The organism is Vibrio orientalis CIP 102891 = ATCC 33934 (assembly GCF_000176235.1).
GTDB classification, from domain to species: Bacteria; Pseudomonadota; Gammaproteobacteria; order Enterobacterales; family Vibrionaceae; genus Vibrio; species Vibrio orientalis.
This window is the reverse complement of the sequence record NZ_ACZV01000002.1, coordinates 229,540-270,425: the sequence shown is the minus strand read 5'-3', so window position 1 is coordinate 270,425 and position 40,886 is coordinate 229,540. Positions and strand designations below refer to the sequence as shown.

The following is a 40,886-nucleotide window of genomic DNA, read 5'->3' as shown; positions in this document are numbered from 1 at the left end:
ACCACCTGCATGCGCTTTACGCCCAGTAATTCCGATTAACGCTCGCACCCTCCGTATTACCGCGGCTGCTGGCACGGAGTTAGCCGGTGCTTCTTCTGCAGCTAACGTCAAGTGAGGCCGCTATTAACGACTCCACCTTCCTCACTGCTGAAAGTACTTTACAACCCGAAGGCCTTCTTCATACACGCGGCATGGCTGCATCAGGCTTGCGCCCATTGTGCAATATTCCCCACTGCTGCCTCCCGTAGGAGTCTGGACCGTGTCTCAGTTCCAGTGTGGCTGATCATCCTCTCAGACCAGCTAGGGATCGTCGCCTTGGTGAGCCCTTACCTCACCAACTAGCTAATCCCACCTGGGCATATCCTGACGCGAGAGGCCCGAAGGTCCCCCTCTTTGGCCCGAAGGCATTATGCGGTATTAGCCATCGTTTCCAATGGTTATCCCCCACATCAGGGCAATTTCCCAGGCATTACTCACCCGTCCGCCGCTCGACGCCCTTAACGTCCCCCGAAGGTTCAGTTAAGTCGTTTCCGCTCGACTTGCATGTGTTAGGCCTGCCGCCAGCGTTCAATCTGAGCCATGATCAAACTCTTCAATTTAAGATTTTGTTCGGCTCAATGAATACTGACTTCAAAACTACTAATGTAATTTTAAAGCTATTATCGTTCCAACAGAACGATAATGAATTGACTGTGCCAAGTCCGAAGACTCGTTTGGTCACTTCGTTTCATTGAAACCTAATTTGATACCGAGGTATCTAATTGGATTATCATCAACGAGTGCCCACACAGATTGATAGGTCTATATTTTTAAAGAACTTCGTTTTGGGCTCTGCTCAAAACGGACGGCCATTTTATCGAGATAACTTATTGTGTCAAACACTTTTTTCGTTATTTCTTCGAAAGTTAGCATTTAACTTTCACCGCCGTTGTTGCCATCGCTTGTTAGCTCGGTTTCCCGTGACAACGGAGGCGCATTATAGGGAGTTCCGAATTAAGCACAACCCCTAAATTTAAAAAAACTGCTTTTTTTGAGTCGTTAGCTCAACAATCCATCAATAAGCATAAAAAGAACACAAAAGGGCCCCAATTAGGCCCTTATTTATCGATTACTTTTACGAAAACTATTGATGGGCAATTATCTGATCATTGCTCACTAGTAATTTTACCGGCTTGTCTGGAATCACTTTCCCGGCAAGAATCGCCTTTGCAAGCGGGTTTTCTACACTTTGCTGAATCGCACGCTTTAATGGTCTTGCGCCATAAACCGGGTCAAAGCCAACTTGTGCTATCAGGTCTAAGGCTTTCTCCGAGACATCTAGTGAATAACCTTTCTCTTCCATTCGCTTTGAAAGTCTCAAAAGCTGTATAGAAGCAATCGACTTAATATGCTCCTGGCCAAGTGGGTGGAAAACAACACTCTCATCAACTCGGTTTAAGAACTCAGGACGGAAATGTTTACTCACGACATCCATCACCTGCTCTTTCATACCTTGGTAATCGAGCGTGGCAAAGTTTTCTTGAATACGCGCTGAACCAAGATTCGAAGTCATGATCACGACCGTATTACGAAAATCCACCGTTCGGCCTTGTCCATCAGTCAAGCGACCATCATCTAACACCTGCAGCAGAATGTTAAATACATCTGGGTGTGCTTTCTCTACTTCATCTAATAAGATCACAGAGTAAGGTTTGCGGCGCACTGCTTCCGTTAGGTACCCCCCCTCTTCATACCCAACATAACCAGGAGGCGCCCCCACCAGCCTCGCAACTGAGTGCTTCTCCATAAATTCCGACATATCGATACGCACCATTGCATCTTCACTATCGAACATAAAGTTAGCTAGTGTTTTACATAGTTCTGTTTTACCAACACCGGTTGGCCCTAAGAAGAGGAAAGAGCCAATTGGTTGATTTGGGTCAGATAAGCCCGCTCGGCTACGTCGGATAGCGTTTGCAACCACTTCCACCGCTTCAGTTTGTCCGATGACGCGTTTATGCAAGACCTCTTCCATGCGCAGTAGTTTCTCTTTTTCTGCTTCGAGCATTTTAGAGACAGGGATACCAGTCTGCTTAGAGAGCACATCGGCAATTTCGTTATCGGTAACTTTATTTCGTAGCAATGTCATCTCTTGCATCTCAGCTTGAGTCGCAAGGTCTAACTGTTTCTCTAATTCCGGAATACGTCCGTATTGCAGTTCCGACATACGATTCAAATCACCAGCACGTCGCGCGAACTCCATATCCATACGAGCTTGTTCTAACTCTGACTTGATATGTTGCGTGCCAGACAGAGCGGCTTTCTCCGCATTCCACACTTCTTCGAGTTCAGCAAACGCTCGCTCTTTATCATTCAGCTCGTCATTCAGAATCGTTAAACGCTTTTCACTGGCTTCATCATGTTCATTAGTCAGCGCTTGCTGCTCTATTTTCAACTGGATGATTTTGCGCTCTAACTTATCCAACGACTCTGGCTTAGAATCGATTTGCATACGGATACTTGAAGCCGCTTCATCAATCAAATCGATCGCTTTATCTGGCAATTGGCGATCAGACACATAACGATGAGACAAGCTCGCCGCTGCAACAATAGCAGGATCGGTGATCTCTACATGGTGGTGCAGTTCATAGCGCTCTTTCAAACCACGTAAAATGGCGACAGTATCTTCAACACTTGGTTCATCAACAATAACTTTTTGAAAGCGTCGTTCAAGAGCAGGATCTTTTTCAATGTACTGGCGGTACTCATCAAGTGTCGTCGCACCCACACAGTGAAGTTCACCTCTTGCTAAAGCGGGTTTAAGCATGTTTCCAGCATCCATCGAGCCTTCACCTTTGCCCGCGCCAACCATAGTGTGAATTTCATCGATGAAGAGGATTACATTGCCCTCTTCTTTAGATAACTCATTGAGCACGGATTTAAGGCGTTCTTCAAATTCACCACGATACTTAGCACCCGCCACTAGCGCCCCCATATCGAGAGAAAGTACGCGACGACCACGTAATCCTTCTGGAACTTCATTGTTAATAATACGCTGAGCCAGACCTTCTACAATCGCCGTTTTACCAACACCAGGCTCACCAATAATGACCGGGTTATTTTTAGTACGGCGCTGAAGCACTTGAATGGTTCGGCGAATTTCATCATCACGACCAATAACTGGGTCAAGCTTGCCTTGTTCAGCTCGCTCCGTCAGATCAATGGTAAACTTTTCTAAAGCTTGACGAAGTTCTTCCGCGTTAGGGTCATCTATTTTCTGTCCGCCACGCACTTTATCAATCGCCTCAGATAGCTTGGTTTCCGTTAAGCCTGACTCTTTGAGCAAAGAACCTAATGGGCCTTTGTCTTCTAATGCTGCCAATAGAAAGACTTCAGATGAGATGTAGGAATCCTGACGCTTTTGAGCCACCTTGTCACACAAGTTAAACATTGTGCCCATTGCACTCGATAGCTGTACATCACCGCCAATACCACTAACCTTGGGTAAACGATCTAGAATTTCGCTTAACTTAGAGCGTAGATGTGTAATATCAACATTAAGCATGGTCAGCAGTGGACGAATCGGACTACCATTTTGGTCCATTAATGCCACCATCAAGTGAACCGGCTCGATATATTGATGATCGCGACCTAAAGCAAGCGACTGAGCGTCAGATATAGCGATTTGGAATTTGCTAGTAAATCTGTCAAGACGCATATCTACCTTCCTACCTCAACTGAGAAAAAATAACTAATCAGTATGAAAGATGGATACGCTTTGGAGGATTTTCAAGGGGAGTTAGTCTGTTTCCGTTATGAAAATAGACGATTAGTTTTCGATCCAGATAAAAGTAGCTTGCCGACCTGTTATTCCGTCTCGGCGATAGGAGTAAAAACGGCTAGCGTCTTCAAAAGTACACAGGTTGCTGTAGTAAACTTGATCAACACCAACACTATTGAGTCGTTGCGTCACCAATACATTCATATCAGCAAGCCACTTTCCCGGTTGTGATTTAGCGATAAACGCTTGCTGGGCGTCAGTGTTAACTGAAGTAAACGCGTCGACGACATCTTGGCCAACTTCAAAGGCAGCCTGGGCAATCGCAGGACCAACCCAAGCCATCACTTCACCATCAAACTTAGCTACCGCATTTTCTACAATACCATTCGCTAAGCCACGCCAACCAGCATGAACAGCAGCGACTTGAGTACCTTCTATATTGGTAAGCAGCACAGGAAGGCAATCCGCAGTCATTGCCGAACAAACCACACCAGCTGAAGCCGTAAACAAACCATCCGCATCTAACACTTGCTCCAGTGGCTCACATACTTCTGTTACAACAGTAGAATGTGTTTGATTCAACCAGATAGGCGCTGATGGCATGTGTGTCGCAACCGACAAAGCAGTGCGATTTTTAGCAACAATAGATTGTTCATCCCCAACATGAGTTCCCAAATTCAGTCCTTGATATGGACCAACAGAAAACCCCTCGCCTCTTGTCGAAGCGAAGGCTTTAACCTGTTTTTTGGCAGGCCAGTTAGGGATGATCATTTCCATGCTTAGAACTCGTCTTTTAAACCGTGTTCCTGAGTATCTTGACGCAATGCTTCTGCCATCTCGACCATATCGTCAGGTACTGGAGCATGGAACTCCACCTCTTCTCCGGTAATAGGATGCTCAAATTTAAGCATTACCGCGTGAAGCGCTTGACGATCAAAGCTGCGAATGTGGTTCGCTAACTCTTCTGACGCACCACTTGGAATACGTGCACGACCACCGTATGCAGTGTCCCCTAACAGAGGATGTTGCAAGTACGACATATGAACACGAATCTGGTGCGTACGACCTGTTTCCAGACGTAAACGGATACGTGTATGCTCACGGAAGTGTTCAGCAACTCGGTAGTGCGTAATTGCTGGCTTGCCCGTAGGAGTCACCGCCATTAGGGTTCGCTTAGTTGAGTGGCGACCAATTGGTTGCTCTACTCGCCCACCAGCGGTCATACGACCGATCGCGATCGCTTCATACTCACGCACAAAATTACGCTTCTTCTGTAACGCGCGGACTAAACGAGTTTGTGCTGGGACGGTTTTCGCCACAACCATCAGTCCGGTCGTATCTTTATCGAGACGGTGCACTATACCCGCGCGAGGCACTTCCGCGATATTTGGATAATGGTGCAACAGAGCATTAAGCACGGTACCATCTGGCGTACCCGCACCAGGGTGAACAACAAAACCACGAGGCTTATTGATCACTAAGAGATCGTCATCTTCATAAACGATATCAAGTGGGATGTCTTGTGCTTCCCAACGCTCTTCATCTTCAAGTTCTGCTTGTAAAATGATCTCTTCGCCGCCCATAACCTTGGTGCGGGGCTTTGATATCACTTCACCGTTAACTTTAACTTTACCGTCAAGCAGCCATTCCTTTAGGCGTGAACGAGAAAAGTCCGCGAATAATTCGGCGATAGCTTGGTCTAGGCGTTGGCCTAATTGGCTATCTTTTACTGTATTTGTTAATTCAATCTGCTGAGCCATATCGAACTTTTTTAAAAACTGTGAGACTAATTGTCACTAGTGTGGAAAAATGTACTATTGGACATTGTATCTGTTACTGCTTAGAAAGTAACGGAAGCATCTGAAATATTTATCTCAAGGAATCGAATCCTGACATGAAAAAGCATACTTTATCTGGCTTGTTGGCACTATCACTACTGGTTGGCTGCTCTAGCAGCGAAGAAGTCGTTCCAGACGTGCCACCATCTGAGCTTTACTCAGATGCACAGATTTCGCTTCAAAGTGGTAACTGGCTAACTGCAATTGAAAAGCTAGAGGCTCTAGATTCTCGTTACCCATTTGGCGCGTACTCTGAGCAAGTTCAGTTAGACCTGATCTATGCATACTATAAAAACGATGATCTTGCTTTAGGTCTTGCGACTATCGAACGCTTTATGCGCTTAAACCCTACCCAGGAGAAATTGGACTGGGTACTTTACATGCGTGGCCTAACCCATATGGCACAAGACCGAAACTTCATGCATGACTTGTTCAATGTCGATCGTAGTGATCGCGATCCTGAGCCAGTAAAAAAAGCGTTTGCTGATTTTAAAAAGCTCCTTGAGCGATACCCTAATAGCCCATATGCGGAAGATTCTCAAAAGCGCATGTACGCTTTAAAAAATCGTCTCGCTGAATATGACTTAGCAACAGCAGATTTCTATCTGCGCAGAGAAGCATGGATTGCAGCGATCAACCGCACGCAAGAGTTACAAAAAACGTATCCAGATACCGAAGCTGCTCGAAAATCGCTAGATATTCAACTTGAGGCATACAAACAACTTAACCTGCAAGACGCCGTTGAGCGTACGGAGAAGTTGATTGAGCTTAACCCTCAGTAACCAGCTATAAAGTAAGAAAAAAACGCCTCCAGCCCGAGGCGTTTTTTTTATGCCTAGCATTTTGCGTACCTATTACTTTCGGACTACATTTTAATCAATGTGGTTTAGAGGTGTTTCATGCTACGAGTCATTTTTCTTTTTTTATTCTTCAGTTTATCGATAGGTCAGGCGATCGCGTTGTCTTTGTCTCCTATGCAAAAACAACCCTACCTAGGCGATCTTCCTACGCTCGAAAAGAAAGGCGTGATCCGAGTTCTTGTTTCTGCTGATCTCGGTTTTTATTATGTGGAAGGGGGGAAGCCTAAAGGAATCTTAGCCGAACTCTTATATCACTTCGAAAAAGAGTTAAGACAACGTTCCTCTTACTTTAATCTTCAAGTCATTCCTGTCCACAGAGATGAGCTGATCCCGTCACTTGAAAAAGGCTTTGGCGATTTAGTGGTGGCTAACCTCACCATTACTTCTGCGAGAAAAGAACATGTCAATTTTAGCGCCCCTGTATTAAAACAAGTCAATGAGTTACTCGTTACTCATAAGAATCACCCTCCTATCGACTCGCTTTGGTCGTTAAGTGGCAGAGAAGTCTGGGTACGCGCTAGCTCAAGCTACTTCGAAAGTTTGCAAAAGCTTAATACAGAACTTGATAAACAAGGAAAAGCCCCGGTTATTGTCCGTTTTATCGAAGAAACATTACAAGACTTAGAACTGATTGAGTTGGTTAACCAAGGGCACCTGCCCGCCACGATTTTAGATAGCCATAAGACAGAACTTTGGCTCAAGGTCATGGACAATATCCAAGTCCATGACGCAATTCCACTTAGAGAAGAAGGTCAAATTGCATGGGCAATGAGAAAAAACAGCCCTAAGCTGGAAGTTTTCGTCAATCAATATTTAAAGAAATACCGTTCAGGTACTCTGCTGGGCAACGTTATTTATGGCAAGTATCTGAATAACACCAAATGGCTCAAACGTGTGCTAAACCCCCAGCACATCACTAAACTAGAATCACTATCGGAAATATTTGAAGTCTACTCTGATCAATACAGTTTCGATTCGCTGATGATATCCGCTCAAGGCTTTCAAGAGTCAGGGTTAGACCAAAGTAAAGTGTCACATAAAGGTGCCGTTGGTGTGATGCAAGTTCTGCCTAGCACCGCGAAAGATCCCAACGTCAACATCCCAGACATCTATCAAGTCGAGAATAATATTCACGCAGGCGTGAAATATATGCGTTTCATCAAAGATCGTTACTTTAGTGATGAATCGATCCTCCCAGAAGACCAAGTCTACTTTTCACTTGCTGCGTATAACGCTGGCCCGGCTAATATCCGAAAAATGCGCCGCTTAGCTGAGAAAAATGGCTATGACCCCAATAAATGGTTTCGCAATGTTGAAATCATGGCGAGAAGAAATATCGGCCGAGAGCCTGTCCATTACGTTTCTAACATCAATCGTTATTTTATTATCTACAAACAGCTGAACGCTTTAAAGTTGGTGAGAGAGACTCAAGCGACGCAAAACCAACAAAGCACACCGTCACTAGTGATTGATGATTAGAGCGCTGAAAAAGAAGAGGGAGAAAATAAAGCGTTGAGGAATCTGGAATTCAATTCACAAATGTTGGATGGTCAATTCCTAATCAACGATTTTTATTAGGCCGTATTAAGCCACTAAAAAGCGGATGATTTTTAGTTGTTTACCTCTCCCAATCTAATGAGTTTTTTCATTGAAACAAGCTTTTTCGATGCCAAACAGTTACACACTTTGAGCCAGATCACGTTTAAATTTAGCTAATAAAAACACCGACAGAATGGTGATCTATATCACATTATTTCTTCATGGGATAAGTAATCTGGAGTTAACCCATGAAGGATGACACAGAGGAAAACATCTATGAAAGTAAACATCACTGGTAAAAACATCGACATCACCTCTGCAATCCGCACTCACATTGAGAGCAAGTTTAAAAAGCTAGAAAAGTGGCAAGTAGACATTATCGGTTGTCAGGCAAGCTTCAGCGAAGAGCCAAATAAGCAGAAAAAATTTGAAGCTGTAATTACTGTACCGAAGGGCCAACTTATCGCATCCGCAACACATGAAGATTTATATGCTGCCGTGAACGAGGTAGAACAGAAACTAGAGCGTCAGCTAAACAAACTACGTCACAAGCCAGAAGCACGTCGTACAGACAAGCCTGAGCTGGAAGAAGAAGTAGAATAAAAATATAAATTGAGAGGATTCAGAAAAATAGCGCCGAATGGCGCTATTTTTTTGCTTGACGCTCCATTCTCGGTTGCTTATGGTGTTTAAAGATTCACTACAAAAACGACGAATATGCACAACACAACTCTGTTCTTTTTTGACTTCTTTTTTCTCCACTAGGCTTGGAGGCTCTCTCGTTTTCGGAAAGATAAGTCAAAAACGAACAGAAAGCCTCCCAAAGGGAGGCTTTTTTTATGAGGAATACTAGGATGACTGACCAAAAATACTCGCTTGAAGAAATACGCTTACGATTGAATGAACTGGATGACCAGCTACTAAAGCTGCTCTCGGAGCGTCGTCAAATGAGTATTGAAGTGGCAAAAAGCAAAGTCCAAACATCAAAGCCTGTACGTGATGCCGATAGAGAGCAGCAATTGCTAGTGAAATTGATCAATAACGGCTATCAGAAGTACGATCTTGATGCGCAATACATCACTAAGCTATTCCACACAATTATCGAAGACTCGGTTCTTCTTCAGCAGTCATACCTACAAAACTTAGCCAACCCAGAACTCAGTCGCAAGCCACTGGCACGAGTCGCTTTTCTCGGTTCTAAAGGTTCATATTCTCACTTGGCAAGTCGCGAGTACTTTAGCCGTAAGAATACAGAGCTGATTGAACTTAACTGCGAGCACTTTAAAGAAGTCGCTAATACCGTAGAGTCCGGCCACGCTGATTACGGCGTTCTTCCTATCGAGAACACAAGTTCTGGCTCAATCAATGAAGTCTACGATTTACTGCAACACACCACGCTGTATATTGTAGGCGAATTGACACTACCGATTGAGCACTGTTTAGTTGCCACAGCAGACTTAAGACTGGAAGAAATTAAAACGCTCTACTCTCACCCTCAACCACATGCACAATGCAGTGAGTTTTTGAGTAAGCTCAATGGCGTTAAACTTGAATCATGCGCAAGTACTGCTGATGCAATGCGTAAAGTGAAAGAGATGAAGCGCACCGACGTCGCGGCCATTGGTAATGCGTCAAGTGGCAAACTGTATGGCCTACAGCCAATCCAGAGCAATATCGCCAATCAAACAGAAAACCACACCCGCTTTATCGTTGTTGCACGTAAGCCAGTGGAAGTCTCTGCTCAAATCCCAGCGAAAACGACACTAATCATGTCAACGTCTCAAGATGCCGGCTCATTAGTTGAGACACTGTTAGTGCTACAGCGCTACAGTATCAATATGACCAAACTAGAATCGCGTCCAATCATGGGTAACCCTTGGGAAGAGATGTTTTATGTCGACCTAGAGTCTCATTTGGACTCAGTTCAGATGCAACAAGCACTCAATGAGCTAACTAAAATCACCAAACATTTGAAAGTATTGGGCTGCTACCCAAGCGAAAATGTGAAACCGACTCAGGTAAAGTTACAGTAAATAAACCTACGCAGGTCAAATAAATACACTCTTCTAGCTGACACATTTTATTAATATTTTTAGTATCGTTGGATATTAAGTTGCATATTAGTGTTGTGTCAGCTCGAATTCACTGACTCTGATAAGCCTGTCCCTTCAGATTTATTCAAAAGGTAATACCTAGTCAGTATGAGAGTTCCTTTCTTATCACTATTCCTATTTGTCAGCTCTATTAGCTTCGCCTCTGAAACTCCTCTCAATATCTATATGTGGGAAGACACCTTGTCACCCAACGTCCACAGTGACTGGGAGAAGCAAACCGGTGTACCGATTACACTGTCTCATTTTGATAATGATGATGAACGAAGCTTATTGATGATGAAGAGTGTCCAACTGCCATTTGATATTGTGGTTCTGGATAACGTCTCCGCTCAGATATATGGTCGACTGGGTTCATTTGAAGATTTGTCCCATTTAACCAATCGCTCCAACAATAAGAGCCAGTGGAACCAAGCTTGTGGCACCCATGCTATTCCTTACTTCTGGGGAACGGTAGGGATTGCGTACCGAAAGGATCTAATTCAAGCGCCCCCTTTAACGTGGCAAGAGTTCGTTCACCCTAACGATGAATGGGTGGGTAAGATAGGCCTAATCAATGACAGTATCGAAACCTTTTTACCCGTTTTTTATAGCTTAGGACTTTCCCCTACCACAGCGAGCCCCACCGACCTTCATGCAGCTTACTCAGCGATCATGTCGTTCAACGATAGTGTCCTAACCTACGAATATATTTTAAGCTATATTCGCAGTCAGTCTGATCCTAATCAGCTGCAAATGGCCCTAGCTTACAGTGGCGACCAGTACTCGCTAAATCGGTTCTTTGGTAAGGACAAGTGGGACTATGTCATTCCTGAAGGTGAAATGTTTGTTTGGGTTGACTGCCTCGCCGTCACTAGCCACTCTGAGAATAAACAAACTGCGAAAGCTTTTTTAAACTATCTGATGGATCCCAGAGTTGCTGCAAAGAATGCAATAGATATCAAAGCTGCTACGCCCAACTTAAGTGCTATAGAACTATTACCTGATTGGTATTTAGATGATGCATCATTGTTCCCATCACAAGAGCGCATGAAAAACGCCAGAATAGATAGTGAACTCTCGGCACAAAATATCAGTATGAGAGTGAAAATGATTAACCAGTTATTGAAACGTCATGAAGCTAAATACTAGAGTATTACTACTCGTCGCACCGGTGATTATGTTAAGTGCAGCTGTCTCTAGCTATAGCATTTATATCAATCAAAAAGATGCGTTAATTAAACGAGAAAACAGTTACCTGCAACTCTCAATGGAAAAGCTTGCAGGGCACTTTCGTCAATCATTAGCTCTAATCAACAGTTACTCTTTAACATTGACGAAGAGCGACATCATTCGCAATTACTTTGGTCAAGCGGACAATCCCTACCGAGAAGTGAAACTGATTAGCAACCTACAGACAACGATAGAAACCTTACAATCAAACAAACAAGACGATATTGCCGTCGCCATCGTTGATAGTAACCAGAACGTCAAATTCTATGCTGATAATCAAACAGACCCTTTTGCTTCCCTTGATGAAAACGTTTTAAAGTACGTCGAGAATATTTACCAAAGTACTGGGTATACTTCCTATACTGGTTTTGCTAAAAGCTATCAAGGACAAAGCATCTTAGTGCGCTATGATGTGTTAGACAGGAGCACGTTAGTCTCCCCCCTGAGTTACAATAAAGACCAGATTTTTTTCATCGTTGTCTCCCTATCACTAGAAAAATTCGATCAACTTAAACACATCTTAGAATTTGATAACGATAGTAGTATCTTCTTTGCCGATGAACCGGTGATCAAGTCGGGACTCGCACAATCTGTGGAACTCAAACCTGGTCTGCATGCCATTCTCGATCCCGCTCAATACCTTACGACGGAGAAGTTAGCTAAGATTGAACAACGGCTACTGATGTCATTCGGCGCCTCATCATTAGTTACAGTGCTCATCCTGTTGTTTTTGCTCTACCGCCATGTGATTAAGCCGATTACTCACCTCGATCGTCAACTGCAAGATGTTGAGATGAAAAGGCGTAGCAATATTGAAAAGCTCAACAACGACAACGAGATTGGCCGTCTATCAATTCGTTTCTATGATATGTACAAAGAGCTCAACTCCAGTTATCAGAAAACCAAAGCGATGGCTGAAAATGACCACCTCACTCAATTGGCTAATCGCTATCAATTCCAAACCTATGTCGAGCGCTCTCTCGCGCAGAAACTAATCCATAAGTTTGCTTGGATTTTGTATATCGATCTCGACAACTTTAAGTACGTTAACGACAAGTACGGCCATCATATTGGCGATTCTCTCTTAGTAAGCTTCGCTGAACACATCAAACGCATCAGTCTTGAGTACGAGCGCCGTCACGGCATCAAATGTTTAGCATCTCGCCTATCTGGGGATGAGTTTGCTATCTTTATTGCCGCAGCTCACAACACCAACTATGCAGAAGATTTAGCTCATGCCGTACTTGAGCCGATTCAAAACCCTGCCTATAGCTCAATTGGCAATTTTCCAATTACCGCTAGTATAGGGATTACCTCATATCCAGACGATGGAACCGAGCTGGTTAAACTCCTTTCGCACGCTGATACTGCGATGTACCAAGCCAAGCGCGCAGGTAAAAATCAGATCGCGTATTATTCTAAAGCCCTTGATGATGTTGCTCGCCGCCAAGCACAAGTTGAACGAGCATTAAGAAACGGTGATTTAGAGAACGAATTTACTCTGCTTTATCAGCCCTATTTCGATCGCAGTGGAGAAGTAATTAAAGGTGTCGAAGCCCTATTGCGCTGGGATTCACCTCAATTAGGTAAGGTCAATCCAAGCGAATTCATCCCAATTTCAGAGCAAATTGGTCTGTTCGGCACGATTGACCGCTGGGTTATCAAACAAGCTTTTAAAGACTTCACAAAGCTACAGGGTTGCTTTGAAACGCCGATTAATCTATCGATCAATCTCTCTTCCGCGGAGTTGGATTCACTACAACTGGCTAGCGACATTCAGTCTTTAATGCTTCGCTACCCAGTGACGCCTCATTTGATTGATTTTGAGATTACTGAAACCTTTGCATCAGATTCGCAAAGCTACTTATTACTTCATGAATTAGCGCAAATGGGCTTTAAGCTAACAATAGATGATTTTGGTTCTGGCTACACTTCGATCACCCAGTTGGTCGAATACCCAGTACAGAAGATCAAGTTTGATCGAGAATTCTTAGAGACATTAATCAAAACTAATAACCATCAGGTTGTAAAACCTCTGGTTGACCTTTGTCACTCTCAATCTATGATAGTCACTGCCGAAGGCATTGAGTCAGAAGAGATGCATCGTTGGTTGGCCGAAAACAAATGCGACTATATGCAAGGCTTTTATTTGTCATCGCCCCTCTCTTTAGCTCAGTTAAAGTCTGAACCTAAAACCCAGAAAGGAAACCTTGATATCCATGAAGAAGGTTATTGTAGCCTCGCTTAACCCCGCCAAAGTTAACGCTGTAAAAAGCGCTTTTGAAGCATCGTTTAGCGGCGAAAAATTTGAATTTGTTGGTGTCAGTGTAGCAAGCGACGTTGCCGACCAGCCAATGACTAATGATGAAACTCATAAAGGCGCGCTCAATCGTGTTGCAAACGCCAAGGCGGAATACGGAGATGGTGACTATTATGTCGGCCTCGAAGCGGGGATTGAAGGCAATGTCACATTCGCTTGGATGGTAGTTGAATCCGCCACTCATCGCGGCGAGTCCCGCTCAGCAAGCTTAATGCTTCCGCCCGTAGTCATCGAAAAGCTTCAGTACGCTAATGAGCTAGGTGATGTAATGGATGAAGTTTTTGCTACCGAGAATATCAAACAAAAAGGGGGGGCAATTAGCCTGCTAACCCATGACCTACTCACTCGTAGCTCTGTATACCATCAGGCGTTAATTCTGGCCTTAATTCCCTTTGTTAACCCTGTGCACTTTCCTGCCAATTTATAATCCTGAGAACAAAAAAGAAGGGTGCCTATTGGCTCCCTTCTTTCTTTTCTAGCAGTAGAGCAATCTCTTGCTTCTCTTCTGCGCTCTTTGATTTCAATTCATTAGAGCCTCGAGTAATGGTCGCAATACCCACGCCTAGCATCTGACTAATTTGTCTTTGCGATAACTCCCCTTTGAGCAACTCGCGAAAGATATTGACTCGCGCAACCAAAGCTTCTCGTTCATCAGGGGTCAGCAGCATAGTTAATAACATTTCATGCTGCTGGGATTGGCTGCTCTCGCTGATCAGATCTAAGATCTGTTGCCACTCTTTATATTCTGGCTCTAATGACATCTTATAAGGTGCTCACTAATATTTCGCATTCAACTCATGTTGATTTAAAAAGGCACCATCCACGCCAAGAAGTTCTCGGTAGTAAGTTTCAAACATCAAAATGTTTTGCACATAGCCGCGAGTTTCTTTAAACGGAATCGCCTCAATAAACGCGTAAGCGTCCAGCTTACCTTGCGTACGCTCACGCCAAGTTTTCACTCGGTTTGGCCCTGCATTATACGCTGCCAAGGCGAAAATTCGATTGTTATCGTATTGATCCAACAAACCATCAAGGTAATGGCTGCCTATTTCAATGTTCTTACCCACTTGGTACAGCTCTTTTGAACCCTGATAACTCAGTTTGTATTTCTTTGCGGTGTACTTCGCGGTCGACGGCATAATCTGCATAATACCTCGAGCTCCAACTGGCGAACGCGCTTCTATATCAAGTGCACTCTCTTGCCTTGCTAAAGACATCAAAGTAATTGGGTCAATGCTGTGTTTGTCTGCATAAAAGTTAAACCACCAGCGATGAGCGACAGGAAAACGCATATGAATGTTATCCCACATTTTGGCTTTAATGCTCGCGGTAACCGTTAAGTGGTGCCAGCCTTTAAATGAGGCAAATGCCGCTAACATCTCTTTTTGAGTACTATCGGCACGCTCTAGCAACCAGTTCCACTCGCTCTTCGCTGCGGCTATTTTATCTCGCTCAATCAGCTCTTCAATTCGGATAAGATCGCTATTAAAGCCCTGCACTCGCGCTTTATCTAGAGAGATTTCTGACGTTGGATACGCAATTGAGCGCTTGAGTTCTTTAGCAGCAGCAACGCTATAGAAATTACGCTGACCAATGATCGCTTCCATACGCTGTTTACCCGCACTTCGCTTGCCAAGCGCTAACTCACTACGCCCTAACCAATATTGCCAACGTAAACTAGCCTGAGATTCTTCCGGAAGAATGGCAATCCAATCCGTTACACCTTGCCAATCGGCATGCTGAATGGCCAAGCGAATACGGCGCTCTATCAAGGTATCACTTGAAGAGTTTTCCGTTTGCTTATCTCGCCAATTCGCCAACGAATCAGAGTCAGTATTGATCAACCTAAGCGCAATATAATCAGCTAACTTTTGACTCGCTTCTTGATCAAACTTTTGCGCTTTCACAACCCCTGAAACTACCTGTTGGGCTTGTTCTACGTCTTTACGAGCCAGTTTCTGCAGCGCCAATTTTGTTTGCTGGCGATTAAAATCTGTTGCAGGCTGCTTTTTCGCAAATGACAACACAGATTCCGGTTTGTTAAACAGCGCCAATATTTGCTTTGCTTGGCCCTGAGCTTTAGCACTCGATAGCTGCTTTTGCAGATATTTCATCAAGCCACCATTACGGGACTGAAATGCTAATACCATTCGATCAAGGATCAATTGATCAGTTTTAAGTCCAGCCTTATCCCAACGCTCAAATAACGGGTCACAAGCATCGGCAATGCTTTTGCCCGACAACCAAAGTTTTTTCGCGCCTTGGAATGCAAGTGCTTTATCACCGGCTATCGCTTGTGCATTGAAGTAATGACACTGATAGGTTTCCCCCCTCGGTTCGCTGGTCTGGAACTCTAGCAATCTTTTCCACTCACCTTTTTTCGCTAGTTGATCAATATAAGGCGCGCGAATACGTTTCGAGAACGGGAATGAATAATGGTCTTTAATAAAGGCCTCGACCTCACTAGGTGGACGCTCTCCTAGCCCGACTAAAAAACTGCGATAGTCGACATAAGGGGTCAAAGGATAATCTGCGATTGATGGTCGAATCTTTTGGTATTCCGCTACTTGTTGAGAATCGAGTAGCGTTTGTGCTTGATCATAAATCTCGCGTTGGGTTTGCAGGTCGACAGCCATTGCTGACGTTGCAAAGATTGCGCTGCAGGCCATCGTAGAAACAAAAACAACCGATGAAGGAATACATTGCAGCGACTTGGAGAAAGTCAGGTTCATTATGGTCTCATCCTGAGATTATATAAATGCGTTTTCCTATTAATGCTCATTGTAAACATCTGTGTAAAGCGAATAGGTGTAAATATTGATAAATTCACACTACTGTGACGTCTCGCCGACTTTATGCTTACTATTGCCTATAAATTCATCAACAGTAACGTTTGTTGCTAACAGGAGTTGTTTCTCTGGTAACAAACTGAGCGCTATTAGTATAAAATAACCCTTTATGTAAATTGATTATTTAGGAACGATCGGCAATGGCTGAATACGTATATACCATGTCGCGCGTGAGCAAAATTGTGCCACCAAAGCGACAAATTCTTAAAGACATCTCTCTAAGCTTCTTCCCTGGCGCAAAAATCGGTGTTTTGGGTCTAAACGGTGCCGGTAAATCGACGCTACTGCGTATCATGGCGGGTATCGATACTGATATCGACGGTGAAGCACGTCCACAACCAGGTCTCAATGTTGGTTACCTACCTCAGGAACCAGTACTGGATGAGTCAAAGACAGTTCGTGAAATCGTTGAAGAAGCCGTATCTGATGTTGCTGGTGCAATGAAGCGTCTTGACGAAGTATACGCAGCATACGCTGAACCTGATGCTGATTTTGATGCTCTTGCAAAAGAGCAAGGCGAGCTAGAAGCGCTTATCCAAGCAAAAGATGGTCACAACCTAGAAAACTCTCTTGAGCGCGCGGCAGATGCACTGCGTCTTCCTGAATGGGACGCTAAGATTGAACACCTATCTGGTGGTGAACGTCGCCGTGTTGCTATCTGTCGTCTGCTTCTAGAAAAACCTGACATGCTGCTACTAGACGAACCAACCAACCACCTTGATGCAGAATCTGTTGCTTGGCTTGAACGTTTCCTAGTGGATTATACAGGTACTGTGGTTGCGATTACCCACGACCGTTACTTCCTAGATAACGCTGCGGGTTGGATCCTTGAACTTGACCGTGGTGAAGGTATTCCATGGCAAGGTAATTATACCTCTTGGCTTGAGCAAAAAGACGCTCGTCTACAGCAAGAAGCATCACAAGAGAAAGCTCGTCAAAAAACGATTGAGAAAGAGCTTGAGTGGGTTCGTCAAAATCCTAAAGGTCGTCAAGCGAAGTCGAAAGCTCGTATGGCACGCTTTGAAGAGCTACAAAGTGGCGATCACCAGAAACGTAACGAAACCAACGAACTGTTTATCCCACCAGGTGAGCGCCTAGGTGATAAGGTTATCGAAGTCAATAACCTAACTAAATCGTTCGACGGACGTGTACTGATTGATGACCTATCATTTAGCATGCCTAAAGGTGCTATTGTCGGCATCATCGGTGCTAACGGTGCAGGTAAATCGACGCTATTCAAGATGCTAAGCGGAACTGAACAACCAGACGCTGGTACGATTGAAATGGGTGATACTGTTAAGCTTGCTTCTGTTGATCAGTTCCGTGACTCAATGGATGACAGCAAAACAGTATTCCAAGAGATCTCTGAAGGCGCTGATATCATCAAGATCAACAACTTCGAAATCCCTGCTCGTGCTTACTGTTCGCGCTTTAACTTCAAAGGCTCAGACCAACAAAAGGTCATCGGTGAGCTTTCTGGTGGTGAACGCAACCGTGTCCACCTAGCTAAGCTACTTAAAGCTGGCGGTAACGTACTGCTACTCGATGAACCAACCAACGACCTTGACGTTGAGACGCTACGTGCACTAGAAGAAGCGCTGCTAGAGTTCCCGGGTTGTGCAATGGTTATCTCGCACGACCGCTGGTTCTTAGACCGTATTGCGACTCACATCATCGACTACCGTGACGAAGGTCAGGTGAACTTCTATGAAGGTAACTATACTGAGTACATGGAGTGGTTGAAGAAGACCCTTGGTCCAGAAGCTGCGGAACCACATCGCATTAAATACAAGCGTATTACTAAGTAATAATACTGCTTGATATTCATGCAAAGGCCGCTAATATTAGCGGCCTTTATTATATCGATCTCAATACTGATAACTCAGGCATTGATAAACATGAAGAATGCGAACGCGCACGCATAGTGACCACTGTAATTTTGATACTCTTCTGAATCGGAATTAAGAGAGAAAGTTATGATTGAACGACGTCGTTTTTCGCGAATTGTGTATCAAAACCAAGTAGTTCTAACTCAAGGCTCGACTCAGATCAACGCCTTGATCAGTGACCTTTCCTTACATGGATTATTGGTGACTAGTGAACAATCAGAGTTGCTAGATGGTGATAAACAGATCGATGTGGATTTTTCGCTTTCAGGAAGTGATGTCTCGATCCAGCTTGTAGGGAACATCGTTGGACTCAATAACAATGTGATTCGTATTTGTATTGATCACATTGATATAGAAAGTATCGGGCATTTGAAGCGGTTAGTTGAATTAAATGTAGGTGACGATGAACTATTACATAGAGACATCGAGCACTTATCTGACCTAGGTGAATACACCTAATCTAACTCGTTATGTCTAAGAATATTACCATTTCTATCCCTGCGAAATCAGGGGTACAGAACTTCTACGTTTCGCGAACTACACTATTAGTGTCCATCGTTTCTGCTTTCGGAATTGCTACGTTAGGGGCTGGCTATGGCGTTTATAGCTGGCTACAAGAGCGCCAGACAGAACAAGAGTTTCGAGTTTTAGTCAGTCAACTTGAAGATATTGAAGCACAGAAGCAAGACCTTGAGCTTCTTTACCAACAACAAGTTCAAGAAACTCACACCCTTTCCCAAGAGCTCGAAGAAAAACGCGACCAAGTCAGTATTCTTGGTAAGCGCGTTTTTGATGTTGAGTCTGCGCTTGGACTGGCGGATGAAAACTCTATTGATGAAACCAATCTAGAGAACCGAATTGATGCTGCTGCGATCGACTCAGCAGTACGCGCAACGATGTTTCGCATGATTCCCAATGATTCACCGCTCAATTATTTACGCGTCTCCTCGTCATATGGCCGCCGAACTAACCCGATCACAGGTAAGCGTCATACTCATATGGGCATCGACTTAACCTGTAAGCGTGGAGAAGAGATTTACGCCCCTGCCGACGGTGTGATTGAAACGGTCCGTCCTAGTTCAAAAGGGTATGGTAACTTTCTCACCTTACGCCACTCATTCGGCTTTATGAGCTCCTATGCTCACCTGCAAAAATTCAAAGTGCGCAGTGGGCAGTTTGTCAGTAAAGGTGACTTAATTGCGACTTGTGGTAACTCAGGCAATTCAACCGGCCCCCACCTTCATTATGAAGTGCGCTTCCTTGGTCGGACACTCAACCCTCAATACACTATGGACTGGACGCCAGAGAACTTTAACTATCTTTTTGAGAAAGAGAAGAAAGTGAAATGGGCGCCGCTGGTTAAGTTGATTGATGATACGGTGCGTTTGCAGGTTAACCTAACCAACAATCCTTACCATGACAGTTCCGTGAGTACGGTAAAAAACGAAACTGAACGAGCGCTAGAAAATATTTCGGTTCAGTAAACGAAACAAAATAAAAAGAGCGACCAAGTTGGTCGCTCTTTTTGTAAGTTCACTTAATTAGCCGCGATGAATCGAATCGTTGGCTTGCTTTAGCAAGTTCTGACTTTCATCTAAGAACTGCTTAGAGTAATCACCAAACCAATCACTCACTCGATCAAAACTCTCGACAAAGGCTTGCTTATCCTTGCCATCAAGAATTTCTAATGCTTCACCGAAGCAACGATGGAAACGTTTGATCATATCGATGTTTTCATCAGAAGAAAGAATAATGTCGCCATATAAGTTAGGATCTTGGCCAAATAAGCGCCCAACCATCGCTAGCTCTAGACGGTAAATTGGCGAGCTTAACTGCAACAACTTATCGATATTTGGGTTCTCTCGGCTTAGGTGTAGCCCGTAAGCAAATGAAGTAAAGTGGCGCAGCGCTTGAATCAACGTCATGCCGTGATCATGCTCACTGGCATCAATCTGGCAAAGGCTCGCTCCCCAAATAGAGAACTGCTTCAGTAGCCATTGGTAATGCTCTTCCCCACGCCCATTACAGTAGACAATCACCTGTTTTGCTAAGCTCGGAACATCCGGACCAAACATTGGGTGTAAACCGACGACTGGGCCTTGGTGAACGTTCATCATCGCTTGCAGCGGTTTAGACTTAATCGACGTTAAATCACATAAGATACAGTCTTTTGGCAGATTACCGAGTTTCTCAATCACACCTTCTGTCAGGTGAATCGGCACGGTCACCACCACCATGCCTGCATCTGCTAGGATCTCATCAGCACTATCCCAATCCTTACTGCCTAATACTTTTACATCATAGCCAGAAAGCTTGAACATACGGCCAAATAGACCACCTAGTTGACCGTTACCACCGACAATTACCACAGAACGCAGCTCTGGGTTTAAGCATTTAAAGCCTGAGTCTTTTTCACTGGCGTAGGATTCGCGCATAGTTCGGCGAAGAATGTCTTCAATCAGCTGTGGCGGAACACCTTTCTTCTCAGCCTCTTGACGGCGCGAAGCCAACATCGCGGCTTCACGGTCTGGAGCATAGATAGGTAAACCATGCTCACTTTTCACTTCTCCGACTTTCTCAACTAAAGAGAGTCGCTGTGCTAATAAATCCAGAATCTGTTTGTCTACTGCGTCAATTTGATCACGCAATTCGTTCAATTCAACGGCCATTGATATTCCTTGTGCTCTCGTTTTAGCCTTTCAATCTATCTTCTAGGAAAGGAACTAGCTCTTCATGTGCATGACGTAATAGTGCCTCAGTTGTATCCCAATTGATACACGCATCGGTAATAGATACGCCATATTGCATTTCACTTAACGGAATACCCGATGGTTGGTTACCTTCATTGATATGACTCTCAATCATAAGGCCAATGATCGATTTATTGCCTTCGCGAATTTGGTGGATGACATCTTCTGCCACCAGTGGCTGACGGCGGAAATCTTTACGAGAGTTAGCATGGCTACAATCCACCATCAATGACGCGTCTAAACCATGTTTTGCCATATCTTGCTCACACTCAGTAACTGATACAGAGTCATAGTTAGTCTGCTTACCACCACGTAAAATAACGTGGCCATTTGGGTTACCTTGAGTGGTCAATAGCGCGACCTGACCTTCACGGTTAATCCCCATAAAACGGTGACTAGATGACGCAGCCTGCATCGCATTGATAGCGGTGGCAAGGTTGCCATCGGTACCATTTTTAAAACCAATTGGCATTGAAAGGCCACTCGCCATTTCGCGGTGAGTCTGTGATTCCGTGGTACGCGCACCAATTGCTGCCCAGCTAAAGGTGTCTGCTAAATATTGCGGGCTAATTGGATCTAGTGCTTCTGTTGCCAATGGAATTTCCATCTCCGCCAATTCCACCAGTAACTCGCGACCAACATGCAGACCATGCTCGATATCAAACGTGCCATCTAAGTGCGGGTCATTGATCAAGCCTTTCCAGCCAACGGTTGTACGTGGCTTTTCAAAGTACACGCGCATAACAATATACAGTTGATCACTCAGTTGCTCTGACAATGCTTTAAGGCGTTTCGCGTACTCCTTCGCCGCCTCAACATCGTGAATAGAACAAGGACCGCAAACGATGAGCAGTCGGTGATCTTTCTTATGAAGAATATTGGCAATAGTTTGGCGAGACTCTTGAATAAAGCGACGAGCATTATCACTCAATGGTAACTTTGCTTTCAGCTCTTCTGGTGTAATCAGCACCTGCTCATCGCTGATGTTAATATTGCTTAATTCACTTTTCTGCATAACCCAAACCTGTATATTATATTTTACACCAAGTATCTTCCGTATGAACTTGGCTAGAATAACCATAACATAACAGTCTGAATTAAGATTTCAAGATGTAAACAATAAAAAACACGCCGTAAATATAACTTTACAACCAATTATTTATCGACTTTTCTACCAGAAATATGAACTAAGCATGTTTTCTCACAACATTCTTTCCTAAAATAGCACTCAAATGCCGCTGACTTTATCGCTATGGACTTAATCCTTTCCTTACTGCAACAGATGTGTGTCTACCTAATGCTTGCCTACATGCTAAGTAAGACCCCTATCTTTTTGCCTTTGCTTAATATTTCCAATCGACTTAGCCATAAGTTAAGCATCTATGTGCTTTTTTCTCTATTTTGCATCATGGGCACCTATTTTGGTTTGCAGATCAACGACGCCATCGCTAATACACGAGCGATTGGGGCAGTAATGGGAGGCTTGTTTGGCGGCCCTGTCGTGGGCTTCTTCGTCGGCCTAACAGGCGGTCTACACCGATATTCACTGGGTGGCTTTACTGATTTAGCTTGTGCTATTTCGACTACGGCAGAAGGCTTGATTGGTGGCCTTTTTCACGTCTACTTTGTAAGAAAAGGCAAATCACAGCAACTGTTCAATCCAAGTGTGGTATTTGCCATCACTTTAATCGCCGAAGTGGTGCAGATGACGATCATACTGATCGTAGCTAAGCCCTTCGATCAAGCTTACGCGCTTGTTTCGGCTATTGCGGCGCCAATGATCATTGCTAACTCAGTCGGCGCGGGGCTTTTTATGAGTATCCTGCAAGATCGCAAAACCATTTTTGAAGAGTACTCCGCCACCTTTTCTCGTCGTGCGCTAAACATTGCCGAGCGTTCGGTCGGTATTCTCGCTTCCGGGTTTAACTCACAAAATGCCGACAAGATTGCTCGCATCATTTATGAAGAGACCAATGTTGGCGCCGTTTCGATTACCGATGAACAAAAGATCCTTGCCTTTGTTGGCATTGGCGATGATCACCATAAGCCGAATACGCCGATTTCCTCGCAAAGCACGTTAGATGCGATCAATAAAAACGACATTATCTATTTAGATGGCAAAGAAAAGCCGTACCAGTGCTCACTCTCAGCGGACTGCAAACTCGGCTCTGCGTTGATTATTCCATTGCGTACCGGCGACAAGGTTATTGGCACCATCAAGCTGTACGAGCCAAAGAGAAAGCTATTTTCAACCATTAATATGTCGATGGCGGAAGGCATTGCTCAATTGCTCTCAAGCCAAATTCTATTTGGTGAGTATCAACAAAAACAGACCTTGCTTTCTCAAGCAGAAATCAAATTGCTGCATGCGCAGGTTAACCCACACTTTCTCTTCAACGCACTCAATACCATCAGTGCTGTAGTTCGACGAGATCCAAGTAAAGCACGCGAACTCATCCAGCAGTTGTCGCACTTTTTCCGTAGTAACTTAAAACAAGATATCGAAACGGTAACACTCAAAGAGGAGCTGGCACACGTTAATGCGTACTTATCGATTGAGAAGGCCCGTTTTACCGACCGGCTTGAGGTCAGTATTGATATCGATGAAAGCTTGTTGAAGCGCAAAGTCCCGACATTTACTTTGCAACCGTTAGTCGAAAACGCCATCAAACACGGTATCTCTAACCTAATTGAAGGTGGCCAAATCCACATCTACAGCCAGAAGGTCTCAGGCGGAGTAAAAGTTATAGTGGAAGACAATGCCGGAAGCTATGTGACCCCTGCGCAAGATCATGCCGGGCTGGGTATGCAGATCGTCGATAAAAGATTAACCAACAAATTTGGTCGCGCGGCAGCTCTCAATATTGAGGTGAAACCGAATCACTTAACCCAAATGAGCTTTATTATTCCTGATGAGAACACGTATTAAGGTATCCCTATGCTCTCTGCTTTAGTCATTGATGACGAATTGTTGGCTCGTGAGGAGTTAACCGAATTACTCGAAGAAACGGGTCATATCGAAGTTATTGATCAAGCTAGCAACGCCATTGAAGGCCTAAAAAAAATCAATCAGTTAAAACCTGATGTGGTGTTTCTCGATATTCAGATGCCACAAATCACTGGCATTGAACTGCTCGGAATGCTCGACCCTGATACCATGCCAAAGGTTGTTTTTGTCACCGCGTACGATGAGTTTGCTATTCAGGCTTTTGAGGACAACGCATTTGATTACCTGCTAAAACCTGTCGATACCTGCCGTTTAGACAAGACTGTACAACGACTGCTCAAATCCCAACTAACCGTCAACAAACAACAAGTTGCGGCGATAGCCCCACCAAGCTTGGACCAGATTCCTTGCATTGGCCTTAACCGCATCGTCATCATTCCGACTAAAGATGTTGAGTTTTCTTATAGCGATATTAGCGGTGTACATATTCAAACTCATGATCAGAAGGCCGACTCTCAGTTGACCTTAAAAGTGCTAGAAGAGAAAACCAATTTGGTCCGCTGCCACCGGCAGTTTCTGGTAAATATTCAGGCTATTAAAGAGATCAAATTGTTGGAAAATGGTTTGGCAGAAATCATCACGGTGAGTGGGCACCCCCTGCCAGTCAGTCGCCGCTACCTTAAAGCCTTAAAAGAGATGCTCGGCTTCCACTAACTTAATACGAAAAAAAAAGAGCCTCTCTTGGGCTCTTCTTTTATTATGCTTCAGTCAATCGCTGCATCGCTTGTGATGCTTGCTTCCAGGCCTCACTGCGCTGCAACTCAGCTAAGGAGAAACTCTGAGTTTTAAGCAGTTTTTCTGCTCCCGGAGTTTCCATAATCGGTAAGTTATCCAATACTTCGACCTGGGCATCACGCTGATTACATACCAGCACCATATCGCACCCAGCCACCAGCGATTGATGAGCTCGTTCTGCGGGTCCACCCATGATCGCCGCACCTTCCATGGTTAAGTCATCAGAGAAGATGATCCCATTGAATCCTAGCTTTTGACGCAGCACTTGCTTAAGCCAGAACTCTGAACCACTCGCAGGCTGATCATCATAATGTGGGTACACCACATGCGCAGGCATCATCGCGTCTAATATTCCGGCTTCAATTTGAGCTTTGAAGATCGCCATATCTTGCTCAACTATCGTATCGCGATTATCAAAAGGCGTTTCTAGGTGAGAGTCAGCAACAACCCCACCGTGGCCAGGAAAATGCTTACCAGTGGTCGCCATACCAACGGATTTCATCCCTTTCATATACGCTAGGCTTTGACGAATAATCGTATCAACATCATCACCAAATGCTCGGCTACCAATCGCTTTACACTCATGGCCTTTATCCAACACAGGGGCAAAGCTTAAGTCGATATCGTGAGCTACTAGCTCCGCAGCCATTAGCCAACCACCCAGCTCTGCTAACTGCTCACCGTTTGCCTGCTTGGCATATTGCTCGGAAGCAGGAATGAGTGAGAAACCTTCACGGAAACGCTGTACTCGACCACCTTCTTGGTCAACACCGATTAGAATTGGGCGCTTAGCCGCTTGGCGGATAGATTTGTTCAACGCCAATAATTGCTCGCTATCATGGTAGTTGCGCGCAAATAGAATCAAACCACCAACTGTTGGGTGCTGTAATATTTCTTTGTCTTCAGCGGTCAGTTCGCAACCTGCCACATCTAGCCATAACGGTCCCATGTTTATTCCTTATTGTTTTAGTGCCGCAACTGCGGACTTACTCTGTTCAATTAGCTGGTCGGCACTCTCTTCTTGCTGAGTTAAAGCAATAAAGAGCAGATCAGTCATTAGTAGCTGACTATCTCGCGCGGTAATTGATGAACTCCGAATCTGCTCTTCATCCGCTGCCGTCATCAACTTAATATCGGCATATTTGTCTAATGGTGTGGGAGCCAATTGGCTAATAGTAATCACCTTAGCTTTTCGTCCTTTGGCAATCTGCGCCACACGTAAAATCTCTCTGCTTCGACCTGAATAAGAAAGCGCGACCAGCACATCATTTTCATTCAAAGCTGAAGCGTTCGCTACTTGGATATGCGCATCATGCTCACAATGAACCGCATGACCAATTTTCATCAATTTATAACTAAGATCTTTCGCCACCAGCGATGAAGCACCAACTCCAGAGATTTGAATTTTGCTGGCATTATGGAGTAATTCAGTCGCAGATTGAATATTCACGTCGTCATTCAAAGCAACCGTACGTTCTAAAGAGCGTTGCTTGCTGGACAATAGCTTTTCCATAACCACTTGGGTGTCATCACTACGTGAGATCGAACCATGAATCGTCTTACGTGAGGTAGGTTGATAGCTAATGTCGCCTTCATACAACTTTAACTTCAACTCAGAGAAACCGCTGTATCCCACCTTTTGGCTGAATTTAACAACCGTTGATTGGCTAACTCCGATCGTCTTAGCTAGCTCAGGAGAAGAGAACAACTTAACCTGCTCAGGGTGCTCCAATAAGAACTGAGCAATTAAACGATCAGAAGGTGAAAGCTGTGGAAGCATCGCATTTATACGAGGTAAGCCTTTCATTTAAACACTCCTTTAATGCCACTTAGTTTACTTATCCCGCTGTTTATTAGGAATAGCTATTCCAACTTCTAATTCACTTTGGAATAGCTTTAGTCTCCAATTGGGACCGTCATCAAAAAAAAGAACTGCTCATTATTCCATCAAGGAATAGAGTTTTGGGTTGCCTATTCAACCCGACATACTGTGCAAAATAACAACGATATATACCCTACATAATTCATGCTACGGAGCTGCTATGAATTCGCTATTTACTTCATTAGATTGGGCAGTGTTTGCGTTGTATTTCGCATTGATTGCTTATACAGGTTGGCACTTTAGCCGTGTCAAAATTACTTCAACTAAAGACTACTTTCTTGGTGGCAACAGTATGCCAATGTGGGTGGTGGCCGTGTCAGTTCTTGCGACGTCACAATCAGCCGCAACCTTTCTCGGCGGACCAGAATCTAGCTATCGTGGCAACCTAACTTACCTTGCAACCAACATCGGCGGTATCTTAGGTGCACTGTTTGTTGCTTGGGTGCTGATCCCTCGCTTCTACCAGAACAAAGTATCCACCGTTTACGAACTGCTGAGAATTCGTTTTGGTGAGAAGACCAAACAACGTGCTGGCTTGATGTATCTTGTTGGCCGCGTATTCGCATCGGGTTCTCGTCTCTACATGGCTGCCATTGCCGTCTCTATGATCCTATTTACCAATATCGATCCTTCTAGCGTTGTCACTTCTGTCGTTATATTGGTTATTGTTGGCCTTGCTTATACCTACATGGGTGGGATTCGTTCGGTCATCTGGAGCGATCTGATTCAGTTGGTTGTTTATGTTGGTGCTGCGCTTGCTGTCATCGTCTACTTATTAGGTCAGATCCCAGCCGACATGGGGCAAATCGTGCATGCGTTGCAAAATCCCGGTGATGACCAGATGTCGAAGCTGACGCTGCTCGACTTCAGCTTAGATTTCTCACCAGCAGGAACATTCAGCTTTTGGGCGTGTATTACTGGCTTTGTGCTGCTCAATATCGGTGCATTCGGCCTAGACCAAGACATGACCCAACGAGTACTGACATGTAAAAACGCCAAACAAGGTTCACAAGCGATGATTAATTCGATTGTGTTTTCTATCCCTGTTGTACTGGTATTTATGACCATTGGACTACTGCTGTACATTTTCTACCAACGCCCTGAACTGATGGGAGTAGAAGGTAAAGAAGTCGTGCAGAATTTCAATGGCGAGCACGTCACCATCTTCATGTACTACGTGCTTAATGAGATGCCAGCAGGTCTGAGAGGGCTAGTAACTGTCGGCGTAGTGGCTGCGGCGCTCTCTACCCTAAACTCTGGTTTAAATTCAATGTCATCAGTCGCGATTCAAGATCTCTATAAACCTTGGAAAGAGGCTAAAGATGGCAAGCAAGATGACTTCCATTACGTAAAAGCAGGCCGTTTTGGTATGGCGGTTGCAGCCATTGCGCTCGGTAGTATGGGCATCTTATGTTACTACTGGCAGCAATATACAGACATGCCACTACTCTCTTTTGCACTGAGCGTAATGGTCTTCGCCTACACAGGCTTACTCGGTGTCTACTTCACTGCTATCTTTACCAAACGTGGCAGCGAGACATCCGTTGCGATGGCTCTAATAGCTGGTTTCTTAACGACGTTACTGCTGCAAGCCTACGTTTGGGATAGCGTAATGGGCGTTATTAACACTGATTGGGTTGGGGTACGACTCGCATTCCCATACCAATTATGTATTGGCACATTGGTTTCACTTTGTGTATGCCTGTGTGGTAAGACACAACAACAAGAACAAAATGACTTACAGACTGTATAACTCATGATTACGCACCTTCTTGCTGTCGACGGGGGCGGTACCAAAACCGCCCTTCGTTTAACGCCTCTAGCCCCCCTAACGACGGACCCGTTTTTCAGCTTAACATCCGGTCCGTCATCCCTTACTCAACAAGGCAGTGCGGCCATAGCGACCATTAAAGACGCCATTGAGTACTGCTTAGAGCAATGCCATTTAAAGGCGAAAAATGTCTCGATAGTGATTGGAGTAGCTGGAGCGGGCAACCCAAAGCTCAAGCAACAGTTACAGAACGCACTCGCTGATTATCCATATTGCATTGTCACGACTGACGCCCATATCTCACTTCTAGGCGCCAACAATGGCAAAGCCGTCAATACTATAGCCATCGGTACTGGTGCCGTGGCAATGACGCTCACTGCCGAAAGCGACACCGAACTATTCGGCGGATGGGGCTTTCCAATTGGTGATGAGGCTGGCGGAGCTTGGCTTGGCCAACAAGCGATTCGAGTATTGATTAACTCCATTGAAACTTTAGAAACATCTCCACTTACTGGCTACTTGATTGAACATTTTGGCCGCGATCGAAAAACCTTGCTTCAATGGTTAAAAATGGCCAAAGCGGCAGATTTTGCTCAGTTAGCGCCAATCGTGATTGAATACGCTGAGCAAGGCTGCCGGAACAGCCAAGCTATTTTGGATGAGGCCCATCGACACATTGATAATCTCATTACAAAATGCTGCAAAAATAATGAGTTAGATATCGCTTTTCTAGGAAGTTTGGGCGCATACTATCAAGCTCATCTTAAAACGCATTGGCAGCAAAGAGTGATTGACGCTAAAGGTAATGCCTTGGATGGTGCAACCTTATTGGCTAAGCAACAGGTGGAACTCATCAATGAATAAAGAACTGTATATTGGGGTCATGTCGGGCACCAGCCTTGATGGCATTGATACCGCACTTGTCGAAATTGAAGATAATCAACTGCGCCTCTTAGCATCACAAGACTACCCTATACCTGATGAGCTTAAACAACGCGTGCTCAATATCTGTATTGGCCAACAAACCAATCTAATTGAAGTGGGCGAAATCGATCACCAACTCGGCAAGCTCTATGCAGAAGCTATCAATAGCTTGCTGAATATATCTGACTATACCGCATCACAAGTAACCGCCATTGGTAATCATGGCCAAACTGTATTCCACCAGCCTAACAGTGACAGCCCATTTACGATGCAACTCGGTGACGCCAATATTATTGCCGCCCTTACAGGTATTGATACCGTAGCGGATTTTAGGCGTAAAGATATGGCATTAGGTGGCCAAGGTGCACCGTTAGTCCCTGCCTTTCATCAATCTATCTTTCACTCCACTCACTCTAGTGTAGTGGTGCTTAATATCGGTGGTATTGCTAATATTTCAGTACTTCGCCCTAGTCTAGCCGTGATTGGCTATGATACCGGCCCAGGTAACATGCTAATGGACTCGTGGTGTATGAAGCATCTCAAACAGCCTTATGATAAAGATGCGCTGTTTGCTCTGCAGGGTGAGGTGAATAATTCCCTGCTTGCTGAACTGCTCAGCGAACCCTACTTGTCACTGGCTGCACCTAAAAGCACTGGCCGCGAACTATTTAACCTAACATGGCTAGAAAACATCTTGGCTAGGCATTCACTACCTCATCACGATGTGCAACGAACGCTATGCGAATTCACCGCCACCTCTATCGCGCAGGAAGTGGAGAAGTATCAAATCGGCGATAAGCCCGAACTACTCACTTGTGGCGGCGGTGCGCAGAACCCGCTACTTATGGAGCGATTGTCTCAGGTACTCCCAGATTGGACCGTAATGACCACAAACGACAAAGGTATCGACAGTGATAATATGGAAGCGATGGCCTTTGCTTGGCTTGCCTATCGCCGTATTCACAACTTACCAAGTAATCTGCCTGAAGTGACAGGAGCCTCTAAATTGGCTTCTCTTGGGGTTATCTACCCCGCAGATAAATAAGGACTCACATGACGAACGACGCACTTATTGCAGCTCTATCTCACCTTGTCTCAGAGGGTCGAAACCCAGAAACCATGGATATCGACTTACTGCCTTCTTTAGAGATAGTGAAGCGAATTAACCAACAAGATCAGCTTGTTCCATTAGCAGTAGAAAAAGTGTTGCCTGAAATAGCGCAAGCAGTAGATAAAATCACAGCGGCATTTCAACAAGGTGGACGCCTAATTTATACGGGCGCAGGCACCAGCGGGCGATTGGGTGTGCTGGACGCATCCGAATGCCCACCAACCTTTGGCGTCTCAGATCAGATGGTGATCGGCTTAATAGCAGGTGGCCCTGAAGCAATTCTTAAAGCAAAAGAAGGCGCAGAAGACTCGGTTGAACTTGGTGTCGACGATCTGAAATCGATCGATTTTAGCACTAAGGATGTCGTGGTCGGCATCGCGGCAAGTGGACGTACACCTTACGTAATTGGCGCGCTAAACTATGCCAATGACATAGGTGCAACAACCGTCGCCCTATCTTGTAACCCTGACTCTCCAATTGCTGATGTGGCTCAAATATCCATTAGTCCTGTCGTCGGCCCTGAAGCACTCACTGGCTCAACTCGATTAAAATCTGGTACTGCACAAAAGCTGGTGCTCAACATGCTAACCACAGCAAGTATGATTCGTTTAGGTAAGAGCTATCAAAACCTAATGGTGGATGTAAAAGCGACCAACAAAAAGTTGATCGCTCGCGCCTCTCGTATCGTGATGCAAGCCACGGAGTGCGATGAAAGTGAGGCGACGAAAACGCTAGAGCAAACCGACTATGATGTGAAGCTTGCCATCTTGGTTCTTTTAACCGGTATGCCGATTGACACTGCCCGCCAACAGCTAGATAAGCAAGATGGCTTCTTACGCAAAGCGGTACAAAGCCATCAAAGGTAATGTCTTAACGGAGGGAATGGCTCCCTCTGTTAATCTTCAGCTAGCCATTTATCGACGGCTTTACGCTTCTCTTGCTTTATCTTGTTGTTCGCTTTGCGCTTAAGTTGTTTGGGATCAGTTAGCTTCTTGGCATTGTTCATCTTATGGGTGTACTTGCTTGATGCTTGATTGACCTTTTGCTTAACTTTATCGTCAGCGTAGGTGCCATCACTGACTTGCTTTAACGAACGCTTCGTTTTATTGATACGATGGTTAATCTGCTGCTTTTCAGCTTGGTAATTACGGTTCGCTTTCACCGCTTCTTTAAGCGGGTTACCCGCATTCGCCATTAACGGGGCTAAACAGAGCGCAAGTATCCAGTACTTTCTCATTCTAATCTCATGTTACTTTATGGTTGATTTGCAAAATAAAGTAACAAAAATCAACAACTCGCTCTGTCAGGCTTTTCTAATTATCCATCTCAAATTTGAGACAATTAGTTTGCATGATTAGAATGTTCATTCCAGCCACGCTGCCACTCCATGCGAAACTTCTGAGCATTTTCTGTGCCTTCACAAACGCCTTCATAATATTGACCTGATAAGCCGATTTGATAAGCAAAATCTGGGTTACAGTATTCTCCAACTCCTTCTAAATAGCCTTGGTCATAGTCCGCTTGTTTAACGCTGCCCAAACTTGCCAGCTCTTTAAACGAACGTTGTGTGTGACCACTGACTCCATCTTGATAACCAATTTGGTGCCAATCTCCTTGTTCAGCTAACTGCTCAGGACTGCTTGCACAAGCCGTAACGAGTGCCACCATCGCAGCGATAACTATTTTTCTCATTGTTTTTCCTTGTTTTTTTGCTGGTTAAGGTAGGTAAACCTAGCCATCAAACCACTAAACTCAAATAAATGCCACTGAGATTAGAGAAAAACCATTTAGTTTCTCAGCAAACCACTCAATCTGCTATATGACCGTTCACTTGTGAAGCGAATGAAGCTTGGGATGAGTTTATTTAGTATTCATCGTGAGCTTAATCAATTTCACCAAGGAACAAGTGTTATGTTGTGGTTTCTAACCTGTGTTGCAGCTTTAATCGGCGGCTACTTTATTTACGGTGCATTCGTTGAGAAGATTTTTGGTATCAACGAAAAGCGTCAAACACCTGCCCATACCAAAACGGATGGCGTTGACTACGTACCAATGTCGACGAAGAAAGTTTACCTAGTTCAATTATTGAACATAGCAGGTGTTGGTCCAATCTTCGGCCCTATCATGGGTGCTCTGTATGGCCCAGCGGCAATGCTTTGGATTGTGATTGGTTGTATCTTTGCTGGCGCAGTACACGACTACTTCTCTGGCATGCTTTCCGTTCGCAATGGCGGTGCTTCAGTCCCAACAATTACTGGTCGCTACCTAGGTAATGGCGCAAAACATTTTATGAACATTTTTGCCATTATTCTGCTGCTACTTGTAGGCGTTGTGTTTGTTTCCGCTCCAGCGGGTATGATCACCAACCTAATTAATGATCAAACTAGCCTAAGCGTCAGCATGACCACAATGGTTATCGCGATTTTTGCTTACTACATCATCGCAACGATTGTTCCTGTCGATAAGATCATCGGCCGTTTCTACCCACTATTCGGCGCACTACTGATCTTCATGTCTGTAGGCCTAATGACGGCGGTTGCTTTCTCAAGCGAGCATACTGTTATGGGTGACTTCCAAGTTTCTGACATGTTCACAAACCTAAACCCGAATGATATGCCGCTATGGCCTGCGCTATTCATTACCATTGCTTGTGGCGCTATCTCTGGCTTCCACGCAACACAGTCACCATTGATGGCTCGTTGTATGGAGAACGAAAAGAATGGTCGCTTCGTTTTCTACGGTGCAATGATTGGTGAAGGTGTTATCGCTTTAATCTGGTGTGCTATTGCTCTCTCTTTCTTCGGCTCACTCGACGCACTGTCTGAAGCAGTGAAGAATGGCGGCCCGGGTAACGTGGTATACAGCGCATCATTTGGCCTACTGGGTGTATTTGGTGGTGTGATTGCCTTCCTAGGTGTGGTGATTCTACCCATTACTTCTGGTGACACAGCATTCCGCTCAAGCCGTCTAATTTTAGCTGAGTACTTCAACGTTGATCAAAAAGCCCTACGTAATCGCCTAATGATGGCAGTGCCACTGTTTGTAATCGGCGGCATCTTAACTCAAGTAGACTTCGGCATTATTTGGCGCTACTTCGGCTTTGCTAACCAATCAACGGCTGTAATGATGCTGTGGACAGCTTCAGCGTACCTACTACGTCACAACAAGATGCACTGGATTACTACAATCCCTGCGATGTTTATGACTACTGTGTGTGCGACCTTCATTCTTAACAACAGCACGTTAGGCTTTGGTCTACCGATTCAAGTGTCAACGATTTCGGGAGTTCTATTTACTCTAGCCGTGACTGCTTATGTGATTAAGCGTTCAAAAGGTAAAGGCGAAACTGACCTAGCTGATGAAGAAAAACCACAAGCAGTAACAGAAACTGCATAAGCAAATCGCACTTCGCTTGCTAACGTTTAAGGCTCCTCCGGGAGCCTTTTCTTTTGTACAGACAATAAAAAAGCCAGCAATAGATGCTGGCTTTAAGTAACAGTTAACGGCTAATCGACTTGTTTAATTTGCAACTCTTTAGGCACTTCAAAGAACATGTTCTCTTCGCGACCTTGAATTTCTTCAACCGATCGCGTGCCAACCAGATCTTTAATGCGCTCAAGGATTTGATTGACCAACTCTTCTGGTGCAGAGGCGCCAGCAGTAACGCCAACTTTCACTTTTCCTTCAAACCATTTTGGTTCGATATCTTCAGGGCAATCCGTTAAGTAACCCGGGGTACCTAACTTTTCAGCTAGCTCTTTTAAGCGAGTAGAGTTTGAAGAGTTTTTAGAACCAACCACAATCACCACATCAACGTCAGTGGCCATTTCACGCACCGCATCTTGGCGGTTTTGTGTTGCGTAACAGATATCATCTTTACGTGGACCTTGGATATCAGGGAATACGCGACGCAGCTCTTCAATGACGTCTGCTGTTTCATCAACCGATAACGTGGTTTGGCTGACATAGTGCAAGTGATTAGGGTCTTTAACCAGTTCTTTAAGCTTAAGAACGTCTTCTGGTCTTTCAACCAAGTACATACCGCCTTCATCACTGGCGTATTGGCCCATCGTGCCTTCAACCTCAGGGTGACCAACATGACCGATTAAGACCACTTCCATATGCTTACGGCTCGCGCGAGCCACTTCCATATGGACTTTAGTCACTAGTGGGCAAGTTGCATCAAACACGGTTAAATCACGCTGCTTAGCTTCTTTGCGCACTGCCTGCGAGACACCATGAGCAGAAAAGATAACAATGTTGTCATCTGGCACTTCACTTAACTCTTCAACAAAGATAGCCCCGCGCTGCTTTAAGCCTTCCACAACAAAACGGTTATGTACCACTTCGTGGCGTACATAGATCGGTGGCTGGTACATTTCTAAAGCACGCTCAACGATACTGATGGCACGATCTACACCGGCACAAAAACCGCGAGGGTTAGCTAACTTAATTTTCATTTCATTGCTCATGGAGTCGTTTTCTTCTTTGGCCGCTTATTCTACTGACAAAATCTCAACTTCAAAAGTCACATCTTGCCCAGCAAGTGGATGGTTGAAGTCTACTGTTACTGAATCACCGGCGATTTCGGTAATAATGCCTGGGATCTCCATACCATCACGGCCAGAGAATGCCATAATGGTACCGACTTCAACCTCAGCATCACCAACAAACTTGGCGCGATCCATATGGTGGACATGATCAGGGTTTGGCATACCAAACGCATCTTCAGCTTTAAGCTCAATCGCTTTTTGGTCTCCAGTTTTTAAACCGAGTAAGCACTGCTCAAAGTTTTCACTTAAGCTGCCATCGCCGATAACAAGCTTTGCTGGCTTCCCCATGTTATGGGTACTGTCGGCTACCGAACCGTCTTGCATTTTAATGGTAAAATGCAGAGTTACTGCTGAATCTTGGGCAATTGTCGTCACGTTACTACTTCCTTGGAGTTGTTGTTATTTTATCGATGCTAGAAAGGCACACCAATTAGCGCTTCAACATAAAGAAAAGCGCTGCCTGAATCAACCGACAGCGCTTAAGGTTATTCACTCAATCACGAATTACGCTTTGGCTTGTTCTTTGTTACGAAAGCCATCAAGAATAATCATTGCTGCACCGATACAAATAGTGGTATCCGCTAGATTGAATGCAGGCCAGTGGTAATCCCCCCAGAAGAAATCTAGGTAATCGACGACAAATCCATGCACTACGCGGTCGAATACATTACCTACCGCACCACCAATAATCATCGCATAAGCAATATTATTCCACTTCTCTTTTGCTGGCAGCTTGCTCATCCAGTACGTAAGCATACCGGTTACCGCAAAGGCAATACCAGTAAACAGCCAACGTTGCCAACCCGCTTGGTCACTTAGGAAGCTAAATGCTGCGCCGTAGTTGTGAACATACAGCAGGTTAAAGAACGGGAGCACTTCGATACGATTTGCCCAGCCATAACCCATGTTGTCCATCACAAACAACTTGATAGCAATATCAGCAAAGAAGATAACAATCGCTAGCCAAAGCCAACGCACACCTGATTGTTTTAATGGAATATTACTCATTAAAGTTCCTATAAAATCATGAACTAGACACTACTGTAAGAGATCCCCAACTCGGTCGTTCCTCCCTCTTGAGGATGACACTGGACTATCTTTACAGCACCGTCATTCCTTAGAGCGAAGAATGAGTGAGTAAGGAATCTCAACAAGCTTACTGTGCACTTATCGAAGTATTGCCCACACATTCAAGCCCTACGGTTAAGTGACGGCAAGTTCTTGGCAATTTATGTAAAACGGCAGTTAAAAATAACCCCAGTATGTACTGGGGCTATAATATTTCAATAAAGTTCAACTTCTCGTTGAGCTAAACTATGCGAATTTGCGCACTTCGCCTTCACCATCAACGTTCGTTGCACAGCGACCACAGATCTTCTCGTGACCTTCGATTGTGCCTACGTCAGGAGTATGGTGCCAACAACGGTCACACTTCTCGTTTTCTGTTGCTACAACTTCAACGAACAGGCCTTCAACATCCGTTGCTTGCGCTGCATCCGTCTTCTCGCTGAGAGGCTTCACTGTTGCTGCAGAGGTTAGAAGAACAAAGCGTAGCTCATCTTCAAGTTTGTTGATTTTCGCCGCTAGCGCATCATCTGCGTATAGGGTTAGCTCTGCTTGTAGTGAACCACCGATAGTCTTCTCTTTACGCGCATCTTCTAGCAGCTTATTCACGCCACCACGAACCGCTTGCATCTCTGCCCAGAATTCGTTGCTTAGCTCTTCGCCTTCAGCAAGACCGAATAGACCTTCGAACCACTCACCAGTGAAGACGAACTTATCACGCTCACCAGGCATTTCGTTCCAAATTTCATCCGCAGTGAATGACATGATAGGCGCCATCCAACGAACAAGAGCTTCTACGATGTAGTAAAGCGCTGTTTGACAGCTACGTTGAGCGTGACCACCCAGTTTCGCTGTGTACTGACGGTCTTTGATCACGTCTAGGTAGAATGAACCCATTTCAATCGAACAGAACTGCATTAGACGCTGTGTAACTGCGTGCGTGTTGTACTCACCGTACGCTTTAACAATCTCTTCTTGCGCAGCCAGTGCACGGCCTACAGCCCAACGATCCAGTGCCACCATCTCTTCTGCAGGAACGATGTCAGTTGCTGGGTTAAAGCCGCTTAGGTTTGCTAGGAAGAAACGTGCAGTGTTACGGATACGGCGGTATGCATCTGCGCTGCGCTTCAGGATTTCGTCTGATACGGCAACTTCACCAGTGTAATCTGTCGAAGCAACCCATAGACGTAGAATATCTGCACCTAGCTTGTTGGTTACGTCTTTTGGCGCAACTACGTTACCGATAGATTTAGACATCTTACGACCGTGACCATCAACAACGAAGCCGTGTGTTAGTACTTGCTTGTATGGTGCTTCACCTTTCATCGCGATAGATGAGATCAGTGAAGATTGGAACCAACCACGGTGCTGGTCTGAACCTTCAAGGTATAGATCAGCGCTTGCACCGTTGTACTCTTCACGAGCATCAACGACTGAGTAGTGAGTCACACCTGAATCAAACCATACGTCTAGCGTATCAAGCACTTTCTCGTACTTATCGGCTTCTTCGCCTAGTAGGTCTGCGATTTCTACATCCCACCAAGCTTGAATGCCTTTCTCTTCAACTAACTGAGCTACTTTCTCAACTAGTTCAATCGTATTCGGGTGAAGCTCTGCTGTTTCTTTATGAACGAATAGAGCGATTGGCACACCCCAAGTACGTTGACGAGAAATACACCACTCTGGGCGACCTTCAACCATACCTTCGATACGGCTTTGGCCCCACTCAGGCATCCACTCAACACCCTTGATTGACTCTAGTGCTTTTGCACGCAGGCCTGCTTGGTCCATAGATACGAACCACTGTGGTGTTGCACGGAAGATGATTGGAGTTTTGTGTCTCCAACAGTGTGGGTAGCTGTGCTCGTATGCATGGTGGTGTAGTAGCGCACCTTTCTCTTTCAGAACTTCAAGAACTGAATCGTTCGCTTTGAATACGTGCTGACCAGCAAATAGCTCAGTATCAGGTAGGTAAACACCGTTAGAACCGACTGGGTTTGCGATTTCTAGGTCGTATTTTTTACCAACCACAAAGTCTTCTTGACCATGGCCTGGTGCAGTGTGAACAACACCTGTACCTGATTCAGTTGTCACGTGTTCACCAAGGATCGCCGGCACTGTGAAGTCGTAGAATGGGTGGTTGAACTGAGTCAGTTCAAGATCGGCACCGGTAGCAAAACCAAGATTGTGGAAGTGCTCAATACCAGCACGATCCATTACGTCTTTTGCTAGCTCAGACGCGACGATAATACGTTGCGCTGCTTGCTCACCGTTTGCTTCCACTTGGATAAGAACGTATTCCAGGTCATCACGTAGACATACTGCGCGGTTTGCTGGCAGTGTCCATGGCGTAGTCGTCCAGATAACGATAGAGACATCACCTTGGCCTTCATGACCTTCTGCTAGGTTAAATTTAGCAACAAGAGCCGCTTCATCTGCTGCTGTGAATTTCACATCGATAGATGGAGATACTTTATCTTTGTACTCAACTTCCGCTTCTGCAAGAGCAGAGCCACAGTCAGTACACCAGTGAACAGGCTTGAAACCTTTCAGTAGGTGGCCGTTATCTGCGATTTTACCTAACGCACGGATGATGTTTGCTTCTGTATCGAAGTCCATAGTGCGGTATGGCTTATCCCACTCACCCATGATACCTAGGCGCTTGAAGCTCTCTTTTTGGCCTTCTACCTGGCCTGCCGCGTACTTACGACACTCTTCGCGGAATTCTGCCGCAGAGATTTTTTGGCCTGGTTTGCCTTTTTTCTTTTCTACCATTAGTTCAATTGGTAGACCGTGACAGTCCCAACCAGGAATGTACGGTGCATCAAAACCAGAAAGTGTTTTGGATTTAATAATAATGTCTTTAAGAATCTTATTTAGTGCGTGACCAATGTGGATGTCACCATTTGCGTATGGAGGACCATCATGCAGAACGAAAGATTTTTTGCCTTTCTTCGCTTCACGGATTGCGCCGTAAAGGTCTTCTTTATACCAACGCTTAAGCATTTCTGGCTCGCGATTCGCCAGATTGCCGCGCATCGGAAACCCTGTTTCAGGAAGGTTCAGGGTATCTTTATACTCACTCATCGATTCTTAATTCCGTTGTGTTGGGTGACAGTTAGACATTATGCCAAGCAGTGAACTAAACCGCTTGGTCTTCACGCTGGCGCAGCCACACCCTTGCTGCTTCAGCATCCAATTCAATTTGATGTTTTAAAGCTTCGAATGATTCAAATTTATGCTCATCTCGAATCTTATCTAAAAGTACAATTTCTAGCTGTTTACCATATAAGTTGGCTTTAAAGTCGAATAGATGTACTTCTAGTTGTTGGCGAACCCCATTTACGGTTGGTCGATTACCAATGTTCGCCACGCCTCCTATTGGTTGTTCACCAAGGCCAAGAGCCTCAACGGTATACACACCAGAGACAGGAGATACGCAACGCTTTAGGGGAATATTCGCCGTAGGAAAGCCGATCGTACGACCTAATTTGCGACCATGTGATACGCGGCCGCTAATACTATAATCTCGCCCTAGCATTTCTGCTGCGGCATCAAGCTTATCTTTCGCTAATGCTTTACGAATGGCAGTGCTACTGACTCGCAGTTGTTCCAAACGAAAACTTTGAGTACTTACGACTTCAAAGCCATACTGTTTGCCCGCTTTTTGCAGCATTGCAAAGTTGCCTTCACGACCACGGCCAAAGCAAAAGTCATCACCTACGACGAGAAACTTAACACCCAAACGCTTCACCAACAAGTCACTAATAAATTCATCAGCGCTTTGGTTGGCAAACCTATGGTTAAAATTAACACAAAGAAGCCTTTCAATGTTGAGCTTACTCAACTGAACATATTTATCTCTTAAACGAGTTAAACGTGCTGGCGCTTTATCTTTAGCGAACAATTCCAAAGGCTGAGGATCAAAGGTCATTACCGTTGACGGCAAACCTAATACGCTTGCCTGCTCAGACACTTGGCGTAATACTTCTTGGTGGCCTAAATGCACACCATCGAAGTTTCCGATCGTCAATACACACCCTTGATGATGTGATTTGATGTTATGAATGCCTCGGATCAATTCCATTGGAAACCGCTAAAAACCTATCTTTGTATTAATTACTCTTCGAAAAAGAGTCATGTTGCGTAAAACTGACGGATTATATACTAATCAGGTTCACTCTGTCGCTGCTTTTAAGTCTTTTAACTTAACACCTAAAAGGAGCAAGGTCGCTAGATAAGCCGCTGCACCTAATCCAATCAACAGCACCAGTCCCGTCACTCGCTCAACAAAACTCCAAGCTAGCCAAACGGACATATCTTCTAATTGCCACAATATAGCAGCGACCATTAAGCCACCAGCAATCACTAACTTGATAATAAATAAGACGGTTCTACGTGTTAGCTTATACACACCAGAGAGATGCAAACCACGATAGAGCAAAGACATATTGACGAATGCAGACAGCGCTGTCGCAATCGCTAAACCCACATAGCCATAGAACCACGCAAAAATAGCGTTGAACACCATATTAGTGACCATGGCAATAATGCCGTATTTAACTGGGGTTTTGGTATCTTGACGAGAGTAATAGCCTGGCGCCAGTACTTTGATCAACATGAAGTTTAGTAGGCCCGATGCGTAAGCGACCAAAGACATCGATGCAAACTGGACATCTTGCGGGCTAAATTCACCGCGCATAAATAACA

At 44.8% G+C, this 40,886-nt stretch carries 34 protein-coding genes, 1 rRNA gene and 1 other annotated feature (1 of these 36 running past the window's edge); of the genes, 17 read left to right on the top strand and 18 right to left on the bottom strand.

What is annotated here, in order from left to right:
* From VIA_RS02045 to rluD, 4 genes are all read right to left on the bottom strand, one after another.
* A 16S ribosomal RNA gene (locus VIA_RS02045) occupies positions 1 to 599 on the bottom strand; the annotation flags it as partial.
* Between the two features lie 524 nt (positions 600 to 1,123).
* Positions 1,124 to 3,697, bottom strand: coding sequence for an ATP-dependent chaperone ClpB (gene clpB / locus VIA_RS02040; protein WP_004410328.1), 2,574 nt, complete (start codon positions 3,695 to 3,697; stop codon positions 1,124 to 1,126).
* Positions 3,698 to 3,808: 111 nt separating this feature from the next.
* On the bottom strand, positions 3,809 to 4,537 hold the full coding sequence (pgeF, locus tag VIA_RS02035; protein ID WP_004410326.1) for a peptidoglycan editing factor PgeF: 729 nt from the start codon (positions 4,535 to 4,537) through the stop codon (positions 3,809 to 3,811).
* A gap of 2 nt (positions 4,538 to 4,539) precedes the next feature.
* Positions 4,540 to 5,520, bottom strand: coding sequence for a 23S rRNA pseudouridine(1911/1915/1917) synthase RluD (gene rluD, locus VIA_RS02030; protein WP_004410324.1), 981 nt, complete (start codon positions 5,518 to 5,520; stop codon positions 4,540 to 4,542).
* A gap of 134 nt (positions 5,521 to 5,654) precedes the next feature.
* Between rluD and bamD the strand changes: the two genes are divergently transcribed.
* From bamD to yjjX, 7 genes are all read left to right on the top strand, one after another.
* Positions 5,655 to 6,380, top strand: a complete 726-nt coding sequence (bamD, locus tag VIA_RS02025) for an outer membrane protein assembly factor BamD (RefSeq protein ID WP_004410322.1) — start codon at positions 5,655 to 5,657, stop codon at positions 6,378 to 6,380.
* A gap of 117 nt (positions 6,381 to 6,497) precedes the next feature.
* A complete protein-coding gene (locus VIA_RS02020; protein ID WP_004410316.1) occupies positions 6,498 to 7,937 on the top strand; it encodes an MltF family protein in 1,440 nt (479 codons plus the stop codon).
* 336 nt (positions 7,938 to 8,273) lie between these two features.
* A complete protein-coding gene (hpf, locus tag VIA_RS02015) occupies positions 8,274 to 8,600 on the top strand; it encodes a ribosome hibernation-promoting factor, HPF/YfiA family (RefSeq protein WP_004410314.1) in 327 nt (108 codons plus the stop codon).
* A gap of 117 nt (positions 8,601 to 8,717) precedes the next feature.
* Positions 8,718 to 8,838 (top strand) — a sequence feature (Phe leader region).
* A 13-nt stretch (positions 8,839 to 8,851) separates the two neighbouring features.
* Positions 8,852 to 10,030, top strand: coding sequence for a prephenate dehydratase (pheA, locus tag VIA_RS02010; RefSeq protein WP_004410312.1), 1,179 nt, complete (start codon positions 8,852 to 8,854; stop codon positions 10,028 to 10,030).
* Between the two features lie 168 nt (positions 10,031 to 10,198).
* Positions 10,199 to 11,239, top strand: coding sequence for a polyamine ABC transporter substrate-binding protein (locus tag VIA_RS02005; protein WP_004410307.1), 1,041 nt, complete (start codon positions 10,199 to 10,201; stop codon positions 11,237 to 11,239).
* Complete coding sequence (locus VIA_RS02000; protein WP_004417402.1) at positions 11,223 to 13,568, top strand: putative bifunctional diguanylate cyclase/phosphodiesterase; 2,346 nt, start codon at positions 11,223 to 11,225, stop codon at positions 13,566 to 13,568. Before VIA_RS02005 ends, VIA_RS02000 begins: the two co-directional genes overlap by 17 nt.
* A complete protein-coding gene (gene yjjX, locus VIA_RS01995; protein WP_004410298.1) occupies positions 13,540 to 14,067 on the top strand; it encodes an inosine/xanthosine triphosphatase in 528 nt (175 codons plus the stop codon). The genes VIA_RS02000 and yjjX overlap by 29 nt, the downstream gene beginning before the upstream one ends.
* Before the next feature lie 25 nt (positions 14,068 to 14,092).
* Here the strand turns inward: yjjX and trpR are convergent, their stop codons facing one another.
* Together trpR and sltY are read right to left on the bottom strand one after the other, a co-directional pair.
* The gene (gene trpR / locus VIA_RS01990) at positions 14,093 to 14,401 is read right to left on the bottom strand and encodes a trp operon repressor (protein WP_004410295.1); all 309 of its coding nucleotides are present in this window, start codon (positions 14,399 to 14,401) and stop codon (positions 14,093 to 14,095) included.
* A 15-nt stretch (positions 14,402 to 14,416) separates the two neighbouring features.
* Positions 14,417 to 16,372, bottom strand: a complete 1,956-nt coding sequence (sltY, locus tag VIA_RS01985) for a murein transglycosylase (protein ID WP_004410292.1) — start codon at positions 16,370 to 16,372, stop codon at positions 14,417 to 14,419.
* Between the two features lie 257 nt (positions 16,373 to 16,629).
* Between sltY and ettA the strand changes: the two genes are divergently transcribed.
* The 3 genes from ettA (at position 16,630) to VIA_RS01970 (ending at position 19,862) form a co-directional block, all read left to right on the top strand.
* Positions 16,630 to 18,297 carry an energy-dependent translational throttle protein EttA gene (gene ettA, locus VIA_RS01980; protein WP_004410290.1) on the top strand — a complete coding sequence of 556 codons (1,668 nt, stop codon included), beginning with the start codon at positions 16,630 to 16,632 and terminating at the stop codon, positions 18,295 to 18,297.
* A gap of 168 nt (positions 18,298 to 18,465) precedes the next feature.
* Positions 18,466 to 18,837, top strand: coding sequence for a PilZ domain-containing protein (locus VIA_RS01975; RefSeq protein ID WP_004410288.1), 372 nt, complete (start codon positions 18,466 to 18,468; stop codon positions 18,835 to 18,837).
* An 11-nt stretch (positions 18,838 to 18,848) separates the two neighbouring features.
* Positions 18,849 to 19,862 (top strand): M23 family metallopeptidase, encoded by a 1,014-nt coding sequence (locus VIA_RS01970; protein WP_004417400.1) that lies wholly within the window; start codon positions 18,849 to 18,851, stop codon positions 19,860 to 19,862.
* Positions 19,863 to 19,919: 57 nt separating this feature from the next.
* On the opposite strand, the gene tyrA is transcribed toward VIA_RS01970, so the two are convergent.
* Both tyrA and VIA_RS01960 read right to left on the bottom strand, forming a co-directional pair.
* Complete coding sequence (gene tyrA / locus VIA_RS01965; protein WP_004410284.1) at positions 19,920 to 21,047, bottom strand: bifunctional chorismate mutase/prephenate dehydrogenase; 1,128 nt, start codon at positions 21,045 to 21,047, stop codon at positions 19,920 to 19,922.
* Positions 21,048 to 21,069: 22 nt separating this feature from the next.
* Entirely contained in the window at positions 21,070 to 22,143 is a 1,074-nt protein-coding gene (locus VIA_RS01960; RefSeq protein WP_004410281.1) for a 3-deoxy-7-phosphoheptulonate synthase, read from the bottom strand.
* A 237-nt stretch (positions 22,144 to 22,380) separates the two neighbouring features.
* On the opposite strand from VIA_RS01960, the gene VIA_RS01955 reads away from it, so the two are divergent.
* Both VIA_RS01955 and btsR read left to right on the top strand, forming a co-directional pair.
* Positions 22,381 to 24,057 carry a sensor histidine kinase gene (locus tag VIA_RS01955; RefSeq protein WP_004417398.1) on the top strand — a complete coding sequence of 559 codons (1,677 nt, stop codon included), beginning with the start codon at positions 22,381 to 22,383 and terminating at the stop codon, positions 24,055 to 24,057.
* Positions 24,058 to 24,066: 9 nt separating this feature from the next.
* A complete protein-coding gene (gene btsR / locus VIA_RS01950) occupies positions 24,067 to 24,789 on the top strand; it encodes a two-component system response regulator BtsR (protein WP_004410277.1) in 723 nt (240 codons plus the stop codon).
* 43 nt (positions 24,790 to 24,832) lie between these two features.
* Here the strand turns inward: btsR and nagZ are convergent, their stop codons facing one another.
* A complete protein-coding gene (gene nagZ / locus VIA_RS01945) occupies positions 24,833 to 25,819 on the bottom strand; it encodes a beta-N-acetylhexosaminidase (RefSeq protein ID WP_004410276.1) in 987 nt (328 codons plus the stop codon).
* Between the two features lie 9 nt (positions 25,820 to 25,828).
* Positions 25,829 to 26,677 carry a MurR/RpiR family transcriptional regulator gene (locus VIA_RS01940; protein WP_004410273.1) on the bottom strand — a complete coding sequence of 283 codons (849 nt, stop codon included), beginning with the start codon at positions 26,675 to 26,677 and terminating at the stop codon, positions 25,829 to 25,831.
* A 235-nt stretch (positions 26,678 to 26,912) separates the two neighbouring features.
* Here VIA_RS01940 and VIA_RS01935 point away from each other — a divergent pair, with 235 nt between their 5' ends.
* Genes VIA_RS01935 through murQ form a run of 4 tightly spaced genes read left to right on the top strand, consistent with a single transcriptional unit; the run spans position 26,913 to position 31,424 of the window.
* Entirely contained in the window at positions 26,913 to 28,505 is a 1,593-nt protein-coding gene (locus VIA_RS01935; RefSeq protein WP_004410267.1) for a sodium:solute symporter, read from the top strand.
* A 3-nt stretch (positions 28,506 to 28,508) separates the two neighbouring features.
* The gene (locus tag VIA_RS01930) at positions 28,509 to 29,387 is read left to right on the top strand and encodes a glucosamine kinase nucleotide-binding domain-containing protein (protein WP_004417397.1); all 879 of its coding nucleotides are present in this window, start codon (positions 28,509 to 28,511) and stop codon (positions 29,385 to 29,387) included.
* A complete protein-coding gene (locus VIA_RS01925) occupies positions 29,380 to 30,492 on the top strand; it encodes an anhydro-N-acetylmuramic acid kinase (protein WP_004410264.1) in 1,113 nt (370 codons plus the stop codon). Before VIA_RS01930 ends, VIA_RS01925 begins: the two co-directional genes overlap by 8 nt.
* 8 nt (positions 30,493 to 30,500) lie before the next feature.
* Positions 30,501 to 31,424 (top strand): N-acetylmuramic acid 6-phosphate etherase, encoded by a 924-nt coding sequence (gene murQ / locus VIA_RS01920; protein ID WP_004410262.1) that lies wholly within the window; start codon positions 30,501 to 30,503, stop codon positions 31,422 to 31,424.
* A gap of 29 nt (positions 31,425 to 31,453) precedes the next feature.
* Here the strand turns inward: murQ and VIA_RS01915 are convergent, their stop codons facing one another.
* Positions 31,454 to 31,795 carry a hypothetical protein gene (locus tag VIA_RS01915; protein WP_004417395.1) on the bottom strand — a complete coding sequence of 114 codons (342 nt, stop codon included), beginning with the start codon at positions 31,793 to 31,795 and terminating at the stop codon, positions 31,454 to 31,456.
* A gap of 104 nt (positions 31,796 to 31,899) precedes the next feature.
* The gene (locus tag VIA_RS01910) at positions 31,900 to 32,250 is read right to left on the bottom strand and encodes a DUF2799 domain-containing protein (RefSeq protein WP_004410258.1); all 351 of its coding nucleotides are present in this window, start codon (positions 32,248 to 32,250) and stop codon (positions 31,900 to 31,902) included.
* Between the two features lie 219 nt (positions 32,251 to 32,469).
* Between VIA_RS01910 and VIA_RS01905 the strand changes: the two genes are divergently transcribed.
* Entirely contained in the window at positions 32,470 to 33,954 is a 1,485-nt protein-coding gene (locus VIA_RS01905; protein ID WP_004410255.1) for a carbon starvation CstA family protein, read from the top strand.
* A 110-nt stretch (positions 33,955 to 34,064) separates the two neighbouring features.
* On the opposite strand, the gene ispH is transcribed toward VIA_RS01905, so the two are convergent.
* The 6 genes from ispH to murJ all read right to left on the bottom strand — a co-directional run.
* Complete coding sequence (gene ispH, locus VIA_RS01900; protein ID WP_004410252.1) at positions 34,065 to 35,030, bottom strand: 4-hydroxy-3-methylbut-2-enyl diphosphate reductase; 966 nt, start codon at positions 35,028 to 35,030, stop codon at positions 34,065 to 34,067.
* Between the two features lie 24 nt (positions 35,031 to 35,054).
* Positions 35,055 to 35,486 carry an FKBP-type peptidyl-prolyl cis-trans isomerase gene (gene fkpB / locus VIA_RS01895; RefSeq protein ID WP_004410249.1) on the bottom strand — a complete coding sequence of 144 codons (432 nt, stop codon included), beginning with the start codon at positions 35,484 to 35,486 and terminating at the stop codon, positions 35,055 to 35,057.
* A gap of 129 nt (positions 35,487 to 35,615) precedes the next feature.
* Positions 35,616 to 36,119: a signal peptidase II gene (gene lspA / locus VIA_RS01890; RefSeq protein WP_004410246.1), complete on the bottom strand. Its 504-nt coding sequence runs from the start codon at positions 36,117 to 36,119 to the stop codon at positions 35,616 to 35,618.
* 306 nt (positions 36,120 to 36,425) lie between these two features.
* Positions 36,426 to 39,263 (bottom strand): isoleucine--tRNA ligase, encoded by a 2,838-nt coding sequence (gene ileS, locus VIA_RS01885; protein WP_004410244.1) that lies wholly within the window; start codon positions 39,261 to 39,263, stop codon positions 36,426 to 36,428.
* A gap of 55 nt (positions 39,264 to 39,318) precedes the next feature.
* Positions 39,319 to 40,263 (bottom strand): bifunctional riboflavin kinase/FAD synthetase, encoded by a 945-nt coding sequence (gene ribF / locus VIA_RS01880; protein WP_004410242.1) that lies wholly within the window; start codon positions 40,261 to 40,263, stop codon positions 39,319 to 39,321.
* Between the two features lie 90 nt (positions 40,264 to 40,353).
* Positions 40,354 to 40,886 carry the 3' end of a murein biosynthesis integral membrane protein MurJ gene (gene murJ / locus VIA_RS01875; RefSeq protein ID WP_004410239.1) on the bottom strand. Its footprint extends 1,030 nt past the window's final position, so the window shows 533 of its 1,563 coding nt (coding positions 1,031-1,563); its start codon lies off the right edge, out of view — the gene reads right to left on this strand; its stop codon occupies positions 40,354 to 40,356.

Coding starts and splice junctions, on each gene's coding strand:
- pheA (WP_004410312.1), top strand. CDS start 8,852: ATGACTGACCAAAAATACTCGCTTGAAGAAATACGCTTACGATTGAAT.
- VIA_RS01930 (WP_004417397.1), top strand. CDS start 28,509: ATGATTACGCACCTTCTTGCTGTCGACGGGGGCGGTACCAAAACCGCC.
- lspA (WP_004410246.1), bottom strand. CDS start 36,119: ATGAGTAATATTCCATTAAAACAATCAGGTGTGCGTTGGCTTTGGCTA.
- trpR (WP_004410295.1), bottom strand. CDS start 14,401: ATGTCATTAGAGCCAGAATATAAAGAGTGGCAACAGATCTTAGATCTG.
- VIA_RS01910 (WP_004410258.1), bottom strand. CDS start 32,250: ATGAGAAAAATAGTTATCGCTGCGATGGTGGCACTCGTTACGGCTTGT.
- tyrA (WP_004410284.1), bottom strand. CDS start 21,047: ATGGCCGTTGAATTGAACGAATTGCGTGATCAAATTGACGCAGTAGAC.
- hpf (WP_004410314.1), top strand. CDS start 8,274: ATGAAAGTAAACATCACTGGTAAAAACATCGACATCACCTCTGCAATC.
- VIA_RS01960 (WP_004410281.1), bottom strand. CDS start 22,143: ATGCAGAAAAGTGAATTAAGCAATATTAACATCAGCGATGAGCAGGTG.
- bamD (WP_004410322.1), top strand. CDS start 5,655: ATGAAAAAGCATACTTTATCTGGCTTGTTGGCACTATCACTACTGGTT.
- VIA_RS02005 (WP_004410307.1), top strand. CDS start 10,199: ATGAGAGTTCCTTTCTTATCACTATTCCTATTTGTCAGCTCTATTAGC.
- ettA (WP_004410290.1), top strand. CDS start 16,630: ATGGCTGAATACGTATATACCATGTCGCGCGTGAGCAAAATTGTGCCA.
- clpB (WP_004410328.1), bottom strand. CDS start 3,697: ATGCGTCTTGACAGATTTACTAGCAAATTCCAAATCGCTATATCTGAC.
- sltY (WP_004410292.1), bottom strand. CDS start 16,372: ATGAACCTGACTTTCTCCAAGTCGCTGCAATGTATTCCTTCATCGGTT.
- VIA_RS01940 (WP_004410273.1), bottom strand. CDS start 26,677: ATGAAAGGCTTACCTCGTATAAATGCGATGCTTCCACAGCTTTCACCT.
- ileS (WP_004410244.1), bottom strand. CDS start 39,263: ATGAGTGAGTATAAAGATACCCTGAACCTTCCTGAAACAGGGTTTCCG.
- VIA_RS01970 (WP_004417400.1), top strand. CDS start 18,849: ATGTCTAAGAATATTACCATTTCTATCCCTGCGAAATCAGGGGTACAG.
- VIA_RS01925 (WP_004410264.1), top strand. CDS start 29,380: ATGAATAAAGAACTGTATATTGGGGTCATGTCGGGCACCAGCCTTGAT.
- VIA_RS01915 (WP_004417395.1), bottom strand. CDS start 31,795: ATGAGAAAGTACTGGATACTTGCGCTCTGTTTAGCCCCGTTAATGGCG.
- nagZ (WP_004410276.1), bottom strand. CDS start 25,819: ATGGGACCGTTATGGCTAGATGTGGCAGGTTGCGAACTGACCGCTGAA.
- VIA_RS01955 (WP_004417398.1), top strand. CDS start 22,381: ATGGACTTAATCCTTTCCTTACTGCAACAGATGTGTGTCTACCTAATG.
- rluD (WP_004410324.1), bottom strand. CDS start 5,520: ATGGCTCAGCAGATTGAATTAACAAATACAGTAAAAGATAGCCAATTA.
- yjjX (WP_004410298.1), top strand. CDS start 13,540: ATGAAGAAGGTTATTGTAGCCTCGCTTAACCCCGCCAAAGTTAACGCT.
- pgeF (WP_004410326.1), bottom strand. CDS start 4,537: ATGGAAATGATCATCCCTAACTGGCCTGCCAAAAAACAGGTTAAAGCC.
- VIA_RS02020 (WP_004410316.1), top strand. CDS start 6,498: ATGCTACGAGTCATTTTTCTTTTTTTATTCTTCAGTTTATCGATAGGT.
- VIA_RS02000 (WP_004417402.1), top strand. CDS start 11,223: ATGAAGCTAAATACTAGAGTATTACTACTCGTCGCACCGGTGATTATG.
- ispH (WP_004410252.1), bottom strand. CDS start 35,030: ATGAGCAATGAAATGAAAATTAAGTTAGCTAACCCTCGCGGTTTTTGT.
- btsR (WP_004410277.1), top strand. CDS start 24,067: ATGCTCTCTGCTTTAGTCATTGATGACGAATTGTTGGCTCGTGAGGAG.
- VIA_RS01935 (WP_004410267.1), top strand. CDS start 26,913: ATGAATTCGCTATTTACTTCATTAGATTGGGCAGTGTTTGCGTTGTAT.
- VIA_RS01975 (WP_004410288.1), top strand. CDS start 18,466: ATGATTGAACGACGTCGTTTTTCGCGAATTGTGTATCAAAACCAAGTA.
- VIA_RS01905 (WP_004410255.1), top strand. CDS start 32,470: ATGTTGTGGTTTCTAACCTGTGTTGCAGCTTTAATCGGCGGCTACTTT.
- murQ (WP_004410262.1), top strand. CDS start 30,501: ATGACGAACGACGCACTTATTGCAGCTCTATCTCACCTTGTCTCAGAG.
- ribF (WP_004410242.1), bottom strand. CDS start 40,263: ATGGAATTGATCCGAGGCATTCATAACATCAAATCACATCATCAAGGG.